This is a genomic window from Paenibacillus sp. FSL R7-0297 (assembly GCF_038009025.1).
In the GTDB taxonomy this organism is placed as follows: Bacteria; Bacillota; Bacilli; order Paenibacillales; family Paenibacillaceae; genus Paenibacillus_AQ.
The window spans coordinates 4,723,477-4,781,147 of record NZ_JBBPAQ010000001.1 but is presented as its reverse complement, the minus strand read 5'-3'; the positions used below and the strand labels follow the sequence as shown (position 1 = coordinate 4,781,147).

The 57,671-nt window shown below is 48.2% G+C and carries 45 protein-coding genes and 1 pseudogene (2 of these 46 only partly in view); 42 read left to right on the top strand and 4 right to left on the bottom strand.

Features of this window, described 5'->3' with window-relative positions; genetic code table 11:
• Together MKZ24_RS20890 and MKZ24_RS20885 are read left to right on the top strand one after the other, a co-directional pair.
• A protein-coding gene (locus tag MKZ24_RS20890; protein ID WP_042234001.1) for an IS110 family transposase crosses the window boundary here: on the top strand, positions 1-1,226 show its 3' portion. 70 nt of this gene lie to the left of the window's left edge; the window shows 1,226 of its 1,296 coding nt (coding positions 71-1,296); its start codon lies beyond the left edge, outside the window; its stop codon occupies positions 1,224-1,226.
• 402 nt (positions 1,227-1,628) lie between these two features.
• Entirely contained in the window at positions 1,629-4,925 is a 3,297-nt protein-coding gene (locus MKZ24_RS20885) for a chitinase N-terminal domain-containing protein (RefSeq protein WP_340785986.1), read from the top strand.
• A 151-nt stretch (positions 4,926-5,076) separates the two neighbouring features.
• Here MKZ24_RS20885 and MKZ24_RS20880 read toward each other — a convergent pair whose 3' ends face one another.
• Complete coding sequence (locus tag MKZ24_RS20880) at positions 5,077-6,666, bottom strand: bifunctional metallophosphatase/5'-nucleotidase (protein ID WP_042236571.1); 1,590 nt, start codon at positions 6,664-6,666, stop codon at positions 5,077-5,079.
• A gap of 222 nt (positions 6,667-6,888) precedes the next feature.
• On the opposite strand from MKZ24_RS20880, the gene MKZ24_RS20875 reads away from it, so the two are divergent.
• The 4 genes from MKZ24_RS20875 (at position 6,889) to MKZ24_RS20860 (ending at position 9,715) form a co-directional block, all read left to right on the top strand.
• A complete protein-coding gene (locus MKZ24_RS20875) occupies positions 6,889-7,569 on the top strand; it encodes a MarR family winged helix-turn-helix transcriptional regulator (protein ID WP_052416413.1) in 681 nt (226 codons plus the stop codon).
• 244 nt (positions 7,570-7,813) lie between these two features.
• Positions 7,814-9,166, top strand: coding sequence for an MATE family efflux transporter (locus tag MKZ24_RS20870; protein WP_340785983.1), 1,353 nt, complete (start codon positions 7,814-7,816; stop codon positions 9,164-9,166).
• A gap of 93 nt (positions 9,167-9,259) precedes the next feature.
• Positions 9,260-9,412, top strand: coding sequence for an RCC1-like domain-containing protein (locus tag MKZ24_RS20865; protein ID WP_340785981.1), 153 nt, complete (start codon positions 9,260-9,262; stop codon positions 9,410-9,412).
• A gap of 114 nt (positions 9,413-9,526) precedes the next feature.
• Entirely contained in the window at positions 9,527-9,715 is a 189-nt protein-coding gene (locus MKZ24_RS20860; protein ID WP_042213975.1) for a hypothetical protein, read from the top strand.
• 47 nt (positions 9,716-9,762) lie between these two features.
• On the opposite strand, the gene MKZ24_RS20855 is transcribed toward MKZ24_RS20860, so the two are convergent.
• On the bottom strand, positions 9,763-10,335 hold the full coding sequence (locus MKZ24_RS20855) for a TetR/AcrR family transcriptional regulator (RefSeq protein ID WP_340785975.1): 573 nt from the start codon (positions 10,333-10,335) through the stop codon (positions 9,763-9,765).
• Positions 10,336-10,522: 187 nt separating this feature from the next.
• Here MKZ24_RS20855 and MKZ24_RS20850 point away from each other — a divergent pair, with 187 nt between their 5' ends.
• The 21 genes and pseudogenes from MKZ24_RS20850 (at position 10,523) to MKZ24_RS20750 (ending at position 41,617) form a co-directional block, all read left to right on the top strand.
• Positions 10,523-11,386: an alpha/beta fold hydrolase gene (locus tag MKZ24_RS20850; protein ID WP_042236575.1), complete on the top strand. Its 864-nt coding sequence runs from the start codon at positions 10,523-10,525 to the stop codon at positions 11,384-11,386.
• Positions 11,387-11,521: 135 nt separating this feature from the next.
• Positions 11,522-12,388: a hypothetical protein gene (locus tag MKZ24_RS20845; protein ID WP_340785973.1), complete on the top strand. Its 867-nt coding sequence runs from the start codon at positions 11,522-11,524 to the stop codon at positions 12,386-12,388.
• Between the two features lie 154 nt (positions 12,389-12,542).
• Positions 12,543-14,293 (top strand): annotated as a pseudogene (locus tag MKZ24_RS20840) (spore germination protein).
• Positions 14,294-14,318: 25 nt separating this feature from the next.
• Positions 14,319-15,407 carry a spore germination protein gene (locus tag MKZ24_RS20835; protein ID WP_340785971.1) on the top strand — a complete coding sequence of 363 codons (1,089 nt, stop codon included), beginning with the start codon at positions 14,319-14,321 and terminating at the stop codon, positions 15,405-15,407.
• Entirely contained in the window at positions 15,404-16,597 is a 1,194-nt protein-coding gene (locus MKZ24_RS20830) for a Ger(x)C family spore germination protein (RefSeq protein WP_340785970.1), read from the top strand. Before MKZ24_RS20835 ends, MKZ24_RS20830 begins: the two co-directional genes overlap by 4 nt.
• Positions 16,598-16,764: 167 nt before the next feature.
• On the top strand, positions 16,765-18,315 hold the full coding sequence (locus MKZ24_RS20825) for a right-handed parallel beta-helix repeat-containing protein (protein ID WP_340785968.1): 1,551 nt from the start codon (positions 16,765-16,767) through the stop codon (positions 18,313-18,315).
• Positions 18,312-19,121 (top strand): AAA family ATPase, encoded by an 810-nt coding sequence (locus MKZ24_RS20820; protein ID WP_042236581.1) that lies wholly within the window; start codon positions 18,312-18,314, stop codon positions 19,119-19,121. Before MKZ24_RS20825 ends, MKZ24_RS20820 begins: the two co-directional genes overlap by 4 nt.
• Before the next feature lie 87 nt (positions 19,122-19,208).
• Complete coding sequence (locus tag MKZ24_RS20815) at positions 19,209-19,886, top strand: glutamine amidotransferase (RefSeq protein WP_156123165.1); 678 nt, start codon at positions 19,209-19,211, stop codon at positions 19,884-19,886.
• Between the two features lie 144 nt (positions 19,887-20,030).
• Positions 20,031-20,981 carry an ABC transporter permease gene (locus tag MKZ24_RS20810; protein WP_042236583.1) on the top strand — a complete coding sequence of 317 codons (951 nt, stop codon included), beginning with the start codon at positions 20,031-20,033 and terminating at the stop codon, positions 20,979-20,981.
• Positions 20,975-21,871, top strand: a complete 897-nt coding sequence (locus MKZ24_RS20805; RefSeq protein ID WP_081956541.1) for a carbohydrate ABC transporter permease — start codon at positions 20,975-20,977, stop codon at positions 21,869-21,871. Before MKZ24_RS20810 ends, MKZ24_RS20805 begins: the two co-directional genes overlap by 7 nt.
• A gap of 114 nt (positions 21,872-21,985) precedes the next feature.
• Complete coding sequence (locus tag MKZ24_RS20800) at positions 21,986-23,593, top strand: extracellular solute-binding protein (protein ID WP_340785963.1); 1,608 nt, start codon at positions 21,986-21,988, stop codon at positions 23,591-23,593.
• A gap of 120 nt (positions 23,594-23,713) precedes the next feature.
• The gene (locus tag MKZ24_RS20795; protein WP_042236585.1) at positions 23,714-25,156 is read left to right on the top strand and encodes a response regulator transcription factor; all 1,443 of its coding nucleotides are present in this window, start codon (positions 23,714-23,716) and stop codon (positions 25,154-25,156) included.
• Between the two features lie 20 nt (positions 25,157-25,176).
• Positions 25,177-27,027, top strand: a complete 1,851-nt coding sequence (locus MKZ24_RS20790; RefSeq protein ID WP_340785961.1) for a sensor histidine kinase — start codon at positions 25,177-25,179, stop codon at positions 27,025-27,027.
• Between the two features lie 834 nt (positions 27,028-27,861).
• A complete protein-coding gene (locus MKZ24_RS20785) occupies positions 27,862-30,963 on the top strand; it encodes a family 43 glycosylhydrolase (protein ID WP_340785959.1) in 3,102 nt (1,033 codons plus the stop codon).
• Positions 30,964-31,026: 63 nt separating this feature from the next.
• Positions 31,027-32,739 carry a hypothetical protein gene (locus tag MKZ24_RS20780; protein WP_340785957.1) on the top strand — a complete coding sequence of 571 codons (1,713 nt, stop codon included), beginning with the start codon at positions 31,027-31,029 and terminating at the stop codon, positions 32,737-32,739.
• 209 nt (positions 32,740-32,948) lie between these two features.
• Positions 32,949-34,148, top strand: a complete 1,200-nt coding sequence (locus MKZ24_RS20775; RefSeq protein WP_042236591.1) for a phosphoenolpyruvate hydrolase family protein — start codon at positions 32,949-32,951, stop codon at positions 34,146-34,148.
• A 108-nt stretch (positions 34,149-34,256) separates the two neighbouring features.
• Positions 34,257-35,477 carry a Tm-1-like ATP-binding domain-containing protein gene (locus tag MKZ24_RS20770; RefSeq protein ID WP_042236594.1) on the top strand — a complete coding sequence of 407 codons (1,221 nt, stop codon included), beginning with the start codon at positions 34,257-34,259 and terminating at the stop codon, positions 35,475-35,477.
• A gap of 46 nt (positions 35,478-35,523) precedes the next feature.
• Complete coding sequence (locus MKZ24_RS20765; RefSeq protein WP_442950521.1) at positions 35,524-36,327, top strand: phosphoenolpyruvate hydrolase family protein; 804 nt, start codon at positions 35,524-35,526, stop codon at positions 36,325-36,327.
• Between the two features lie 608 nt (positions 36,328-36,935).
• A complete protein-coding gene (locus MKZ24_RS20760) occupies positions 36,936-37,931 on the top strand; it encodes an alpha/beta hydrolase (RefSeq protein ID WP_042236598.1) in 996 nt (331 codons plus the stop codon).
• 241 nt (positions 37,932-38,172) lie between these two features.
• Positions 38,173-39,420 carry an MFS transporter gene (locus tag MKZ24_RS20755; RefSeq protein WP_042236600.1) on the top strand — a complete coding sequence of 416 codons (1,248 nt, stop codon included), beginning with the start codon at positions 38,173-38,175 and terminating at the stop codon, positions 39,418-39,420.
• Positions 39,421-39,739: 319 nt separating this feature from the next.
• Complete coding sequence (locus tag MKZ24_RS20750) at positions 39,740-41,617, top strand: beta-L-arabinofuranosidase domain-containing protein (RefSeq protein WP_042236602.1); 1,878 nt, start codon at positions 39,740-39,742, stop codon at positions 41,615-41,617.
• A gap of 252 nt (positions 41,618-41,869) precedes the next feature.
• Here MKZ24_RS20750 and MKZ24_RS20745 read toward each other — a convergent pair whose 3' ends face one another.
• Entirely contained in the window at positions 41,870-43,087 is a 1,218-nt protein-coding gene (locus MKZ24_RS20745) for an NAD(P)/FAD-dependent oxidoreductase (protein ID WP_042236604.1), read from the bottom strand.
• A gap of 196 nt (positions 43,088-43,283) precedes the next feature.
• Between MKZ24_RS20745 and MKZ24_RS20740 the strand changes: the two genes are divergently transcribed.
• From MKZ24_RS20740 to MKZ24_RS20685, 12 genes are all read left to right on the top strand, one after another.
• Positions 43,284-43,535 carry a hypothetical protein gene (locus tag MKZ24_RS20740; protein WP_042236606.1) on the top strand — a complete coding sequence of 84 codons (252 nt, stop codon included), beginning with the start codon at positions 43,284-43,286 and terminating at the stop codon, positions 43,533-43,535.
• A gap of 17 nt (positions 43,536-43,552) precedes the next feature.
• The gene (locus MKZ24_RS20735) at positions 43,553-43,696 is read left to right on the top strand and encodes a MerR family DNA-binding transcriptional regulator (RefSeq protein ID WP_081956543.1); all 144 of its coding nucleotides are present in this window, start codon (positions 43,553-43,555) and stop codon (positions 43,694-43,696) included.
• Positions 43,630-43,809 carry an aldehyde dehydrogenase family protein gene (locus MKZ24_RS20730; RefSeq protein ID WP_231637899.1) on the top strand — a complete coding sequence of 60 codons (180 nt, stop codon included), beginning with the start codon at positions 43,630-43,632 and terminating at the stop codon, positions 43,807-43,809. The genes MKZ24_RS20735 and MKZ24_RS20730 overlap by 67 nt, the downstream gene beginning before the upstream one ends.
• Before the next feature lie 106 nt (positions 43,810-43,915).
• The gene (locus MKZ24_RS20725; RefSeq protein ID WP_197072934.1) at positions 43,916-44,218 is read left to right on the top strand and encodes a MazG-like family protein; all 303 of its coding nucleotides are present in this window, start codon (positions 43,916-43,918) and stop codon (positions 44,216-44,218) included.
• A 458-nt stretch (positions 44,219-44,676) separates the two neighbouring features.
• Positions 44,677-45,123 (top strand): 4'-phosphopantetheinyl transferase family protein, encoded by a 447-nt coding sequence (locus tag MKZ24_RS20720; protein ID WP_042236609.1) that lies wholly within the window; start codon positions 44,677-44,679, stop codon positions 45,121-45,123.
• A complete protein-coding gene (locus tag MKZ24_RS20715; protein WP_340785949.1) occupies positions 45,044-48,925 on the top strand; it encodes an AMP-binding protein in 3,882 nt (1,293 codons plus the stop codon). The genes MKZ24_RS20720 and MKZ24_RS20715 overlap by 80 nt, the downstream gene beginning before the upstream one ends.
• 21 nt (positions 48,926-48,946) lie before the next feature.
• On the top strand, positions 48,947-49,648 hold the full coding sequence (locus tag MKZ24_RS20710; RefSeq protein ID WP_340790197.1) for an ABC transporter ATP-binding protein: 702 nt from the start codon (positions 48,947-48,949) through the stop codon (positions 49,646-49,648).
• Positions 49,642-51,951 (top strand): ABC transporter permease, encoded by a 2,310-nt coding sequence (locus tag MKZ24_RS20705; RefSeq protein WP_340785948.1) that lies wholly within the window; start codon positions 49,642-49,644, stop codon positions 51,949-51,951. Before MKZ24_RS20710 ends, MKZ24_RS20705 begins: the two co-directional genes overlap by 7 nt.
• A 661-nt stretch (positions 51,952-52,612) precedes the next feature.
• The gene (locus MKZ24_RS20700; RefSeq protein WP_042236614.1) at positions 52,613-52,873 is read left to right on the top strand and encodes a hypothetical protein; all 261 of its coding nucleotides are present in this window, start codon (positions 52,613-52,615) and stop codon (positions 52,871-52,873) included.
• A gap of 66 nt (positions 52,874-52,939) precedes the next feature.
• Positions 52,940-53,644 carry a response regulator transcription factor gene (locus MKZ24_RS20695; RefSeq protein ID WP_042236616.1) on the top strand — a complete coding sequence of 235 codons (705 nt, stop codon included), beginning with the start codon at positions 52,940-52,942 and terminating at the stop codon, positions 53,642-53,644.
• Positions 53,637-54,989 carry a sensor histidine kinase gene (locus MKZ24_RS20690; protein ID WP_340785947.1) on the top strand — a complete coding sequence of 451 codons (1,353 nt, stop codon included), beginning with the start codon at positions 53,637-53,639 and terminating at the stop codon, positions 54,987-54,989. The genes MKZ24_RS20695 and MKZ24_RS20690 overlap by 8 nt, the downstream gene beginning before the upstream one ends.
• A gap of 14 nt (positions 54,990-55,003) precedes the next feature.
• Positions 55,004-55,222, top strand: coding sequence for an SHOCT domain-containing protein (locus tag MKZ24_RS20685; protein ID WP_052416427.1), 219 nt, complete (start codon positions 55,004-55,006; stop codon positions 55,220-55,222).
• An 86-nt stretch (positions 55,223-55,308) separates the two neighbouring features.
• Here MKZ24_RS20685 and MKZ24_RS20680 read toward each other — a convergent pair whose 3' ends face one another.
• Positions 55,309-55,518 carry a hypothetical protein gene (locus tag MKZ24_RS20680; protein ID WP_081956545.1) on the bottom strand — a complete coding sequence of 70 codons (210 nt, stop codon included), beginning with the start codon at positions 55,516-55,518 and terminating at the stop codon, positions 55,309-55,311.
• 254 nt (positions 55,519-55,772) lie between these two features.
• On the opposite strand from MKZ24_RS20680, the gene MKZ24_RS20675 reads away from it, so the two are divergent.
• The 3 genes in view from MKZ24_RS20675 to MKZ24_RS20665 are tightly spaced (at most 35 nt apart) and all read left to right on the top strand, a layout consistent with a single transcriptional unit that may run on beyond the window.
• Positions 55,773-56,339, top strand: a complete 567-nt coding sequence (locus MKZ24_RS20675) for a sulfurtransferase TusA family protein (RefSeq protein ID WP_340790196.1) — start codon at positions 55,773-55,775, stop codon at positions 56,337-56,339.
• 35 nt (positions 56,340-56,374) lie between these two features.
• The gene (locus MKZ24_RS20670; RefSeq protein WP_042236621.1) at positions 56,375-56,770 is read left to right on the top strand and encodes a DsrE/DsrF/DrsH-like family protein; all 396 of its coding nucleotides are present in this window, start codon (positions 56,375-56,377) and stop codon (positions 56,768-56,770) included.
• 19 nt (positions 56,771-56,789) lie between these two features.
• Positions 56,790-57,671, top strand: the 5' portion of a protein-coding gene (locus tag MKZ24_RS20665; RefSeq protein WP_042236623.1) for an MBL fold metallo-hydrolase. It continues 267 nt past the right edge of the window; 882 of the gene's 1,149 nt are visible here — the first part of the coding sequence; it begins with the start codon at positions 56,790-56,792; the stop codon falls past the right edge of the window.

Below are 57,671 nucleotides of genomic sequence, written 5' to 3'. Positions count from 1 at the left end.
GCGCAGACATTGCGAAAGAAACCCATGTGGCTCGCGCTATCGACTACCGGGGGATTGAACTCGGAAAGGATTGTGTGTTCTCAAATACCCGTACCGGACTGGAGCAACTGGTTCAGTGGATGAAGGAGCTTCAGCGGGAGCATGCCAAGAGCGACGTCCTCTTTGGCATTGAGCCTACCGGACACTATTGGTTTAACCTGGCCGAGTATTTGGGACAGCACGGCATTCCTTTGGTCATTGTCAATCCGCATCATGTACACAAAAGCAAAGAACTGGAAGATAACTCACCCACGAAAAACGACTATAAAGACGCTAAAGTCATTGCCGATTTAGTGCGGAATGGGAAATACAGCGAACCTAAATTGCCAACGCGTATCTACGCAGATCTGCGAATTCTCATGAATCTTCGGGAGAAGATCATGGTGAACCTCGGGCAGGTGCAAAGGCGGGTGCAGAACTGGCAGGATCGCTTTTTCCCGGAATACACTGAGGTGTTTAAAGACTGGGAAGGAAAAGCCTCGCTTATTACTCTAGACGAGTTTCCGACGCCGGGTGAGATCGTAGGACTCGGTGCAGAAGCCATCGCTCAGCGGTGGAAGAAAGACGTGAAACGAGCGGTGGGAACGAAGCGAGCCCAATTGCTGGTCGAAACGGCGAGAGGCTCTATCGGTCTGACCGAAGGTCTTCCTGCAGCAAAGATCGAGATTAAAACACTTCTGGAGCAGTATGACATGTTCGCCAGACAGCTTGAAGAGATTCTGTCCGAAGTAGAACGTCTACTAGGGCAAATTCCAGGCACGAAAGAGATGCTTACCGTGCCCGGTGTGGCTGTAGTGACGTTAGCGGGATTCCTGGCGGAAGTGGGCGATCTGAGTGGTTACGAGCATGGACAGCAGATTATTCGGCTGGCCGGACTGAATCTCAAAGAGAATAGTTCGGGAAAGAAAAAGGGCAAGTCCAGTATTACCAAACGTGGACGTGCAAAGCTGAGGGCCCTGCTGTTCCGGGCGGTCATGCCCATGGTAGCAAAGAACGCCGAATTCAAGGCACTGCACCAGTATTTTACGACACGAAGTCAGAATCCACTGAAGAAAAAGCAATCCCTTGTGGCGTTGTGCGGGAAACTTATTCGCGTGCTTCATACGCTCGGGACGAAGCACATTCCATACGATGCAAACAGCGTGTTAGGGCCGGTCCGTCAGGCCCAGCTACAGATGGCAGCCTAAGAAAAACCAAACTCATTTTGCTCATTGAAGTAGGTTTCACCAAAGACAAAAGAAGCACGGAGCAGCCGCAGGAACTAATTCCATAAGGGCAACGACCCTGTAAAGGAGCAAGAAACGGCGTCCACCTCTTGAGAGGCAGAACGAAGGAATGTAAGGGCAAAGACCCCGCGTGACATGGGAGGGTAAGCCGTCAAGAGACAGGTGTGGATATCCAAAGTGCGATCACAGGAACGATCCATGGGCTGGGGACAATCCCCCCAACCTCTATTCCCGCCACCGGCTCTGCAAGAAAATAATGTCATCCTTACATGACTTCTCCAACTCTCAACCTGTCCATGGCTGAAAACCTAAGAACGAGTGAGCAAACAAGAGAAAATATTAATTTATAGTGGGAGGAAGGGTATGAAGGAGAAGCATTCAGTTTGGAAAAAGAGGCTGATGAACAGCACGCTTGCAGTGGTGGTAGCCGTACCACTTCAGCTGTTCGCGTTCGGGACCGGTTCGGCGGTATACGCAGAAGGACCAAACGATCCTGCACCGTACATTGAGGCCAAAGTAGTCAATGGGCATGCAGGCCAGAAGATTCTGTTCGACAACACCCATGAGCAGACTGCGGGAGCGGCCGATTGGGTGATTGACGGCGCTTTTTCAGACTTTGGGAACGCCCTTGCCCAGGAAGGTTATGATGTAAAAGAACTCCGCAAGACGACTCCGTTAACCTTGAGTGATCTTTCCGGTTATGATGTCTACATTGTCGCCGAATCCAATGTGCCCTACAAAGCAAGCGAGCAGCTTGCGATGGCAGAGTATGTGGAGAACGGCGGCAGCATTTTCTTCATCGGCGACCATTACAACGCCGACCGTAACAAGAACCGCTGGGACGGCTCTGAAGTATTCAACGGCTACCGCCGCGGAGCGTGGGACAATCCGGCCAAAGGCATGAATGCCGAAGAGACCGCTTCGGCTGCCATGCAGGGCGTGGTCAGTTCCGACTGGCTGGCGGAAGAGTTCGGTGTCCGCTTCCGCTACAATGCGCTTGGCGACATTAGCGCAACCAATATCGTGGCTCCCGCTCAGGCCTTCGGCATTACAACGGGCGTATCGGCGGTAGCCATGCATGCCGGCTCCACGCTGGCGATCCTGGACCCGGCCCGCGCGAAAGGGATTGTCTACCTGCCTCCAACCAGTGCAGCCTGGGCCAATGCCGTAGACCAGGGGGTCTATAACGGCGGCGGTGTAGCAGAAGGCCCTTATGTGGCGGTAGCGAAAAAAGGAGCCGGCAAGGCCGCCTTCATCGGTGATTCTTCTCCTGTAGAGGATGCGACACCAAAGTACCTGCGTGAGGATACCGGTGCCAAGAAAACAACTTACGACGGCTTCAAGGAAGTGGACGATGCTACGCTGCTGGTGAACACTGTCAACTGGCTCGCCGAGCAGGAGAGCTATTCAGATTTCACCCAGGTGAATGGCCTGACACTGGATCAGCCGACGGCACTGCTGCCGTTCGAGGAGCCGGCACTTTCCGCCGAGCCACAGTCGGAGCCTTGGGCAGAGCCGAATGCCGGCTACAAATGGTATGACCGCAGCACCTTCAGAGCAGGCTCCTACGGCGGACCAGCTGCTACTGCAAGCGCGGTTTACAGCTTCACGCATCAGGCAGTGCTGCCGAATGCGCAGAATTTCCAGATTCGGGTAAGTGCAGTTAATCTTCCTGCAGGTACAACAGTATCCGGCTTCCAGGTAGGCATCTACCAGGTAAGCGGCGGCGCCCAGATTGCCAAGATTCAGAATACCGACGGAACCTGGCCGGGCAGCTATGGATACAGCACCTCATTTAATCTGACCGCTGATCTGAACGGTCATGCCTACAAGGATCTGACGGTACAGATCAAACCGGGCTCCACAGCTGCTTCCAATCTGCGCCTGCGCCAGAACAGCACAAACCTTAAGACCGAATCGGTGATGCTGGGCAATGTTCCTGCAGAGCCGCTTCCAGCCGAAGAAGATCCGATTCCGGCCACAATCTCCATCAGCGACTCCCGGGCTAAGACAGCCGGGTCATTGGTAACAGTGGAGGGAACCGTGACGACGGAGCCGGGAATCTTCGGCGGACAGTCTTTCTATTTGCAGGATGAGACTGGGGGGGTATATGTCTTTCAGAATCAGAGCGGCTTCCACGCGGGTGATAAGGTCAAGGTGACCGCGTCCACCGCGTTATACAATACAGAGCTTGAGTTATCCGAAGTCGTGCAGATTGCGAAGACCGGTACGGCGGTACTGCCGCAGCCGGTTACGGCCGGCAAGGTGAATGATGCCAACCAGGGCCAGCTGCTTCAAGTGAACGGTGTGACGGTGACGAATATAATCAGCGCTACGCCAAGCGGTTCCTTTGAATTCGACGCCGTCAACGATGACGGGACAAGCAATCATGTGCGCGTGGATGCCCGGACAGGCATCACCAAGGACGGCTTCCCTTATACAGAAGGCCAGAAGCTTAATATTACAGGTGTTTCTGCAATCTTCAAAGGCATCTATCAGCTCAAGCCAAGAAGCCTCGGTGACTTCACCGTTGTAGAAGAAGAGGCGGCTCCAGTAACAACGGCAACGCTCTCAGCTGAACCTAATGAATCCGGCTGGATAAATCAGGCGGTAAAGGTTACCCTGAAGGCAGACTCAGATACAGCAGATGTCTATTACTCGCTGAACCGCAGTAAGGAAGCTGTATACAGCACACCTGTGAACATCGAGGAAGACGGACGACATACGCTGACTTACCATGCAGTGCCGGGAAAGGGCAAGCCGGAAGAGGCCAAGACACTCAGCCTCAATATTGATACGGCTCCACCGGTAGCCGAACTGAAGGAATCCGGCCATGAGGTGAGAGATGTAGAAGAAACGTCGCAGCTCAACTTTGATTTAACTGCTGACGATATACTCTCAGGAATTGCTTCGCAGCAGCTTTTATTAGATGGAAAGCCGATTACGGAAGACCAACCCCTGAGCGCCGCAGATGTAGGCGCCGGGTCCCACACCGTGAAATACACCGTGAAGGACGCGGCCGGCAATATGGCTGAGAAGAGCTACACGTTCCAGGTTGCGGGCGGCGAGGTGCTGGCAACGGGTGAGCCGGGACAGGCGGTGCTGTCTTCCAACAGCCGTTATGCTTATGGACTAAGTGATGGAAACTATACGGTAACCATGAATATGTGGTGGGGCAATAACGGCACGAGCTACAAGCTCTATGAGAACGGTACACTGATTGATTCCATAACGCTGAAGGATGTATCACCGGCCGCCCAGACGGCAGGTACAGAGCTTCACGGCAAAGTGAACGGCACTTATGTGTACACTGCGGAGCTGACGAACAAATATGGCACAACCAAGAGCAAGCCGCTTACGGTCACCATCAGTGACTCCGTTCCAGGCAAGCCGGTACTGTCTGAAGATAACTGGGATGGGGACGGCACCTATAAGGTATCTATGAACCTGTGGTGGGGGACCAACGCCACTGAGTATCGATTGTATGAGAACGGGCAGCTTATCGACTCGCAGCCGCTGAACGCCAATACACCCTCAGCGCAAAGCGCAGTGAGTGCAATCAGCGGACGCGCTGCCGGTGTGTATGAATACAAAGCGGAGCTGATTAACGCAGCAGGTGTGACTTCCAGTGATACGATCAAGGTAACAGTTCTCCGATAAGAAGGGGCTGTCTCAAAAGTGGTTTTTCTGCGAGTAGAGACAAATCCTTCTCATTTTCAAAACCGCGAAATGTCAAAAGAGCAGCACTCCCGTCACTGGAGAATTGCTGCTCTTTGTATTCTACCAGAAAGGCAATTTCAACATTTCAATATCAATAGATAACCTTCCAGTTATCGTTACATACGGAAGCGATCACACCATGTTCCCGGATATATTCAGTAAGAATTTCTGTCATGTCAGTAGGTATCTCCCGTAAGACAGGTTTTCCTTTCAGCATGTCAAAGTTGCCGCCGCCTCCGGCGCGGTAGCTGTTCATCACTACATCGAAGCTGCTATCCGGATCCAGAGGCCTCCCGTCCCGTTCAAGCCTGACAACCCGTTGCCCTGGAGGTTTAGAGATATCCAGCAGGTATTCAATGCCTTCCCACATATCGTAGTTAAAGTGCTGCGGCTTAGGTTCCAGATATTCACGTGATACCCGCAGGCCTCCCTGTGCCGGATCGAGCTCGAAGTAGCAGGCGTTCTGCTCCAGTGCCTCGCGGATATCCCGGCCGCTAAGACGAAGGACCTTGAGCGTATTGGGATAGATGTAATTGGATACGACGTCACGCATGGTAATGTTCTCACTGAAACCTCTGGCTTCATTGGTGAAAATCACCGCACAGGAAATCCCGGCGCCAGTCACCGCCATCTGAACCCGGTTAATGAACTCTGTGAACGGGTGGTCAGCCATCCGGGCAGAGAACGGATCGGATATGGACAGATCGCCCTTGGTCTTACCAATTGGTTGATCAAGCCACTTCTGCGTTGCATCCTCATCCTCCGAGAATAGAGCAAGCAGTTTCTCGTCGGCTTTTACCGTCTCGTCAACCCTCAACAGCTGTGTAGTTTTGCTTTGCAGAGTCCAGCCGTTCTCTGTTCCCGGTACGAACTCCAGCACAGTCTTGCTCATTGCCTGTCCGGTGCTTCCCGGCTGGGCGAAGGCGACACCGTTAAGTTCTCCGGCCAGCAGCCGGTGCTGATGACCGGTCAGCAGCACATCCATACCTGTCAGCTGCCCGCACATCGCATAACCTTGATTCTCCCCGGTCAACGGCTCTGTCGGATTTCCAGTCAGCGGATCACACTCGAATCCGCCATGGTAGGAGACCACAAGCGCGTCGGGCTGTTCGTTTTTACGGATATGATTAATCCAGCTCCGGGCAGTCTCAAGGGCGTCCTTGAATTCCAGTCCGGCGATGTTAGCCGGATTCTCCCAGTTAGGGATATAATGCGTTGTGACCCCAAGCACCGCAATACGTATCCCTTGGGGGAGAGTGAAGATACGATAGGGCAGCCCATAGGCAGGCAGCCCTTCATCGTGGCTCACGATATTCGCAGAAAGCCAAGGGCAACCGGAATCCGAGATTACTTGATCAAGCAGCTCCAGACCGTAATTGAACTCGTGATTACCGGGCACAACAGCATCGTAGCCAAGCGCGCGGAGTGCCCGTGCTGCCGGATGCTTGCCGCGGCGGACTAATTTGGTGTAATGATACATTAGTGGCGTACCTTGAATAAAGTCTCCGTTATCCAGCAGAATCAATGCAGGGTCCAGTTCCCGTTCTCTCGCAATTAAGGTCGACAATTTGGCAAGACTAAGCGGCTTATCGCCGGGTCCGCGGTAATCCGTCGGGTACAGGTGACCGTGAATATCGCTGGTATGTAGAATTGTCAAAAAGACGGATGGTGAGGGTGTCATCGGGCCATAACTCCTTTTGTACATGGATTGTTGTACATTTAGTATAACGGGCTTGTTCCAGATTATTGTTAACTCTGTATTCGATGAGGAGGAAATATATTAACGGTACCTGTAAAATACCTTTGACAAATCCAACAGGTACCGTTATATTATTAACAACAGGTACCTGCACATCAATTAACAGGTACCATTAAAACAATTGAAGGAGGTTTCAACACGAGTATGAATACAGAATTATACGACAAGCTTGCGAAGCTGCAATGGCTGTTGCAGAGACAGCATCTGAAGAACCACGCCGCTGTTGGCCCTATGGCAGATACGTCACGGGGACAAGGGAGGATCATGGCGTTTCTCCGGATGAAGGACGGAATCAGCACCAAGGATTTATCCTATATGCTGGACATCCGTGTATCCTCGCTCAATGAATTGCTTGCCAAACTGGAGAAGGCCGGATATATTACCCGTCAGCCTTCCGAGACTGATAAACGCATTATGCTGATCTACCTGACGCCGAAAGGGCGGGAGGAAGAAGGGCAAGAGGTTGAGGGCGGCAGCATATTTTCAGTCCTGTCTCCAGAAGAACAGGCAGCTTTCGGGGAATACCTGGTCCGCGTCATTTCAGCCTTAGAGGAAGAGCTTGGAACAGATGCAGATCGTGACGTAATGGCTATGTGGATGCAGGCCGCTAAGGAGCGCATAGGATCAGAGGAATTCGACAAGCTGATGGCCATGCGCGGACAAATGAGCAGAATGTGGGGAAACATGGATGACGGACGCTTTAGCGGAAGATTCCCCGGATTTGGCCGGGAAGGTCAAGGCGGCGGCATGAACGGGTTCGGCTGGCCTTCCAGAGATGGAAGAGACGGCTCGAAGGACAACTCCAATGATTCGGATGACAAGTAAGAGCATTTTCTATTAAACAGCAGCAGCGGCGCTGTCTTTCCCATAGAGCTGAAGGCAAAGGCAGCGCAATAAAGATTTTATCAAATAGGGTCTGGGAACTGACGATTAGTCATCACCCGCTCACGAAACCCGCATGGTCATTTGTTACGGGTTTGTTTGCTGCGGCGAGAAGTTCGTATTCAATCAATAGTTAGAACTCTAACTAATATAGAGACTAACATACATGAAGAAAGTGGTGAACCGCATGGATACAGAAAACCTCCATTACTTTGAACAAGCACCTGTCGCAAAAGCCGTAGCGCACTTCGCAATACCAATGATGCTTGGAACTTCAATGAGTGTCATCTATTCCATCTTGAATGCATTTTTCATTGGAACGTTAAATAACACTGCCATGTTAACCGCACTTGCCTTAACCTTACCGTTATTCGCAGTCATTATGGCGCTGGGCAACCTGATTGGTGTCGGAAGCAGTGCCTTCATATCCCGTTTGCTGGGAGAGAAGAATACGGCTGATGTAAAGCATGTTTCTGCATTCGCCTTTTACAGCAGTCTGGTTCTCGGTCTTATCGCTATGGCCGCGGGAATCCCGCTCATCAATTCCATCGTTCACGGCCTGGGGGCAACGCCTGACTCCTTCGGATTTACCAAGGACTACGTCACCATTATGCTTATAGGCTCACCCTTCGTAATATTGTTCTTCACGCTGGAGAGTGTTGTACGCTCGGAGGGAGCTGCAATTACATCTATGATCGGTATGCTGCTTAGTGTGGCCGTGAATATTATTCTCGATGCGCTGGTCATCTTCGTCTTCCACTGGGATATAATCGGCGTTGCGTCAGCCACGGTCATTTCTAACATGGTTGCGAGTGCTTACTACGCCTATCATATAGGATTTAAGAGTCCATTCTTAACGATCTCCATGAAACAATTCAAGGCTACCAAGGTCATTCTGGGCAATGTATTCAAAATCGGAGTTCCCGTCTTTGTGATGAGTCTCTTCATGGGTGCCATGTCGCTTATCTTTAACCGTTTTCTGGTTGAGTATGGGGAGCAGGCTATTGCGGGCTTCGGGATATCCTCACGTTTGCTGCAATTCCCCGAATTAATTCTGATGGGCTTAAGTGAGGGAGTCGTCCCGCTTATTGCATTCTCTTTTACAGCCAACCGATTGCGCATGAAGCATACCATTCAATTCACCATTAAAACAATTCTGGCGTTAGCTATCTTGTTCGGTGTTATTGTCTACCTGATCTCCGACCACTTAATTGGTCTATTCACGAATGACCCGCAATTGATTGAAATGGGCAGCTACATCCTGCATGTGACCTTCTTGTCTTTGTTCATTACAGGTATGACGACGCTATTCACGGGGATCTTCCAGGCAACCGCACAAGGGACCGCCGCCTTCATTATGTCAGTTATTCAAGGAATTACTCTGATTCCTGTGCTCTACATCGCTAACCGGATGAACGGTTTCCACGGGGTAGTCTGGTCCCTGGTCATTTCCGATGTCGTGGCGTTCCTGGTCGGAGCCATCATGCTGTATACTCTGCGGAACAAATTGCAGCCGGATTTGGTGAGTTTAGCACAGTAGGATCTGGGATCAGCGTTTGATAAGGCAGCCAAGGATAGCTAATCTAGAGGGAGCCGCAATAATACCGAAATCTTCAATGAAGGAGCCAGATTCATGAATGTGGTGGAAAATGTGTCTTCCATAGCAGCTGGTTACCGTCACACTGTCCTGCTTAGGCCCGATGGGGCGGTAATAGCTGTGGGCGACAATAGATATGGTCAATGTGAGGTAAGCAGCTGGCCTTTCGGACAGCTGGAGGACTATTGAGAGCAGGATGAAATACGAATAAATCATACGAATAAGGGCATTGTAATCAATGGAAAAGTTGATAAAAGATGATCGTAAATCGCGGCATTTCGAATTCCCCGGGAGGTTAAGACAATGACAAATCAGGATCCGCAGGAGCTTCTTCGTCTAAAGCACGAGCAAGATGAGCACAAAAAGCAGTTCACCAATTTTGCCCGGAGTGTCAGCGCCCATGGCGAGGCAGAAGCCGGCCAGGAATTTAGTGTTGACCGTGTGCCTGACGATCAGAACCGTATGAAATCTGTAGAGAACAAACGGGATTAACTTAAAAAGTTAAATGAAGCCGGTCCCTTTTGGGACCGGCTTACTCATTATTTGCTTTGCAGATAATAATCAATGATCACCCTGGCGGTTTCCCGAGCATGCTCCGCAGGCTTAGGATCAGTCTGCAGCATGGCTGCAGTAATCGCGCCTTCCACTAACAGAGACAGACCGCTGGATAAAGCTTCGCGATTCACAGACGGACATTCACTAAGCACAGAATCGATGTATTTTTTCATAAAAGCTTTGTAATTACGGGCCGCTTCATAGTAAGGATGGGAGTGATCCATAAATTCCGCTGCCGTCTTAATGTACACGCAGCCATTAAATTCCGGTTCTTCGAACCATTCTCCGAGCATATCGAATACAGCCAATAATTTGTCCCTGGGTGTTTTTGCGCTCTTATTGACTGAGTCTTCGAACCGTTTTCTCCATTCGTCATCGTACCTCATGAGATAAGCAAGGACAAGCTCATCCTTGGAGCGGAAATGATTGTAGAGCGTCATTTTGGCTATGTTCGATTCAGAGACAACCTGGTCTACACCGGTAGCCCGGATTCCCTGTTTATTAAATAAATCGGAGGCGACAGTTAGGATATGTTCTTTTTTACTTTTATTAGCCACAGGATTCCCTCCGGTTCACAGTATTTCAAAAGTATACAGATCAGTCTATCTATTATAAATGGCTCACGGTTCGTACGCAAATGATAAATCTAAAAAAATAACTTGTAACTATACAGACCTGTATGTATACTATTGAGTATCGGAGCAGACATTCTGTTAACCGGTAACAGACGGGGAGGTAAGTTCAATGACTATACAATACAATTATGAACAAGTTAATGGTTTGAATATTTTTTACCGCGAGGCAGGGAGCAGAGAGAAGCCTACACTTCTTCTGCTGCATGGATTTCCTTCGTCATCGCATATGTACAGAAACCTTATTCGTGAACTCGAAGGCGAATACCATATCGTTGCTCCGGATTATCCCGGTTTCGGGAACAGCGATCAGCCGTCAACTTCAGAATTCACGTATACCTTCGACAATCTTGCCGTGCTGATCAATGCATTCGTTGAACAATTGAACCTGAACCAATATATCCTTTATGTTCATGATTACGGTGCTCCGGTAGGCTTCCGTTTGGCCCGTATGCATCCGGAACGCGTTCAAGCCATTATTTCACAGAACGGAAATGCTTATGAAGAAGGAATCGGAGAGTCATGGGCACCGATGCGTGCCTTTTGGAATGATCCCGGGAATCCGGCCAGTCTTGAAGGTATGCTTAATCTGCTGACACCGGAACTGACGAAATATCAGTATGTGAATGGAACCCGTAATCCTGAGGCCATAAGCCCTGATAACTGGAATATGGACCAAATTGCCCTGGATCGTCCGGGGAATCAAGACATTCAACTGGCCCTCTCTTACGATTATCAGAATAATTTGAAACAATATCCGGTCTGGCAGGAATACTTCAGGGATTTCCAGCCGCCGGTGCTGGTTGCATGGGGGAAGAATGACTTTTTCTTTGGACCGGAGGGAGCCTTAGCCTTTCAAAAGGATTTAAAAGATGTGGAGGTTCATTTGTTAGATACAGGGCATTTCCCGCTCGAAGAGGATTTAGAGCTCAGTGTAAGCCTTATCCGGAGTTTTCTTAAAAAAAAGTTAAAATAGCATATCGTAATGGATAAGCATGAGAATGGAAAGACAAAAAACTTTTCGTTACCATATAACCCATATATTGATCATATGGAATAGTATGGAAAATTGGGTTAATAGCGCGCTAAAAAAATGAATAGAGGGTATAAAATGAGAATGAAAAAGATTTCTCTTGTATTAGCCATACTATTTCTTGTTTTTAGCGTGGAAATTAATCCGAGTGCCTACGCTTTGGAGCTGTCTTCCTCCAAAACTATGGATAAATACGAGGAGATTGGTAAGGAATTTCTGAAGGAATATTATTATTCTATTGATATGAAGCAAGACATGAATGTGTCCAAATATATTAAGGACGAAAATGTGCTCCAATATGTCGATTTGAAGCATGATATTATCAAAAACAGAAATGTTCGTTTCTTTTTCTTGCATTATTATGATCGGGACAAAGCCGCTTCAACCCAGGCTGCCGCAAATCAAAATGAAGTTATTATTCCAGAGATTGACTTACAGAAAATTGATGATTTCTTTATTGGCTCTGAGCCTCCGCACCTTATTTATGCAGATAGAGATAAGGTAATATTTGAAACCACGGGCGGAGTGTATGTTTATGATATGAAGGGTAAGTCTCTTCTCAGATCCTTCGATACCGTCTCATTCGCATCAGAAAGTTACTCGAACGTACTACGGAGTGCTTTTGCTACGCAAGACGGAAAGCAGCTTATTTTTATCTTTAGTAAAGGACCCGGATATGTTGCTGCCTACCGTTATTCCTTGGAAGATAAGTTTATGAGTGAATTAACCGGGAAGGAATACGCAGAGTATCTTAAAAAAAGATTTGAATACAGCTATCTCGATCCCGGTGATGAACTGTACCAAAAATCCTCAGGCCTCATAATCACAATTTCCGGCTCAGAATATGTTTATTTAACGTTTCAGGACTGGAAAGTGAGTACAATCAACGTGGTTTATGTGCAGGATGATAAGGAAACGGTCTACAGCATGTTTACCAGCAAATAATAAGCACCATTCCTGACAAGCGAGTCCTCCGTGACTCGCTTTTTTGATGTGAAATAGATTCAGAAAAACGGTTGAATTCGTCTTAATTAGCATATGTGCATGAATTATCCAGCATCGGCCAAAATAAGGGTTACGATCAGAGGGGGTGTTTGTGTTGTGGAAGAACATAACGGGTTACATTCCCGGCTGGAGTGTGTGTATGCAGGCACTTATTATTTTTATTGCTCCGGTCATTTTGACAAGATTCATGCTGTGGCTTCGCGCTAAGGAAGGCAAGGCCAGTACCCGGGGAAGACGGGCTGAAGGGCAGAAGGGCGGAGGCGTGCCAAGCTCCGAGGATACCGGTGAAGCGGAGCAAACCAGTGATGCTGTGAAAAATAATAAGATTGTTCCTTCAACTACTTCGCAGAAAAATCAGCAGCCAACGTTAACCTATACCGGACAATTTCAGCAGGATTTACAGACCTTTAGGGAGATCAGCGCGGATATGTCGGATGTAAATGTACGGGAGCTGCGTGTAGGCATCCTGCAATTGAAGGCAGCGCTATTCTTTCTGGACGGCCTCACCGACAAGGATGGGATGGACCGCAATATCCTAAGGCCGCTGATGAACGCAGCACGGCCATTTGAAGGGATGGACACTCCGCCTGATCCGGCGCGCCTGAAAGAAATTATTGTCCATCAGGTGATGCTGGTCTCGGAAATTGAATTCACCAATCAGCTGGATATGTCGCTCAAAAAGGTGTTATTCGGCTCTGCGGTGCTGCTGATCGAAGGAATGAACGAGGTCTTCATCCTGGGAACGTCTAAAGGGAATACAAGAAATGTGGAGGAACCGATCTCGGAAGCGCTGCTGCGCGGCCCGCGAATCGGCTTCACGGAAGCGCTGAGCGACAATACGGCCATGCTTCGCAGGCACGGACAGAACACCAATCTTGCGATGATTTCTTTTACGGTCGGGGAAAGAGTCGAGAAGAGCTGATACTAACCTACATTAAAGGGATTGCTAATGATGAACTGATTGCCGAAATCACCCGAAGAATTCATACGATTAATATCGATGATGTGCAGGAATCCGGATATATCGAACAGCTGGTTGAGGACAATTATCTCAGCCCTTTCCAGCAGGTTCAGAATACGGAACGGCCGGACCGGGTGATGGCTGCACTGCTGGAGGGGAGGGCTGCCATTTTGCTTGACGGCACACCGTTTGCGTTAATCATGCCGGTGACGTTCGGGATGCTGCTGCAATCTCCCGAGGATTATTATGACCGCTGGTTCTCCGGCTCCTTGCTGCGGATGCTGCGCTTCTTCGCCGCCTCCGTATCACTGTTTGCTCCGGCGCTCTATATTTCCTTCCTCTCCTTCCATCCCGGTCTGGTTCCAACCAAGCTTGCGATTTCGATCATGAGCTCACGCCAAGGGGTTCCGTTCCCAACCTTAATCGAAGCGCTTATTATGGAGATTTCGATCGAAATCCTGCGTGAGGCGGGCCTGCGTCTGCCTAAGCCGATTGGCCCGGCCATGGGTATCGTCGGCGGTCTGATTATCGGCCAAGCGGCGGTCGAGGCTGGGATTGTCAGTCCTATTCTGGTTATTGTCGTTGCCGTTACAGCGATCTCTTCCTTCTCGGTACCGATGTACAGTGCAGGGATCACCCTGCGGTTTCTCCGCTTCTTCGCGATGTTCTTCGCTGCTACCTTCGGGCTGTATGGTGTAGTGCTGTTCTTCCTCCTGCTGGCCAGTCATTTGATTAAGCTGAAGAGCTTCGGCGTGCCTTATCTGAGCATAATCACGCCTAACCGGATGAGTGATCTTCGCGACTTTATTATCCGGGTACCGCTCCAGTTGATGAAGCGCCGTCCTTCACTTTTGGAGCCCAAGGATAAGCTACGTAAAAGATAAGCCACGGTGAAAGGGAGGTGGGCCTATGATCAACAAAGCCCATGACAAAATTACAACGAGTCAAGCGACCATTATTATGGTAAATTACATTCTCGTAGCCGGGATATTCAGCCTTCCCCGGACAACCGTACAGGCTGCGGGCACGCCCGATGTGTGGATTTCAGTAATACTTGGGGCGCTCTGTTCAATGGCAGCAGGTGTAATTATCGTTAAACTCAGCCAGAGGTTTCCAGGCCAGACTTTTTTTCAATACAGCACCCAAATTACCGGTAAACCGGTCGCCGTATTGCTCGGGCTGGTGATTCTTGGCTATTTTCTCGCGGTATCCGGCTATGAGCTTCGTACCATGCAGGAGGTAACCATGTTCTTCCTCCTGGAAGGTACCCCTGCATGGGCAGTAGCGGGCCTGTTCCTGTGGGTCGCCCTTTATCTGTGCAGAGGGGGAATCAATGCCTTATCACGGCTAAGCAGACTGGTTGCTCCTTTGGCCGGTGCCATATTCTTCGGCGTCTGCCTGCTCAGCCTGAAGGTATTCGAGCTGGACAATCTGCGGCCTGTACTTGGAGAAGGCCTCGCTCCGGTCTGGAAAGGGATTAAGCCAACGGCTCTAACCTATACAGCGGGCGAAGCTCTGCTGTTTATTGTTGCTTTTATGGACAAGCCCAAACGGGCTGGCAGAGTTCTCGTGATCGGAACCCTGATCTCAATGATTTTTTATTTGCTGGCTGTTGTACTGACGATTGGGGCGTTTTCTGTAGAAGGAGTGGTTACCCGGACCTGGCCATTCATTGACCTGATCCGCAGCTTTGAAGTGAATCTGCTGTTCGAACGGTTTGAGTCGCTGCTGCTGGTAATCTGGATTATGCAGATTTTCTGTACGTTCTGTATCTCTTTTTACGGAGCTGCACTGGGAGTCTCGCAAATCTTCAACCTCAAGCTGGATCATTGTCTATTCCTGCTGCTGCCGGTTGCTTATCTCATCACGGAAGCGCCGCACAACATTAATAATTTATTTGCCTTTAGTACAGGACTTGGCAATTGGGCAGTCGTGCTCTTCGGACTGATCCCGCTGCCACTGCTGCTCATTGCTTATTTCCGGAGAGCCGGTTCATGAAGCACTGCATTCTGCTGATTGTGTCCATCGCTCAAATTGTGCTGTTAACGGCCTGCTGGAGCAGTACACCGATTGAGAATTTGAATATGGAAGTGGCGGTAGCGCTGGATGTGGCAGATGAGACCGTTATTGAAAAGAAGTTCGATGGTAAAGGTGGAGACTATTCTAAACGTGACCGGATATCGGCGACCTATCAATTTATTGTGCCGCAAGGCGCAGTAGGCTCCAAAAAAGAAGGGGCTGCTTCAAGAAATTTCTACAATATGACCGAGACCGGCGATTCTATCTTCGAGGCCATCCGTGAGCTCTCGCTGCGCACTAACCGCGAGCCGATCGGACACCACCTGAAGGTGATTGTCATTGGCGAGAAGCTGGCCCGTTCCACGAAGCTGTCGGAGCTGATTGATTTCTTCAGCCGGGATAATGATATCCGCCCGAGCGTGCTGGTTCTGGTCAGCAAGGGAAAGGCCAAAGATGTACTGAACAATGTGCTGCCCGGCCAGACACCCGCCTTTGTGCTCGAAGGCATCTTCGGCAACCGTGACCGGAGCCTGCGCATCTGGGACCCGGTAACTATTACCAAGATTGTTGGCCCTTTGCGCGGCAAGAAGAGCTTTCTGCTGCAGAATGTCATTGCTGCGGAGAATGAAATGAAGTTTGCCGGAGCCGGAATCATTGACGGTGAGTCGGGCAAGCTCAGCGGTTTTTTGAGCGAGAAGGAACTGGAGGGTGTAGTCTGGCTGACAGGCAAGGGTAAAGGCGGTGTGCTCAAAACCCACAAGGATGACACCGGCAGGCTGATTACCTATGAGGTGAAAACGATGAGCAGCAAGATCAAGGCAGTTGTGAAGGAGGGGCAGATTTCGTTTCATGTAAAGATTGAATCGAAAGGCCGATACGCCGAAACCTTCTCAACAGACGGGAACCGATTGGATGCGGCTTTTATGAGACGGGATGCCATGGAGCTGGAGAAGGAGGTAAGGGAGCTGGTAGAGACGGTGATTGACAAAATGCAGCATGAGCTGCATGCCGACATCGGCGGATTCGGTAAAACCCTGAGAATTCAGCATCCTGAGGCTTGGCGGAAAGTGAAGGCGCATTGGGATCAGACGTTCACCGGGCTTCCGGTACACCTTGAGGTTAAGCTGCAAATTGAAGAGTATGGTGCCTCCGGTACAGCGACAGACTGACCTGAAATACCGCACACAGATCCTCTCCGGGTCTTTTTTTTTGCTATATAGCCCTTTTACATAGAACACGACTCTCTTGGTTTGTCTTGATCAGGGTTATCAACTATGATAATCAATGGAATGAATTACCGCAATCATATAGAAGTATAGTTGAGAGGACAGCAAATATGCTCAGTAACTTCCGGCGATCCGCCATTATTCTTTGTTTGCTTATGACATGGGGATGTTCCGGCAGCCAGAAACCGACGCTGCCTGATATAACCTCCCCAATCTCTTCAAATCAGCTAATTACACCAGCTTCTCCAACTGTAAACACAAATCCGGAGGATGCCGCTAATACCTACTACGTATCTATAACTGGAGATAACACAAACCCGGGAACGATAGATTCGCCCTGGAAGACGCTACAATATGCTGCCGATCATGCCGATCCGGATAGTTACGTCTATATTCGCGGAGGCGTGTATCATCAGAAGCTGCGCATCTCAAGAGGAGGCTCAGCGGCAGCGGGATCTATCGTGTTCGCCGGATATCCTAATGAGACAGCAGTCCTTGACGGGGAAGGCCTGCCGGTTAACGGGCTGGAAGGCCTTATCGAGATCGGTCAGGCGGGCTATGTAACTATTAGGGAACTGGAAATTCGCAATTATAAGACGTCAACCAGAGGTGAGGTGCCTGCAGGTATCTATATTCACGGCTCAGGGAAGTTCATCTCGTTACTGAATAACCGCATTCATTCCATCGCCAATACCGCCAACCCTGAGGGGGACGAGCTTTCCGGCAGAGATGCTCACGGTATAGCGGTGTACGGTACTGAAGCAGACACAGCCCTGGTTGGCCTGACCATTGACGGCAATGAAGTGTATGATTTGGTCCTCGGTTCCAGTGAAGCGCTGGCTGTGAATGGCAATGTGGATGCTTTTGCGATTACGAACAATATCATTCATGACAATGACAACATCGGGATTGACCTGATCGGCTTTGAAGGCACGGCCGGAGATATGGCGGTAGATCAGGCAAGGAACGGAACGGTTCGGGGCAATGTAGTCTACGGGATTTCATCCAATAGTAATCCGTCATACGGCGCTTCTGTGCCGAACGGCAGCAATGCAGCGGGCGGAATATACATCGACGGGGGCAGGTCAATCCTTGTCGCGGAGAATCGCGTATACGACAATGACATAGGGATTGAGCTTGCTTCCGAGCATAAGGGACGGCTAACCAGCGGCATCACGGTACAAGACAACCTGATCTACCGCAATCGCCTGACCGGCATTGCAATGGGCGGTTATGACGGGGAGCGCGGCGGTACCAGCGATAGTACGGTTGTATCCAATACGCTGTACAAGAATGACCTCTTAGGCGACGGCAATGGACAATTGTATCTGCAAGCGAACTTAAGCGGCAATACGATTAGTAAGAACATTATTGTAGCTGGGGATTCCAGCGTCTTTATCAGCAACGAATACACGAGCAACCGGAATACCACGGTGGATGGTAATCTTTATTACGCTGAGGCTGGTGCGGATGAGGCGTTCTGGCTCTGGAAAAAGAAACCTTACACCAGCTTTGCCGCTTACCAGCGCGGCTCAGGCAACGATTCCGGCTCACGATTTGCCGAGCCGCTATTCATAGATGCTGCCCGTGATGACTTCCGGCTGAAGCCAGATTCACCGGTAGCCGATGGCGGAGCTACAGAAGAAGGAGCACAGCCATGATTTATTTGCGGAGCTTTAAGCTGTCTGATGAAATCGAGCGTAATCCCAACATCTACCCTGACCATGTATTTAAACATATCGCTGGAGAGGTGCTGCTGTTTGACCGGATCACGGTGCTCTATGGCAATAACGGCAGCGGTAAATCCACGTTACTTAATGTAATTTCGGGCAAGCTGGGGATTCCGGGAGCCGAAAGAATGACCAGCTATGGGCATAGTATTTATGCTCAGCGGTTTATAGAGAGGAGCAGCTATCAGCTCGGGCAGGATGAGCAAGAGCGTGCAATCAGGCGGCTTCCAGAAGGAAGCCGGTATCTGAAATCAGAGGATATTTTATATGAGATCAAGAAGATCCAACAAGCTTCCGTACTGCGTGAGGGACTGTTATATGAGCAGATGAATAAAGGGATGAGCAAAGAACAGGCAGCAGAATATGAAGCAACGTATGCATTTAAGAAGAAGCTGGACGACATTCAGTTCTCGCAAGAGAAATATTCGAATGGAGAAACATCCATGCAATTTTTCGAGGAACATCTGCTGCCTGGGCATTTGTACTTACTGGACGAGCCGGAAACATCACTATCTCCAGCCAATCAGATAAAAATAGCGGAACAAATCAATGAGCTGGCGCGTTATTTGGACAGCCAATTCATTATTGCTACTCATTCACCCTATGTTCTAGGCACACTACAGGCAAAAATATACAATCTCGATGCAAGGCCGCTTCATACAGCAGAATGGTTTGAGCTGGACAATGTCCAATTCTTTTATCAGTTTTTCAATAAGCATAAGCAGTTGTTTGAATGAGAGTGTAAGAGGTTCTTAGATAGTGAAATGAGTGGAGAATAGTATGACAGCTTTACATCCACCAAGTATGAGGAAGGGGCCACTTACCTGCTGTCCTGTCTGCGCAAAGAGGGAATTGAAGTAACCTATATGCCCGCCCATGAAGTCCAGGTCCGGTTTCCCCAGTCGCTTGAAGAGCTTAAAGCCTATGAAGCCATTGTCATCAGTGATGTAGGAGCGAACACATTCCTGCTGCAGAACCCTACCTTCTACCAGATGCAGATTATCCCCAACGCTCTGGATCACATCAAGCAGTATGTCGAAGAAGGCGGCGGTCTGCTGATGGTCGGAGGCTACCTGACCTTTATGGGTATCGAAGGTAAAGCGAACTACACGAATACGGTACTGGCCGAGGTGCTGCCGGTTATTATGCAGAACGGCGATGACCGGGTTGAGATGCCGTCAGGGTTCTCTCCTGCAATCGCCAAAGAACATCCGCTTGCAGGCTACGGCGAGTGGCCGAAGCTGCTGGGATACAACAAGCTGGCGGCCAAGCCCGATGCCGAGGAGCTGCTGAGCCCTAACGGTGATGCCATTCTTACCGTTGGCACTTACGGCAAAGGCAGAACCGCAGCCTTTGCCAGCGACTGCTCACCGCACTGGGGCTCCACAGAATTTATGGAATGGTTCAGCGTTCTTGGCAAACCTCGTCAAGTCGTTGAAGCAGATTTGACATCAGATTTTGACGGAGAATTCATTGTACAGCAAGAACAGCGTCTTCCGTAACCGGAGGATGCTGTTCTTTTTTATATTACTTTAGCCTTTTAAGTTATTACCAAATTCATTTAAGGGATTACATTTTCTTATTTGCCCCGGAAGCTATAATGAAGGACATGAGAGCTCCTTAATACAGCCGGAGGGATGAGAGAAATGAAAGCGGTTTTATACAATCAGCGGAATCGTGTCGGAATAAATAAGAGAAATACTTTTTGGTTCAGAATAAAAAGAGATGCCATCCTCTATGTCCTTTTGCTGGTGCCTCTGTCGTACATTGCCATTTTTAAATATGCTCCCATCTATGGCTTGATTATGGCATTCCAGGATTACAACATCTTCGCAGGAATAAGGGGGAGTGAGTGGGTTGGACTCGATGTGTTCCGGTTTATTTTCCAGCAGGACAGCTTCTATCGTGCACTGAAGAATACGCTGGTTCTGAATGTTCTGGATTTGATCGCGGGATTCCCGGCGCCCATATTGCTGGCCATTCTGCTCAATGAAGTAAGGCAGGCCAGATTCAAGAAGTTAACCCAGACCGTCTTATATCTGCCGCACTTTATGTCCTGGGTGATCATTGGGGGAATTGTATACCTGATGTTCTCGAACAGCGGGATGGTCAATCATTTCATCGCTGCCCTCGGACTAGAGAAGATTGAGTTCCTGTCGCAGAAAATTCCGTGGCTGATCACCTACATCTTCGTGGGAGTCTGGCAGAATATCGGCTGGGGGACCATCATATATCTGGCGGCGATCACCGGAATCAATAAGGAATTGTATGAGGCCTCCGATATGGACGGGTGCAGCAGGCTTCGCAAAATGTGGCATATTACCCTGCCCGGCATTAAGCCGACCATCAATATTCTGCTGATCCTGCAGATTGGGCGGATGGTGTCCATCGGGTTCGACCGCCCCTTCGTGATGGGGAATTCACTGGTCAGCGAGTACTCCGATGTAATCAGTACCTTCGTGTATAGAGTGGGCATCAGCTCGGGAGACTTCTCCCAGGCTACAGCGGTAGGCTTGTTCCAATCCGTGGTCGGTCTGACCCTGCTCATAGGCGCCAACTATATCGCGAAGAAATTAGGTGAGGATGGAATATGGTGAAGCTGATGAAGAACGTGCGTCCAGGCAAAAAAATGAGTGTAACCGATGTTGCGATTATAGTATTCATTGTGGCCTTGTCCTTCACATGTATTGTTCCTTTCTTATATATGATTGCGCTTTCGCTAAGCTCTAACGAAGCAATTGTAGCCCAGAAGGTAGGGCTGTGGCCGGTAGATTTCACCATTGAAACGTACAAAACCATTCTGAGCGATATGGATATGCTGTACACGCTGGGATATAGTATTGTGCTTACTATTTTCTTCACCGTCGTGTGCATGTTCCTGACCATTTGCGCGGCGTATCCGTTAACGAAGAAGCGGCTGTGGGGAAGAAATTTCATTCTGTCAGCCCTCGTCTTCACGATGTATTTCAGCGGCGGACTGATTCCTTCCTATATTCTGGTTAAAAACCTCGGTATGATGAACACGGTATGGAGTCTGATTCTGCCGGGCGCCATGAGTGTCTTCAACCTGATCATCCTGAAAACGTTCTTCACCTCGCTTCCTGAGAGTCTGGAGGAATCAGCGTCCATTGACGGGTGTTCGGATCTGGGCATTCTCATCCGGATTGTACTTCCGCTCTCGCTGCCTTCCATTGCCACATTAAGCCTTTTCTATGCGGTGGACCGGTGGAATGGCTTCCAGGATGCCTTGTTCTATATTACGAAGAAGGAGCTGTACCCTATGCAGCTCAAGCTGTACCAGATCATTTCGGCCAATCAGCAGCTGGATAGCCAGCAGGGGGGAGAAGGAAGTATAGGCTCCTTCATTGTGCCTGAATCCTTAAAAGCAGCGAGCGTGATGTTTACAACCGTTCCGATTCTATTGATCTATCCGAAGCTCCAGAAGTATTTCGTAGATGGGGTAATGACCGGAGCGATTAAAGGCTGAGGGCGGCAGAGTCCGAGTGAAGGGGGGGATTCCCGGACGGATAGAAGCGTAGTGTTGCACAAGATCTACAGCGTGGATGATCTCAACAAACAGGGGAATGAAAGGGTGGTTAATGTGAGTACAAGTATAAAGAAAACAGCAGCAATTCTGTTCAGTATGACGCTTCTGGCCGGTGTTGCGGCAGGCTGTGGAGGGAATGGCAACAAGAGCGGAGAGACATCATCGTCAGAGGCATCAACAACTGCATCGGGGGCCCCTTCCGGTGCTCCGGCAACCTTGACGGTAGAAGTGTTCGACCGCGGGGTTCAGGGACAGCCGGATTTGAACAACAACAAATGGACCCAATACGTTAATGAGAAATTCGGCAAGCCCAATAACGCCGTGGTAGAATTTGTTCCTGTCCCCCGTTCCCAGGAAGTCGACAAGCTGAATGTGTTAATGGCCGCAAACCAGGCTCCTGATATTTCCTTCACCTACGACGGGACCCTGGTCACCCGCTTCGCCAAAAGCAAGGGACTCTATACGCTGGACGAATTGCTGGAACAGCACGGCCAGCAATTGAAGTCGTACCTGGGTGAGAAGGTGCTCTCCTACGGCAAATATGACGGCAAACAGGTCTCCATCCCGGGCAAGCGGACCCTGCTGGCCTGGAACGGAATGTTCATCCGCAAGGATTGGCTGGATAAGCTGGGTCTGCCGCTTCCTACGAACCGGGAAGAATTGTATGAGACGCTGGTAGCCTTCCGTGACAAGAACCCCGGTAATGTTGACGGCGTCATCCCTTGGGCTACAGCAGCTGCCGGTATGAATTACACCTTCGGTAACCTGGTGCAATCGTTCTGGAAGACCATGCCCGAGGAGGAATTCATCACCACGACGAACTGGCTGAAGCCCGGTAACAAGGAGGCTTACCAATGGCTAAACAAGCTGTACAATGAGAAGCTGATCAGCCCCGATTTTGCCCTGGACAAAACAACCAAGCAGGCGGATGCCGATGTAACCAACGGCAAGGTAGGCTTCTATGCTGCCAACTGGGATTATCCGATGACGCAAAAAATCCGTGTTCCGCTAAAGCAAAATTCGCCAGAGGCCAACTATGTTCCGATTGATACCTTCAAGAATGACGAAAGCAAATACCTCAAAGAGGTATATAATGAGAATGGTATATTCTCCTTCATTCCCAAGAGCAGCAAGAACGCGGAGCTGGCGATTAAATATCTGAACTGGATGGCTGACCCGGAAGTGATGTTCTTCCTGCAGTTCGGTGATGAAGGCGTTAACCACAAGCTGGTAGACGGCATCCCGCACGGGATTTCACAGACCGGCGAGAAAATGCAAATGAGCAATTTGAATATGGATTATACGATGATTGTAAACGGCGCTGAGCTGGGCGATACCGAAAAGAATGTCAGAACATATGCGGCAGCGCTGGCAGCCGGGGACAAGAGTTACGAGAAGCTGGCTATTGACTCCTATGCAATCAATACAACAGACGGTTATAGCAGCTACAACTATGGCATACCGAACGAAGCCAATATCAAGTACGGCAAAACCCTGGGCGACATGAACAAACAAATGATTGACAGGCTGATCGTTGCCAAGCCGGCAGAGTTCGACGCCCTGTACGAGAAGCTGGTGAAAGAATATATGGACGCCGGCGGTAAAGCCGTTCAAGAGGAAAATGTGAAGAATTACAGAGAGAGCCAAGCCGCCAAAAAATAATCTCATCATATTCGGATAAGCCATTGAGGGTTCATTATCATGGTTTATCCGAATTCCGGTTGCTATTCCCGGACATTTTCACAATTATTCAGAGGAATTCATAGGTTCAGGAGGCTACCCATGTACAAGGTCATGATTGTAGATGATGAGTCATGGGCGATAAGAGGAATTCAGAACGCCTTTGACTGGGAGAAATACGGTTTTGAAATTACAGGACAATTCACAAGCGCTTACAAAGCCTGGGAGGCCCTGTGTATACAGCAGCCGGACTTGGTGTTTACCGATATCCGGATGCCGGATATCTCTGGGCTGGATCTGATGAAGCGGGCAAGAGCGCAAGGGCTGAACACGGAATTTGTCATCGTAAGCGGATATGGGGAATTTGAATACGCCCAGGAAGCGATACGCTACGGGGCGCTCGATTATTTCCTTAAACCTCTGGATGTCGATATGGCGGATACATTCATTGCGAAGCTGGCCACTCACTTCTCCCGGAGAAACGCAATCCGCAATAATCTTCTCCTGGATGCGCTGACCTCGGGGGATGAGACCGAGATCAGGCAGTTCCTGCCGCTTCCGGCCAGCATGGCTGTATGCTATTACCAGGTGTTTGCGGTCTATTTGCCGAGTGACATTAAGGATATCAGGAAGCTGCTCTCTCCTGGGGGCAGGAACATAACTGCAGTGGAGGTTGAAGCCGGGTCCCGGAAGCTGCTGGTCGTGCGGATGGCAGAGCATCTAAGCGGCTTAGAGTGGACCCCGGATGAAGGGGTACTGACGGAGACGGGAATCCAAAGTGTGGGCATCAGCAGCATCAGCAGCCAGCTTCAGCAGGTGAGCAAGCTGATTAAAGAAGCTGACCTGTCCGCCTCACATATTTTTCTGGAGCAGACTTCAGCAGCCGTTCACTATGAGCCGAAGCTTCATCTCATGAAACCTTGTATTGATGGACTCTATACGATCATTCACGGGAATTCGCTTGACGATATGGATGTGTTCATTACAGGACTGCAGGAATACTTCAGGAACCATCATCTGGGTATGGGTGAGGTGGTCTACTTATGGAATCAGGCTGTCGGGATGCTTATAAACACGTATGCTGAAGAACTGAGGGATATGGAACTGGAATTCCTCAATTATTCCGAGATCAAGGAACGATTCGAAGACTTTGCGTCTCTGTGCAGCTTCTTGCATGACGTCCTTACGGTCATCCGGCAAGGCAGCAGCCGTTCCTTGCAGGAAGGGGATATCCTGTCCTGCTTCAACCGGATGGTCGTCTATATCGACCGGAACTTTGAGCAGAAGCTGTATCTGAAAGATTTGTCTGTCCAGTTCTTCATTAATCAGGTGTATTGCTGTCAGTTGTTCAAGAACAATCTGGGAAGAACCTTCTCCGAATATGTGGCAGAGCTGAGGATCAGGAAAGCCCGGGAGCTGCTAAAGCATACGGACCTGTCCATTGAGCAAATTGCCGTTAAGTCCGGGTATGTGGATTATTATTATTTCAACAAAGTGTTCAAGAAGCATTGCGGGATGACGCCCACCAAATTCAGAAAAAGCTAAGCGGATCGGAGCGGTAAGCCATGAAGACCAGTAAAGTGAAATTAAAACATCAGATATGGCTTATCTTTTTTTTCTCGATCGTTATATTCACAGTCATGGAGATATATTTCTTCCATAGCTTCTCTAATTTAACCCAGAAGCGGGCTGCCACTTACGGCAACCAGATGATCGAACAGACCCGCCGCAAGATTGATACTGTGTTCAATGATATCCGGGTCAGCACCGGCATTGCAGTCAACAGCAAGCTGATTCAGGAATTCTCCGTGGAGGTTGATGACTACAAAAGAGCATTCGACAGCGGCCCTTATGCACTGGATCTTATGGAATATATGAGATCCTTCAATTCCTATGTGAACGGCATCGTCATTAACGACATCAAGGGAAGGCGGCTGCATAGTCTGGACTCGGCAAGCGGCGATATTTTCTTCATCAACCCCTATGATACTTTTATTCAGAAATATAAGGATGACCCCTTGCTGCGGGAGCAGGGGATGTTCACCACGATTCTGAAGGACGAACGGACAGGTACGGAACAGTTCTTCTATATCGCGCCGATTGTGGAGAACATTGGGGGAATCTATTACTCCCAGATTACAGGTTACTGCACCGTGATGGTCAATATGGACAAGCTGCAGGGGCTGGTAGAAAATACGGAATTCACGCAGAGCTCCACCTTGTATATTCTGAATAACCGGGACGAGGTGATTGCCTCCACGAATTCCAGTGCACGGGGCACGTTGTTCCGGGAAGTTCTATCTATGGACAAAGAGAGTCTGCTTAACGGCGTAAAGGCTACCATTGACGGAGAAGAGATTCTCGTTCAGGTGAAGGGTCTGGAGCAGGCTGACGGATGGCGGGTTGTTAGTATGATTCCGGTGCATGAACTGACTGCGGACATGGCCCCGATGCGTAAGGTCAGCATTATTGTGGGCATCGGCATTATTCTGACTATGCTCGTAATCGGCAGCTTCTTCATGAACAGTCTGATGCGTCCGCTGATGGGACTTGTTATGGATATGAAGAGGGTCGGACGGCGGGATATGGGCTTCCGCATCAAGGTCCGGTTCACCAATGAGGTGGGCCTGCTGGCCCGTGACATTAACCGGATGATGGATGAGATGGATGAGATGGCCCGGGATATGTTCGGTACCCAGGCCAGATTATATGAGTCCGAGTTGAGCCAGAAGCAGGCGGAGTTCTCTGCTTTGCAGAGCCAGATTAATCCCCATTTCCTCTATAATACGCTGAATTGTATCAGCAGCATCGGGCTGGAATACGGGAGTAGGGAGATTGCGCAAATTACCTACTGTATGTCCAAGATTTTCCGTTACAGCATCAAGAAGGATAATCTTGTACAGATCAGAGAAGAAGTGGACTGTATTCAGGCCTATATGAAGATTATCTTAATCCGCTACGAGAATAAATTCTCCATGGAGCTTGATGTGGAGGAGAGGCTGTTATCTATGAAGACGCCTAAGATGATCCTCCAGCCTATTGTGGAGAACTCCGTATATCACGGACTGGAGCGGATGGACGAAGGCGGCCGCCTCCTGGTTACCGGAAGGATGGATGCGCATGGAGATGTGTGCTTCTGTATTACAGATACAGGGAAAGGAATGGAACCGGAAGTGCTAGCCGCCCTCCAGACGAAGCTTAGTATGGAGTACCCGGTGCGGGCATCAGACGAACAACCGGCACAAGGCATCGGGCTAAAGAATATCCATCACCGGCTGCAGATGCTGTTCGGAGAGGGCTACGGACTCACAGTCGAGAGCCGGTTCGGCCACGGAACGACCGTGACCGTGAAAATTCCTCAGTTGGTTAATGACCGCGATACGATTGAAGAGTTTAGACAATCTGAGGGAAAGTGAGCTATGACGACGCCGATCCTGCGGACAGAATATTCCCGTCCGTAATTCTTAAGATCCGGCTGGATTCCCAAGGTTCCCCCTGGAAGACATCAGACAGATCGTTACCGGGAAGGGCAGATAGGCTAATCGAATGTGCAACCAGGACACTTCCTATAATCGGGAGGTGTCTTTTTGGATTGCATAGCTTCAGAAGCTGGCAACAGTATGGACAAGGATGTGGTAGCGCCTGTCGCCGGAAATAGCAGTTGGATTAACTACACTTGCTCATGAACAGAGTAGCCCTTGCCGGATAACAGTTGGAAAAATAGCAGTTACTAGGCGGCAAATCGAGCAGAGTAGAGGAAATTCCTGGAATTAAATGACGTTTCTCCAACTAATTCTCTCAGACGCTGCAAAGCATTCAAATTAAGATACGTTTATCCAACTAATCATTTATTCCATATAAGAGGCACTAAAGAAATAACCAAAAAGCAAAAGAAACGGAGGGGAAATTTGGAACTGTAGGAGCGGTAGCGACCGCCTTTGTCACCGGATTTCCACCGCGAAGAGCTGTATTAATCAAGAAATCTGGTGACAACAGCGGCCGGAAGTCCAAATGTTCACCGCAGTGACGACGAAGCTTCAAATATAACCTCAGATTCACCCTCCGGTTGATTTTATGGTTTCCTGCCACAGTGAAGGCACTTTTTCTAAAGCGGTTACAAAAACCATTTAAGATAGTACATTTTTTTAATGTTCTCCAGCAGGTAGAATGAGGACGCTAACCCAAAAAAATCTAAACAAGAGGGAGAAGAAAAAATGAAAGCGTTCTTATCTGTCGAAGGAGGGCTGCACATGCATGGCAAAAGATCCAGAGTTCTGCTGCTGTGTCTCGCACTGCTGCTGATGCTGCCACAATGGGGCGGGCTGGCTGCTGCGGAAGAGTCGATGCCGGCTTCGCCGGAGTCTGCAGCTGTACAAGGAGGGAATAAAGTGTCCGATTTCTACAATGTTATTATGCAGACGGGAGCCGATCCTTGGGTATACCAGCATACGGACGGCTATTATTACAACGTATTCGTCAATGCCAGCGGGATCATGATCCGTAGGGCGAAGACCATCACCGGCATTGAAGCGGGCGAACGGAGCCTGGCCTGGACACCGGTTAAGGGAACCATGTATAGCTCCAATGTGTGGGCGCCCGAAATGCACTATCTCAAAGATACGGACGGAGCGTACAAATGGTATATCTACTTCGCGGCCGACAACGGAACCAACGCCAACCACCGTATGTACGTGCTGGAGAACGCCAGTGCAGATCCGCTAAGCGGAACCTGGGAGTTCAAAGGTAAAATTTCTGACCCCACCGACCGCTGGGCGATTGACGGCACGGTGCTGACGGTGGGTGAGCAACACTATTTCATCTGGTCCGGCTGGGAAGATACGGACGGAAGCTTCCAGAATCTATACATCGCCCGGATGAGCGACCCGCGGACCATCAGCTCTCAGCGGGTACTGATATCTACGCCTGAATATGATTGGGAGACGTCCCCGGGCAGAATCAATGAAGGTCCGCAGATCACTATAAAGGGCGACACCATTAATCTGATCTATTCTGCCAATGGAAGCTGGACAGACAGCTACTGCCTCGGGCTGATTACCGCCAAGCTCGGCGATGATCCGCTGAATCCAGGCTCCTGGGTCAAGCGCGATCAGCCGGTCTTCTCCAGTGCGAATGGAATCTACGGCCCGGGCCACCACAGTATCGTCACCTCTCCAGACGGTACAGAGGACTGGATTATCTACCATACCGCCCGCTGGCCGGGCTCAGGCTGGACCCGCAATGTCCGCGCACAGAAGTTCACCTGGAGTGCAGACCATACACCGAACCTGGGAGAACCCGCCGACCCGAACAGTCCGCTTGCAGTGCCTTCGGGAGAGCCGGTGCGGACTCGTTATGAAGCGGAATCAGCGATACTGGTGCAAGATCCGGCTGGTGAATCTTTCCCGGCTGTCCGGCGGGAAGCCTCCGCTTCCGGCGGGATGAAAGTCGCCAATATCAGCAGCACCAATGATTATGCCCGATTTACAGTTAACGTGCCGGAGGCGGGTTTTTATGTGCTGTCTGTGCGTAATGCCAATGGCTCACCGGAGGCGGGAGAGGCCTCCCATATCTTGTCGGTCAATGGCGGCTCCGGTGCCAATCTGAACATCGTCTATTCGGGCTTGAACCGCTGGGGGGCTTCCACGGCGAAGGTCTATCTTGGGCAAGGCAGCAACACTATCAGCTTCTACAAGGGGAAGAATGTTGCCGAAATCGACAGTATGGATGTGTTCCGGCTGAATACGTCAGAGCTGCTATTTGAAGCTCCCGGCTTCACATTGGGGTTGGGGGAAACCCGCAGCGTGCCCTTGTATACGGTAACGAGTACTACCTATTCCGCTGTTAACACGGGAGTTGTCCTCAGTTCTTCCGATCCGAAGGTGGCTGTTATTGACGGCGGGAATCAGATTAAGGCTGCCGGTGCTGGAAGTGCCATCATTACCGCATCTTACAACGGAAAAATAGCCACAACCGCAGTTAATGTTGCTGCTGAACCTAAATCTGTGCAGTCCGTAGTCTTCAGCGGGTTGAAGCCCATTCTGATCAGCGGGCAGACCAGCTTACCACTTCAGCTAACTGCACATTACAATAACTATGAAGTACAAAACGTGACACAGAATGCCCAGTATACCATCAGTGATTCCGGAGTGGCCCGGATAGATTCTGATCCAGTCACCCGTTCAGTATACGCGGTTAAACCGGGCACAGCCTTCATTACAGCCGCATATAGCGGCAAGCAGGTCACCTTCCGCTTGAAGGTAATTGCAGCATCAGATGCGATTCAAGTAGCTTCTGTAGTGAGGACTCCTTCTGGTGTAAGCCCCAAGCTGCCCGGCATTGTGGATGTCGTTTACAATAATAAGCCGAAGCAGGCCGCTGTCGTCAGCCGGGAGCTGACAGGACTTGATTTCAGTTCGATTGGCACAGTTCAGGTGCCTGTTACCCTGAAGCTGGCCGGACGTGAGTTCTTCTCCACCGTTTCCGTAGAAGTTGTTCCGGGTTATGGTCTGGATGAGATTGTGAACCAGCTCCGCAGCAAGCTGGTCAATTTCTCCTATCCTTTGGGAGACGGGCTAGGTAACTATAGTCAATCCAAGTATAACGCCTTCGTGGCCGAAGTGGATCACGCGGAGGAACTGGCCGGGAACGCGGATTTGACCAAGGAGCAGTATGACGGGAAGCTGACTAAGCTTGCAGAAGCAGAAGCCGCCCTGTTAGGTTCGCTTAATACTACGCAGGGTGGCGTGTTCTATAACGCTTACCGGGATTTCTCCGGTGACACGGCAGGCAAATACCCTTACGGCATTGTTAGCGAAGCGCTCACTGGCGGCGCTACCGCCACTGTGCAGGAGGAAGGCGGGAATAAATTCCTCCGGCTGACGACTGCCGCTACAGCGGGCAAGGCCAATCTTTTCCTGCCATATACAGGTGAGGTCAAAGCTGAGGCGGATCAGCGCGTCGTCATCGAATACCGTGCCAGAGTCAACAGCAGCTTCCCGTACGCCAATGGCGCCATGGTGAGGAACGACAGCGGAACCGGCAATTATTCCATGGTCACGGCGTTTGATACGGGTAAAATCATCGTGCAGAACGGAGCCTCGAATAAGGTAAAGGTGAAGGACTTCAGTCTGGGCACCTGGTACAAAATCAAAATGGTCGCTAACTGGGACGCCAAGACTTATACCGTCTATATTAACGATGCTCCTGCTCCGGTGGCCACAGGATTCATCTTCCGCCATACCGGCGGCAGCAAGCTGACCGGCCAGTTGTTCGGTATTGACGGTTACGCGAACGCCTCCATCGACTTCGACGATTTCAAGGTTAACATTACTAACACTAATACTACTAACTAATACTGCCCACCAGGAATCAAAGGATCAATCTGCTGAAGCAGAGGGGGCTATGGAGGAATAGTTATGTCAACTCCGACGTATGAGAAATTTGAGCCTTTACGCAATGCGCAGCTTGTTCTAGGGTATCTGACATCCATGGTGGATGAGAAGGCGGATAACCTTCCGTATTGGCTTGTACTCCCTCATAAGAAGCCTGCGGAAGCTGCTCATTGCCGGGTAGACGACGCGGAGCTGGTTGGCTCCTGGTACGAAGCCATTGACGCCGTCCGGAAAATGCTGAAGACCGAAGAGGGAGCTGAGGTTCAGTTATCCTTTTACCGCCATCTTATGAAGTCTTGGGGAGAGCACGGGCTGCGCTTTCATGAGCCATACTCCTGGACGCATACGAATCACAGCTCCTTTCACGAAATGGGCTATATTCTTCCGGCACTGAACAGGATGGTGGAGAATAACCCTTTGGACCCGGAACCGGAAATGAGGGCTTCCGGGCTTGTAAGAGGGCTACGCTCCCTTGTCATCGAAAGGAAGGTCAGAACCTTCTGGTCAGGTGATTATGAGGAAAAGGAGCCAGTGTATGAATTCCCCAATGACGTATATTTGAAAGACGGCGGATTCGATCTGTCCAGGCACACCGGACGGGGGGAGCAGGGAATTCGCAATGCGATTGTGCTTCACTCCCTGGTGCGCAGATATGAGATCACCGGAGACGGGGTGGCGCTTGATCTGGCTGTTGGCATTGCCAACCACCTCCTGGGACCCTCGCGTTATTTTAATTACAAAATGGAGTTTTTCGGCCATATCCATTCGGCAGGCTGGGTTGCCTCCGGACTCGTCCGTCTTGGACGCATCACAGGCGCCGGGCGGTATATTACCGCGGGTAAAGGGATCTATGATTATATCCGTTCCTTGTCCTCCTCCTTCGGCTGGGTACCGGAATATGCCCAGTGGCATCCGCAGCAGGAGGAGCACTGTGAAACCTGCTGCATTAAGGATATGATCGAATGCGCGAATGAGTTAATTCTGGCCGGGTACGAGGAATATTGGAACGATATGACCCTCTTTGCACGGAACCAGCTGGTGGAGAATCAGCTCAAGGTGGCATCTTATGTAGTGACAGACAATACCTTACCTGATGGGCAGGGGGTCACCTACAGGGAGATTGACAAGAGAATGATTGGCGGCTTCACCGGCGGCTCCCTCGTCAACTCCATCTCATTGTCCAAGTTCCGCTCCATTGCGGGCTGCTGCGTCGGCATGGCTCCGGTGGCCCTGGAGATTATATGGAACCGGGCGGTGGAATACCGCGGTGGAATGGTTCTCGTTAATATCCCTGTCGATAAAGAAACAGAGGAAGCCACGGTGAGCATGAATTACCCCGATACAGGCTATATTTCCATCAAGCCCAAGCAGACATATGATGTTGCAGTACGGGTGTACGACTGGATGGGGCAGAACCTCGAATGGAGGATTAATGGAATAGCCTGCGCACCCTCAAGAGAGGGCAATCTGGTGGTATTCCGCAATGTTAAGGCAGGGGATATAGTGGAGCTGGAGCATCCTGTGGAGACGGCGGTGGTGAAAGAAACGGTGCGCGGTGAACAATATTCGGTATCCTGGAGAGGCTGTGATGTTGTCGATATTGTTCCGCGCGGAGAGCACTTAAGACTGTACCAGCGGGATTTACAGATCCCGAAGTACTATCCGTCGGCGGATGATGTTCACTTCACCGGAGCCGCCAATTATGGTCCTACCCAGCAGGCGCAGGAGAAAAAGTAACGGCAGATACGGATACAGCCCCTTCAAATACGGACCCAAACAGAAACCATGACCCGCAAAAGTAACTTTGCGGGTTGTGGTTTTTCAGCTCCTTTACATTGTTATAATAGAAGATACAGGATTGAAGCGCTCTCAGTAGCAGGTTGGCTTTTTCTTTTATATAAGATGGTTAAGATTGAGGAATCTGAAGAGATGAGGAGCGATAGAGCTTGAACAGAACAGCCATACTGGAGAACCTGCAATCACAACTGCACGAGGGTAATCATATCATTGGTGTCTCGACAGGTACGGGGATTACAGCCAAGGTTGCCGCCCAGAGTGGAGCGGACTTTATATTAATGCTGAACTCCGGCAAGTTCCGCCAAATGGGGAGAAGCTCTCTTGCAGGCTTTTTACCGTTCTGCAACAGCAATGATATGGTGATGGACTTCGGGTCAAGGGAAATCGTGCCGCTGGTGAGGCATACTCCCGTGCTCTTCGGGCTGAATGCGAATGATCCCACTAGAGAAATAGCTGATTATATAATGGATATCAAGGACAAAGGCTTTGCGGGAGTCAATAATTATCCGACAGTCGGCCTGATGGACGGATTGTTCAGAGAGGCCCTGGAGGAAGACGGAATCAGCTATGACAAGGAGGTTGAGGCCATATGCCTGGCCCATCGGCAGGAGCTGTTTACGGTGGCCTTCGTATTTGACGAGTCCCAGGCGGTCCAGATGCTCGAGGCGGGGGCAGATGTAATCTGTGCTCATCTCGGCCTGACCGAAGGCGGATTAGTAGGGGCGCGGAAGGTTGTCTCCTTAGAGGCAGCCAAAGCTAAGGCGCTGCGCATCTTTGCTGCCTGCGGGCAGCTTAAGCCAGATGTAATTAAGATGATTTACGGTGGTCCGGTGAAGACGCCCGTCGACGTCCAGTACATGTACAGCAATAACACAGATATTATGGGCTACATTGGCGGCTCTGCCTTTGAACGGATTCCATCCGAGCAGTCGATTACCGCAATTACCCGCGATTTCAAGCGACTGGGCAAGCTGAATGAGGATGATTTCATGGTCAAAATGCTCAGCGGCATCACGAGGCATTATGATTACGTGGAGTTTGTCAAAGAGTATGTCGCACATAACTACAGCGATGAAGTTGTTTTTGCGGATCTGGCCAAGGTAGCTCATGTATCGCGCAGTTATTTAAGCAGCTTGTTTAAAAAAGAGGTGGGCTGCAGCTTTCAGAGCTACCTGGTGAGCTTCCGCATCAATAAAGCTGCAACGCTGCTCCAGGCACCGCAGCTTCAATTATCCGAGGTGGCCGCGATGGCAGGGTATCCGGATTATGCCCAATTCAGCAAAATGTTTAAAAAGCTGAAGGGCTGCTCTCCCAAGCAGTACAGATCTAACTTAAACACAAAAATATAGTACATAAAAGCGTTTTCATCCTTAAGTAAGCCCCGTATGATTAGTCTATAGCGCTCGGCTACCGGGATTGAGCACTGTTCTAGATGATCCATATGAGGAGGCTGCAGAATGAAGACCATCGCAATAGCTGGAACGTTTGATACGAAAGGTGAGGAGTATCTATACATCAAGAGGATTGCCGAAGAGCTTGGGCTGGGGACCCTGATGATCCATACGGGCGTGTTCGAGCCGGCCTTTGTTCCGGATGTGTCTAACCGGGAGATCGCGTACGCTGCTGGTAAGGACATAGAGGAGCTTGCAGCAAGGAAGGACCGGGCTTTGGCTACAGAGCTGCTATCCCAAGGATTGGAGAAGCTGATCCCCCAGTTGTACAAGCAGGGGAAATTCGACGGTATCATATCCTTTGGGGGTACCGGCGGAACCTCACTAGTCGCTCCGGCTATGCGAGCCCTGCCAATTGGCGTTCCGAAGGTATTGGTATCAACCGTTGCATCCGGAAATACAGCTCCATACGTAGGCACAAGCGATATTATCATGATTCCCTCTGTGGTGGATGTCGCAGGCTTGAATTCGATTTCCACGGCAATATTCACAAACGCATTATTTGCGATGGCGGGAATGCTCAAATTTGAGCATACGCATACACCGGAGAAGAAACCGCTAGTGGCAGCCACGATGTTCGGAGTAACAACGCCCTGTGTGACAGCGGCAAGAAAATACCTGGAGGAACGGGGCTACGAGGTGCTTGTGTTCCACGCCACAGGTATCGGGGGACAATCAATGGAGGCGCTCATCGAGGCGGGTTTCATTGAAGGGGTACTCGACTTGACGACAACCGAGTGGGCGGATGAGATCATCGGCGGTGTCTTGAATGCGGGGCCGCACCGGTTGGAGGCTGCAGGACGCAAGCGCATTCCACAGGTCGTTTCGGTAGGCGCTTTGGATATGTGCAATTTTGGACCGGCAGATACCGTGCCGGAGAAATTCAAGGATCATACCTTTTACCAGCATAATCCGACCGTTACCCTGATGAGAACGACAGTGGCGGAGAATGAACAGATCGGAAGGAAGCTGGCAGAGAAGCTGAACATGGCCGAAGAGAGCACCGTGCTGATACTGCCGCTTAGGGGCATTTCCGCAATTGATGTGGAGGGGCAGCCCTTCTACGGACCGGAGGAGGACCGGATGTTATTCCATACCCTGCGCCAGCATGTTGACCGCACAAGGGTTGAAGTCATTGAGATGGATTGCGCCATCAACGATCCGGCCTTTGCAAAGGCTGCAGCACTCAAGCTGATCGAACTCATGCATACATCAATTCCTGAATAACTATTAGGAGGATATACGAATGAACAAGCTAAGCAGAACAGAAATTATGGCAAAATTCAAGAAAGAGGTGGAGTTGGGCAAGATTCTCCTCGGTGTCGGGGCCGGCACAGGGATTACGGCCAAGAGCAGTGAAGCAGGCGGAGCGGATATGCTGATTATATATAATTCCGGCCGTTACAGAATGGCAGGCCGCGGTTCACTCGCAGGTTTGCTGTCCTATGGAGATGCCAATCAGATCGTTGTTGATATGGGCGCTGAGGTGCTGCCCGTTGTCAAGCATACACCTGTTCTGGCAGGGGTATGCGGCACCGATCCGTTCAGGGTCATGGAGGTATATCTGAAGCAATTGAAGGAGCAGGGCTTCAGCGGTGTTCAGAACTTCCCTACAGTAGGCTTGATTGATGGGGTATTTAGACAAAATCTGGAAGAAACCGGTATGGGGTACGACCTGGAAGTTGAAATGATCCGTATTGCCCATGAGCTGGATTTACTGACTACCCCGTATGTCTTCGATCCTGTACAGGCCAAAGCTATGGCGGAGGCGGGAGCTGACATTCTGGTTGCCCATATGGGCTTGACGACCAAAGGCACGATCGGTGCCAAAACAGCATTGACCCTGGACGACTGTGTAGAACGAATTGAGGCTATTATTAAAGCAGGCCGGGCGGTGAATCCGGACATCATGATTATTTGCCACGGCGGACCGATTGCAGAGCCGGAGGATGCCGCTTATGTCATTCAGAGAACGAAGGGCATCGATGGGTTCTTCGGCGCGTCGAGCATTGAGCGCTTTGCGGCAGAGAAGGGCATTACCCAGCAGACCGAGTCCTTCAAGTCAATTCGGCAATAACTACGGATACCAGTCGTTGCAGAAGAGAGGCTGTCTCGTAGCGCGGCGGTAAATACCGTTTATAGATCGCCTTCAACTGCCGGACGGAAAGTCCTGCAACAAGCAAGTAGACAAACGTATCTTAATTCATCACTTTCTTGGCGATTCAAGGAAGCAAGTGGAAAAACAGCAACTAATATTGATGACTTCCACTACTTTGGGTGAAACGGAATGATTTAAGTGCTGTTTTTCCACCTCTTGATTAAGCAGGGGTCATTCGCTCATCAGCAAGTGTAGAAAATCCAATTATTTCTGCTCTCTATATCATCCGGCATACCCAAAGGGTAGATCCACACACATGAAAAACAGGGGGCTGTCCCCAAAAAGTCATTTCATGACTCAGGACAGGCCCTTTTTTTGACTCAAACCCGGAGCCGATGCTCCTATATTTACCTTACCCTATACACGCAGTTTCTTCCTCCGGCCGAATGTACTCTTCCCGTTCAATATCAACCTTATCATCTTCAGTTCATACTCCGTTCATATTGCCGTCATGAAGAGGACATGTTGCTTGACTATACTTCAGGTATGTCGTCAATGCGGCTATACAGATACAAGGACAGGAGAAGATGAACGTGGCAGACACAGTAGCAACGCCAACACCAAAAAGCGGGATCAAGAGCCGTAAGAAACGGAAATTATGGCTAAAAATAATTGGAGGTTTTATCGGGGCGCTCGTGCTGTTCTTGGGCATTACATTTGTTGCGAATGCGATCATTAACGGGTCCGAGAAGAAGAAAATCGAATCGTACGGCCAGTTCGTCAATGTAGACGGAAAAAATATGAATGTGCTGATTCAAGGCAGCGGTGAGCAGACGATCGTTCTCCTTCCGGGGCAAGGCACCCCGTCGCCTGTGCTTGATTTCAAGCTGGTGATTGATGAATTGGCCCCCGATTACAAAATAGTGGCGATCGAGCCTTTCGGCTATGGCCTCAGCGATGAGACGGATAAAGAAAGAACTACCGAGAACATTATCAGTGAAATTCATGAGGCTGTGCAGCAATTGGGTCTTAAGCGTTACATTCTGATGGGACACTCCATCACGGGGCTGTACGGGGTGTCGTATGTAAAAGCCTATCCGGATGAAGTTCAGGCTTTTGTCGGTATCGACAGCAGTGTTCCCAATCAGCCGGGCATGGATGTTAAATTACCTTTGAAAGCCATGCAGTTCGCGCAAGATTCAGGTCTGATGCGGTTGCTCAAACAATTCGGCGGAGATTTGTATAAATCCCTTGATTACGATGAGCATACCAAAGAACAGATGCGCTTGATTTCCAACCAGGTTGCGAATAATCCAACACTGATGAATGAGCTCAGTCACCTCGGTTCTAATTTCAAAAATGGTGAACAGCTCACCTACCCTAGTGACTTGCCGATATTGCTCTTTGTTCAATCCAATAACAAGGACCATGAACAGTGGATTCCGCTGCATGAGGAGCAAGTCAAACTATCGGCACAGGGCAAAATGATTCCGATGGATGGCTCACATTACCTGCATCATACGAAATACAAAGAAATCTCCGAGGAATTCAAGGAGTACATGAAGCAAATTCAATTGAAGTAAGCCGAATAGGATGACTCCTGATGAAACTGCAGTGCCGATCTGGTGCTGCAGTTTTTTGCCTGCGAGTAACCATTGAATAAGCTGTAGGATTCTACTCCTATAGAAAATTTAGCATTCCTATTTCTTTGCGAAACTCTTTATGGATCCGGGTCTAGTCCGTATAATTAGGAAGGGAAAGGAGAACCCTGCCTGGAATGAGCATGAGTGTACTTTATGGATCAATAGGGGGTTAATTAGATTGATGAGACATGAAACAAGCGCAAAACCGCCAAGCCTGCTCCATAACCGGTTCCTGCAGACGATTCTTTTATCAAGCGTGCTGCTGCAGATTGGCATCTGGGTGCGTAATTTTGCTATTCTTCTCTATGTTGCGGACAGAACCAACAATGATCCCTACGCTATTTCCCTGATCAGCGTAGCTGAATTCGCGCCAATTTTTGTGTTTTCATTCATCGGAGGTACCTTTGCCGACCGCTGGCGGCCGAAGCGGACCATGATCTGGTGTGATTCACTGTCTGCAGTATCGGTGTTCGCCGTTCTGATGAGCATTCACTTCGGTTCTTGGGAATCCGTCTACCTGGTCGCTTTCATCTCGGCCATTCTGTCCCAGTTCTCCCAGCCTTCCAGCATGCGGTTGTTCAAGTATCATGTGCCGGAAGAACAGCTGCAGCAGGGCATGGCGCTCTTCCAATCGCTGATGGCCATCTTCATGGTGCTTGGGCCGATGCTGGGCACTTTCGTGTACAGCACATTCGGTCTTGAGACCTCGATCGCTGTAATGGGCGTGGTCTTTCTGCTGTCTGCACTCGTCCTTGTTCGTCTGCCTGAGGACCAAATGGCAGCCGGGACAGTCGCGGCCAAAGGCCAATTCCGCAAAGACTTCATCGAGGGCTTCCGGTATGTCTGGCAGAGCCAGGTACTGCGGATGCTCGGACTCGCGTTTATTCTGGCTGGACTTTCGGTTGGAGTAGCCCAAGCGCTCAATCTGTTTATCGTAACAGAGCGGCTGGGCCGAAATGAGGAGTTCCTCCAGTACATGCTGATGGTGAATGGAGCCGCCATGCTGATCGGGGGAGGCATAGTAGCCGTCTTCGCCAAAAAGGTTCCGCCTCAGCTTCTCTTGGCGATAGGCATGCTGACAGGCGCCATTTGTACCACGATTGTCGGGTTCTCGACAAGTATTCCGCTCACGCTGACCATCCAGTTTCTAAATGGGCTTGTTTTCCCTTGCATCCATATCGGAATCAGTACAATGATTCTGAAGTGGTCACATACCTCCATTGTCGGCCGGGTCAACGGAGTGCTGAATCCGATGTTTGTCGGGATGATGGTTGTGTCCATGTCCTTCGCGGGTGCGCTTAAGAATTCCTTTTCACTCAGCACGATCTTTAGCGGAGCAGGTGTATTATTTCTCCTCGGCGCACTGGTGATGCTGCCGATCATGAATCAAAAAGCGCCGGATCTTGCTCCTGCTGCACAAGAAGCATAGCCTCATCATGGTAATTGGATCAGCCTGGCGTCAGTCGTACACTTATTTCTATATTACGTGTTGCCCGACTGGCTGGTTTTACCTGAAAGGAACAGTTCTTCAAGTCACTTCAGTGACTAGAAGAACTGTTCCTTTTTTTAATGGGGCTAACTAAGGCCATTAGTTGAAGAAAGGGAATTCAGCAATTATTTAACACCGGCTTTCAGTTTATTACTCAGTATGGATCAACTTTATATTAGGATTAATCATTGGATTGATGGAAGCGCTGCTATATACTTTCATTGTAAAATCAATGTCAGTATATTAAGGGGCTGCAGCAGTGAGAGAACTTAAGGGCAAGAACGTCGTTCTTCATGATAATGATCTGAAACGCAGGGAAGAAGCAAACCGGCGGTATTTAATGAAACTGACGAATGATAATCTCCTGTTTAACTATAAAGTCGAAGCAGGCAGATATGATGGCAGAGATATTCCAGAGGATGCACATGGTGGATGGGAGACGCCCGTCTGTCAGATCCGGGGGCATTTCCTTGGACATTGGCTGTCTGCCGCAGCTATGCGGTTTCATGAGACCGGTGATCTTGAACTCAAACTCAAAGCGGATCTCATCCTGGACGAGCTGGCCGAATGCCAGAAGGACAACGGTGGACAATGGGCAGCGCCTATTCCGGAGAAATATTTACATTGGGTTGCTCAAGGCAAAGCGATATGGGCTCCGCAGTATAATATCCATAAATTATTCATGGGACTTGTGGATATGTACCAGTTCACCGGCAGTCAGAAGGCGCTTGAGATAGCCGATCGCTTCGCGGACTGGTTCTTGGAGTGGAGCAGTACCTTCACCAGAGAGAAATTCGATGATATTCTCGACATGGAGACAGGCGGAATGCTTGAAGCCTGGGCGGACCTGCTTCATATTACAGGAAATGATAAATACAAGACCTTGCTGGAGCGTTATTACCGCAGCAGACTGTTCCGCCCGTTACTGGAGAACAAGGACCCGTTGACCAACATGCATGCCAACACTACCATTCCTGAGGTACTCGGCTGTGCCAGAGCTTACGAGGTTACCGGCGAGCAGAGATGGATGGACATTGTCACGGCCTACTGGAAATGTGCGGTCTCAGAGCGGGGAACGCTGGCAACTGGCGGGAATACGGCAGGTGAAGTGTGGATGCCTAAGATGAAGATCAAGGCCCGCCTCGGGGATAAGAATCAGGAACACTGCACAGTGTATAACATGATTCGTCTGGCTGAGTTTCTGTTCCGGCATACTTCCCATCCGGCCTATGCGCAGTATATCGAATACAATATGTATAACGGAATTATGGCTCAAGCCTATTACCAGGAATATCATCTGACCGGCAATAAGCATAATAATCCCGGATCAGGACTACTCACTTATTTCCTGCCGATGAAGGCAGGCCTGCGGAAGGATTGGAGTTCGGAGACCGATAGCTTCTTCTGCTGTCACGGAACGATGGTACAAGCCAATGCAGCATTGAACAGAGGGATTTATTATCAGGATCAGAACGATGTCTATGTATGCCAGTATTTCCGTTCTGAGCTGACCACGGTGCTGGGCGGAGAGAGCGTCCGGATTCAGCAATCGCAGGATTACATGAGCGGAAGCATGCTGGACTCCTCGAACACCGCAGGACAACAGGAATTGAATGAGATTACTGCACTTCACGAGAACCTGCCTGATTATAAAAAATATGATTTCGTAGTCCATACCGCCTCTGCCCAAGCATTTGCCATCCATTTACGCATACCTGACTGGATCATGTCGGAAGCCGTTATCTATGTGAACGATCAGCTTCACGGGAAATCTGCGGATCACAATGCCTTCTATAGTATCATGCGGAATTGGAAGGACGGCGACCGGATCAGCATCATTCTGCCGGTCGGCATCCGCTTCATTCCTCTGCCGGACGATGAACAGACCGGAGCCTTCCGGTTTGGTCCTGAAGTGCTGGCCGGAATCTGCGAGAACGAACGGATTCTGTTCACACCGTCAGAGGATGTGTCCTCTGAAATCATCATGGAGAATGAACGGGAGTGGGGCAGCTGGCGTTATTTCTTCAAGACTGCTAACCAGGACCCGGGAATTCAGCTGAGAAGAATCCGGGATATAGGTTATGAACCGTATCAGGTGTACTTTACGGTAAAAAAAGTTAATACGCCTATTTCTTAAAGATTCAGCGTAATAATAAATTTGGCACCTCCGCCAGGGGGTATCGCTGACGGTCAAGCAAAAAGAGCCTGTTATACTCGTACATTTACGAGTACAAAAGTGTAAGCAACGACGCCAAGCTTTTTTCGATATAAAGGGAATTAAACTAAATAGAAATCGCTCACTTTGGTAAAATGGAGGCACCACCAAACCATTTCCAAAGGAGCGATTTCTTTGTATATGCCTTCGTCAACCGGCTGGACAACTGATAAGTTATCGGTGAACCAGGGGTCTGCTCTGCAGGTAGAGGTCCAGATCCGGGCTGGCCCCCTTTAGTATCATGTCCGACACAATTTTGGCCAGAACACCGTTATATACCGTTCCGTTATCCCCATAAGCCATAAGGATATAACAATGAGGATAGCCATCATACCGGCCGATGACAGGCAGACCATCATGTGTTCCTCCGTAAAAAGCTCCGAAATAGTATTCCGGCTGAGCCGGTATATCCGGGAAGAGCGCGTTAAAGGCTTCAAGAAGTTTGTCTCTGCTTGCCGGGATTCTAGAATCCCTTGTCTCGGCGAAAGTAGTATCTTTATCCATTCCTCCAATAATGATCCGGTTATCCGGGGTAGTTCGCATATATACATATGGGCGTGCGGTCTCCCATATTAATGTTCTTTTAGGCCAGCTTGAAAGATCGGCGACCGGCTTGGTAATGACAGCATAGGAACTAGCCAGTGTAGCATTTTTTTCAGTTTTGAAGTCGCTGTCTTCATAACCGGCTGCAATAATAACATGTCTGGCCCGGATCTCGCGGTGTTCTTTGGTATAAAACAAGGCATAATCCTGTTCGAAACGTCTTCCTGTTATTTCCGTATCCTCATAGATCATTCCTCCCTGAGACCTGGCCTTCTCAAGAAGCCCATATACAAATTTGAGCGGGTTCATCTCAGCATCCTCATAGTAGTACAGCGCCGCTTCCTTCTGAAAAGGATACAGGCCGGATATATGCTGCGCATCCAATAGATCCACTTTGAACCCGTGCTTCTGCAGGAGTGCATGTTCTTCGGCCAAAGCAGAGACATCTTCCTTATAGCTTGCATAATACAGGCTGTCCCGTCTGATGAAATCCGGATCAATGGGTAACTGCCGGCTTACTTGCTCTATGTCATTAATCGACTGCTCACATAGTTTAAGATGACGCGCAGCGGCTTCTTCGCCAAAGGAATGACTCAGCGATACAAAGCTTTTCTCTCCGGCGTATTGAATCAAAGCTGTATTGGCGCTGGTGCTGCCTTCCCCAGCTTTTCTTTTGTCCACAACAACGACGCTCATCCCCTGCTCGCTAAGGATACTTGCACATTGGGCGCCCGAGCTGCCCGCACCAATAATCAGCACATCACAAGCGATATCCTCTTCCAGCTTAGGGTAAGAAGGAGGATTAACCAGCGTTGTGGGCCAGTACAATTTACCACTCTGCAGATCCATATCAGTCGCTCTCCCTTATTCATATTTCGACGCTTAGTATGGTCACATTACTGCTGTCTGATTCACGTCCTGAGGTACCCTTGAACTGATTGACGATCTTGTTAAACAAGTAGAAGCCGCTCACCAACCTCAATGTCCGTTAGGGGCTGGCATTGACCGTGGACCGGAACGTTATGCCGCCTACAATCAGGCGAATTTGAGCAAGGCCAAGGAATTGCTGGCGTACGACCAGTACGTGAAGCAGGCAGAGCAGACCTTCGACACCGCGAAGCAGGTTGAGTTGTATGCCAAAGCGGAGCAATTGCTTATGAACCAAGCAGTCATGCTGCCGCTCCATAATTATGTGGACGATATTATACGCAATCCCCGATTTGTTCGCAGCTCTACACAGGAAACTTTGCTTGATAAAAGTCAAGACGGAGTAGTACAATGTCAGCAACGATTTTGACCTAGAGGAGTGAAATCATGTCATTCTCCATTACAGAAGCATCGGATAGGCTCGGGTGTCCAGCGCATACGATCCGTTATTATGAGAACGAAGGATTGCTGCCGCATATCACGCGGGACGAGCATGGCAACAGGATATTCGAACAAGAGGATTTGGATTGAGAATGAAATTCGGTGGATTCAAGCAATCCGGGATTGGCAGGGAATTCGGCGTATATGGCCTGCAAGAGTATGTAGAACCCAAAACCATTTTGGGTCACGATACGATACAATAACTGAGAATATCACCGATGACCAGCGAATCTAGCCCATGTCGCCGCTAGTGCATTTACGCAAGCATATGGGGTTGAATCAATAAACTACGGAATAGGAGAGAATTCAATGATTGATTTAGTACAACTTCAAAAAATAGTGTATCAGAATAAGATCGAGAAGGGGTTTAATGTTACAGATATTTATCAAGAATTTTGTCTGATCCAAGGGGAACTATCTGAAGCCTGCGAAGCTTACCGAAAAAAGAAAGACGACCTCGGTGAAGAATTGGCGGACGTTGCCATTTACCTAATTGGACTCTCTGAGATTCTGGGGATTAACTTGGAAGAAGAGATTATGAAAAAGATCGAAAAAAATGAAAAAAGGATCTATGAGAATAGAGATGGAGTGCTTGTAAAAGTGAAGGAATAATCTCAAGCCAGAAGGAGTGCATTCATGAAGTATTGCTTAAGGCCCGCGATCTTTCGCGGGCCTTTTAGTTAGGGATAAAATGGCTAACTATCTTCTCAACCTGTTAAATTTGATATCTATGAAGGTTATTATTCAAGAAGCCTGGGGAGAAAACTATTGGAGAAGCTTTAGATTTCAGGAGGATTTATAGCGCTTTCAACAGATAGAGGATGCGTAAACCTTCCCCTTATCCTTCGGGATGAAAAGGAAAGGATTTTCGTTGTTTAAATGGTGAATATCAACAATTAAGATTCTTATCTGAATTCAAGGCCTGTACATATGGGGAGAGGAATTATCCTCAGATGTGGAAGGATAAATAATAAGTGTAAAGTATTGACATAGGAAAAATATGGAGCTAATATGATGTTGTGAGTATACATATGTTCAAGTATTCATATGAACATGTGAATTTAGGAGGGGTGAATATACAGCTTGAGCTTAAAATTATCAATTTCAAACATCGTCCGCTAAGGTCGGAAATGAAATCGATCATGAGAACTAAATCAGAAATATCAGGCGCCCATTACTTTGGGAGTCTGCTGGATCATGGAATGGATTTGCTGCAGATCTGGACAATGAAGGAGGCCTATGCGAAATATTTGCTTAGAGGAGTAGACATAGACTTTACACAAATACATATTCATCCGTTTGATGATTTGTTATTTATGGCTGAGCACCGGGACTATCATACTTTAACGATTCAATCGTGGCTTACGGATGAGCTGGCGATAGCTGTTTCGGTGGAAATGATCCAAGAATGTTTCTCAAAAATTAATTTAAAAGAGGATGTTGCGGAACATGAACATTATGATGACCGAGGTTCAGAAAGCTTATTTATTAGGCAGAAACGAGACCTTTCGCGGTAAGACGGGCACTCATATCTATCTTGAATTGGAGTTTACCGGAGACATGCGCCGACTAAACGAAGCTTTTAATGAACTGATCATTAACCAGCCGATGCTTAGAGCTTCGGTTCTCGACCTGCAGTCTTTTCAGATCAATCCCCCCTTTCACTATGATATTCCTGTTGAGCACGCAGCCGGCTGCAGCCAGGAATATAAGAAACGATTTATTGAACAGAATAGAAGTGAATTATCTCACAAACTTTACAGCTCCGCGAGCTTCCCGTTTTTCACCATTAAATGTATGGAGTCAGGGTTGAACCAATATTATCTCTTCTTTAGTCTTGATCTGTTAATAGCGGACGGGCTCAGTGTGTTTCAGCTGTTTGACCAGTGGAGGTGCTTGTATGAGGACTCTAACTACAGTCTGGAGGATATGTCGGATCGTTTGATCTTCATCAATCAGAGCTATCATGAGGAGAAGGCCTCTGTTAGATACAACAAAGGCAAAGAATACTGGTTAAGGGAAATGAATGTGCTCCCGGAAGCACCTGAGCTTCATCTGAACTCCGAACAGCTTCTGGAAAGCGACTTCCAAAGGCTGGAATACAGCTTCTCCGAGAATGAATATTTATGTATGAACGCCATTGCAGGTAAGCTGGGGTTGTCTCTGAACACGGTTTTTCTGGCACTCTACGCCTCTGTACTGCAGCGATGGTCAGCGAACAAGGAATTCACCCTGAATATGACCACTTTCAAAAGACCCCGTAAAGAACAATATTTAAGCGTCATTGGTGATTTCACCAGCACCAGCCTGATCAAAACCAACATAGACCCCAAAGTTTCCCTGCAGGCTAATGTGCAAAAATTACAGCGGACTATCAATGAATCCTTCAGATATTCGTCGTTTGAAGGCGTTGAGGTCTTAAGAGAGTTAGCCAAGAAAAGCAATCGTTCCAGCCAAATGCCGTATGTGTTTACCTCTATGCTCTTCGACTTTCCGAACTTTGATTCCTTATTCAAGCTTCATTACTGGATATCGGAGACGCCTCAGGTGTATCTGGATTGCCAGCTAAAGCTGATCAATGGTGAATTGAATGTCAGTTGGGATTATTTAAGTCGAATTTTCGAGCCTTCACTTATCGCTGCGATGTTCACAGGTTTTATTCATTCTCTGCGCGCATTACAGAGTGAGGAAGATGGCGTGCTCGTAGCTTTGGAGCAACAGCGGGATGAAAAAACAGAAAAAAGGTATAGGCAGTTTAACCAAAAAGCAATAAGGCCACTGAAGCACAGGCGGATTGTGGAAGCCTTTGAAGAGACCTTGAAGCGTCAGCCTTACCGTGCAGCCTTTGCCGATCTGCACCGGACGCTGACGTTTGAAGAGCTGGATAGGAACAGTGAGATCATAGTCAACAGGATAATGAAGCTTAAAGCTGCACAACGGCTATCCAAGATCCGTGTTGCTATTCTTACGTCAAAAGGGGTTCCTGCCATGGCTGAAATGCTGGCAGTAATCAAATCCGGAGATTCATTCTGCTTTGTAAATCCGGAACTTCCAGAAGAGAGGATTAACTATATAACGAGCTCTATCCATAATGAGCTGCAGATAAGGGACGGTGAAGTCATCTATGTTCCGGCAGCAGTTACCGAAGAAGTTGCCGAAGACGAACTCTATGTAATTTTCACCTCGGGAACGACAGGCAAGCCAAAAGGAATAAGCATCAATGAAAAGGCAGCGCTTAATACCATCTATGATTTGCATGAACGCTTAGAGGTTGAGGCAGCAGATGTGATATTTAATATTTCCGAGCTCTCTTTTGATTTATCTGTATTTGATATTTTATCCCCACTAATGACAGGCTGCAAAACCATTTTGTGCAAGGGAATTCATGAGTTTAAGGAACATAGAGTTTACATGCCCGAGGTAACGCTATGGAACTCAACGCCGGGGCTTGTGCAGATGCTCATTCAAACGCTGGACAGCAGGGTTCATCAGATGCGTTGTATATTGATGAGCGGAGATTTCATTCCGGTGCAGATTGTCAAAGATATACAGGGTGCCTTTAAACGAAAGGATTTACAGATTCTTAGTTTGGGGGGAGCGACAGAAGCATCGATCTGGTCCATCTATTATCCGCTTACGACTGGTATCGACAAACCGAAAATCCCTTATGGATATCCTTTGGCAAATCAAAGCATATACGTTCTGGATAAGCAAAACCGGTTAGCAGATGACTTCACCTATGGTGAGATCTGTATCGGCGGTGAAGGGTTGGCGAACGGTTATTTGGATCCGGAGAAGACCGAAGAGGCCTTCTTCATGCATCCAAGCCTAGGCAGGCTTTATAGAACTGGCGACAAAGGGTTTATGTCCGGTGATGATTACATTGAAATCGTTGGCCGAATACAATTTGAATTGAAGATTAACGGGTACCGGATCGATTTGATTGAAATCGCGAATGCCGTTAATCAGCTGAGCGAAGTGCATCAATCCAAAGTATTTGTCAAAACGAATAAAAACAAAAGTTCGCTGATCGCTGTATATACCACTCATGGTGGTGAAGCATTGACTGCTACTGCAATGCGGGATAGGCTGCATCGGCTGTTGCCGGATTATATGATTCCAACCACCTTTATTAAGGTCGAGAGTATCCCTTTAAATGTAAACGGCAAGGTTGACACGAAACAGCTTGAGAACTGGTTCGGGAATATTCAGGACATACCGCTCCATTCGGGTGAACAACATTTGCTGGAGTTATGGAGAAGTATTATCGGTCCGGAGGCTGAGGAACTGAATCATGTATATGAGAATTTTTTTGACGCTGGAGGGGATTCCATCAAGTTGCCGGAACTGCTTCATGAAATTCAGCGCATCTATCAAGTAAAGCTTTCTGTGGAAGATTTACTCAATCATTTCTCATTAAGCGAGATGGCAAAAATGCTAGGTGAACGCAGGGGGACGATGGGTCAACCAGAACGGCTGCTTCACAGGCAGCTGGTGCCGTTGACTAAAGGCAGAACAGACAAGAATGTGGTGCTGATTCATGCGGGAAGCGGCGAGGTGGCGATATACAACCAGCTCTCGCTGAGATTGAATCCGGATTACAACGTGTATGCAATAAAATTCGAGAAAAATTACCAGGATGTTGCTCCAAGAATGGTCCGTCTGGATGAATTGGCACAGCAATATGATGAAGTGATACATTCCTTGGGCTCTGTCGATTATTTGGGTGGATGGTGCATAGGAGGAGCTATCGCGTTCGAAATGGCTAAGAGAAACACAGACATTCGGAATCTGCTCTTAATTAACTCAATGCCGCCTGTTAACGAGGAAGTGGACACCTTTCATTTCTCACTTGAAGCGGAACAGCTTTTTGTGGAACGGTCTATGGGCTTGAGGCTTCCAGAAGGTATTGGGAGTACATCTGAGCTATGGAATAAGGTCATTTCACTGCTGGAGGAACGCCCTGAGCTTATGCCTCGGCTGATCTCAATCGTCCCGCCGGAATTAGCCCGGTTGATTCCTTTCTTTGGCAGCAACAAGCCAAGAGAATTGATTTATTATATAAATCTATTCAGAAGCTTTGAGGATGCCAGATTTCGTTACAGCAATGAACAGCAGATAACTATTCCCATGCTATATGTGGGCGCTTTGGATGAGGCGGTAGCGAGTTATCAGGATTGGTCCAATCACAGTACGGGCATTTGGAAGGAAGAGCATGTTGATGGGGATCACACGACAATTTTCGATGCTGACCATGTGGAGGAGCTTGCGGCGGTGATCAATAGAATGCTGGTACCCGCCCCCGCAAGTGTATCTTAATAAATGTAGAGGGTGATTATCATTCCATATATTCAATTTCAACATGTATCCAAGACGTATCAATCGGGTGAGGTCATAGTCAAAGCGGTAGACGATGTGAATTTATCTATTCACAGACAAGAGTTTACAGTGATATTAGGACCGAGCGGGGCAGGGAAAACAACGATTCTTAATCTGCTCGGCGGCATGGATCTCTGCTCAGGCGGTAATATCATCATAGACGGCACAAGTATTTCTTCATACAACCGTCGCGAGTTAACTGATTACAGACGGAATCAGGTTGGTTTTGTCTTTCAGTTTTATAATTTGGTGCCGAATTTAACCGCTCTTGAAAATGTGTCTTTAGCTTCCCAGGTATGCCTAAATCCGCTGGACCCCAGAGAAGTTCTGACCAAGGTTGGCCTTGGTCACCGCATGAACAATTTTCCGAGCCAGCTCTCCGGAGGTGAACAACAGCGGGTAGCCATCGCCAGAGCACTGGCCAAAAATCCGAAATTAATTCTGTGCGATGAGCCTACCGGAGCGCTTGATTCCGTGACAGGCAAGCAAGTCATGCAGGTATTATGGGAGGTGTCTACTCAACTGGGACAGACGCTAATTATTGTGACCCATAATGCTGAAATTGCCAAAGCGGCGCAAAAAACGATTCATATGCATAATGGAGCAATAAAAGAGACAGTTACTGAGTCCCGGCCGCTTGGCCTGGAGGAACTGGTATGGTGAAATCCAGTTTAAATAAGAAGCTGATTCGGGATGTTCAGGGCGCTAAGATTCAATTCCTGTCCATCATTATTATGTTAACACTCGGCGTCGCAGTATTTATTGGACTTGACAGTACATGGAGAAGTTTGGAAGAATACACGGCAACAATTTCAGCAGATAATAACCTTTCGGATATACAAATATTTTCCAGTATCATTAGTGAAGAAGATGCTCATAAGGTTCGGCTAATAGATGGCGTAGAGAATGCCGAAAGAAGGCTGAACCTTCAGGTGAATGTTGCCAATCTCCCTGAGGCCAAGCTGGAGCTGAACGGAATGGAATCAGGTGAGATCAGCACGTTCACAGTTCAAGAAGGTGCAGGTGCGTTGCAGGAAGGTGAGGCGCTGCTGGACTTCAGTTTTGCCGAGGCTAATCATATTGCCGTAGGAGATCCCATTACCCTGCAGCTGCAAGACCGGGAAGCAAGCTTCCGAATTGCCGGTCTCTGCACAAGTGCCGCGTATATCTATACGACCTCTGACGCGACAGCCGTTATTCCCGACCATAAGCAATATGGATTTATTGCCGTAAGGCCACAGGACACCGTGCAGATTACCGGGCAATCCCAGCTGTACAATGAACTGCTCATTACTACAGCGAGCGGCACCGACGATGAACAGTTGAAGAATGAGATTAGCGGCATGCTCGATAACAAGCTAGTTGGCAGTGTGACCAGACTTGAAACCAGAAATGATATGTCCATCAAGCAAAAGGTTGCCCAATACCAATCCATCGGAAATCTTTTTCCATTTGTATTCTTCGCCGTAGTCATATTAATGACCTTCACCACGATGATCCGTCTGATGAACAATCAAAGACAGCAAATCGGGTTGCTGAAAGCGATGGGTTATACAAGAACACAAATTGTTGTCCATTATATTTCATACGGAATATGGATTAGTATCATAGGCTCAGTCCTTGGAATAATTATCGGATGGAAGGTGATTCCTGGTAGGGTCTGGGATTTCTTTGAGGAGCTGTTTGTCCTTCCAGACGCGCATATCATTCTCTATTGGCCGAAAGTGGTTGCGATTATTGTGCTGGCGGTTAGCAGTACAGTGCTGGCTACCTTGTACGTCTGTTTACAAACAGAGAAAGAGCAGCCCGCGGCCCTATTGAGACCCAAGCTGGCCCAGAATGGAAGCCATATTGCTGTGGAACGGTTCAAATCATGGTGGGGCGGGTTAAGCGCTTCGTATAGGTTGATTCTAAGACAAATGTTCCGCAATAAGATCCGCTTGTTCATGACCATCATAGGGGTTTTAGGCTGTACGGCGCTTCTGTTAACCGCATTGGGCATGAGGGATACGATCAAAAATGTTGCTGCTTCTGTATATGGAAAAACCTATCTGTATGAAACTAAGCATTATCTTAAAGACGGGATCTCAGAGGAAGTCCTGCAATCACTCCAGGAGCAGAAACAGACAGAGCCTATTCTTGAAACAGTGCTTGTCTTGTCCTCGGACAGTAAGAAGAAGATGGGAACGATCCATGTTCTGGAGGATCATTCTCAATTCATCCATTTCTTTGATTCAACTGCGCGCAGGCTGGACCTGACAGCTGACGGTGCGTTAATTACACAAAAAACCGCGGACATTTATCATCTCAAGGTCGGTGACAAGATTCATGTGCGGATCGCTCCTGAACAATCCGTCTATTTTGAAGTGGCAGATATTGCGAAGGTTAATATCGGTCAAGGCGTTTATGTGAGCCGGGAGGCGTGGCAAGCCAAAGGGTTATCATTTAGACCGACAGCGATATTAAGCGGATCGGGTTCTGCCCCATTACCGGAAGGAATCGTATCCAGAACTGTAGCAACGGACGATCAATCGAGGGATTTTATGACCAGTATGAACAGCACATTATCGTTGTCTGTCATGATGATCGCTGCGGCGGCAGTATTGGCCTTTATCGTTTTATATAATCTGGGAATGCTTAATTTTGCGGAACGCGAGCGTGATTTGGCCACATTGCTGGTGCTTGGCTTTCACCCGAAGGAATTAAGGGGTTTTGTGGTGATGGAGAATATTATCTTTTCACTTATCGGCATTGTAATTGGCATTCCAGCGGGATTTGAACTTCATCGGATGATTTTTGCAAAAGCGGGTATGGGGGATGAACTGGATTTCAGTGCGGTCATTCTGAATAACAGTATTTTTCTATCCATCCTGTTTACTGTAGTCATTGCGGTTGCTGTTAATATGATTGTACTCTCCCGAGTTCAAAAGATTCATATGGTAGGGGCGTTAAAAAGTGTGGAATAGCAGGGGGAGCGGCGAACTCTTCAACTGAAGAAGAGGTTAGGATAACAGCCTTTTTTTCTCCTGTGCTATTTTCCACGTTAATTAGACACTTGGAATAAACCTAACGGTATTAGGAACGAGTAATTTGAAGGATATGTGTTTCGCAGAGAACCCGAATATAAAGGAGGCCACTGAAAAAGTCCATTAAGATCTTTAAGAGACATTCTACACAAAGGATGTCTCTTTTTTCGATATACTGAAAGGATCACATTCAAAGGCTGGTGGTCTTCATGCTTCCTGAGCAGCAAAGCTTTATCTTGAGCCCGTATATCGAGCTGTACAATATACTCATTCCAAAAGATAACTTGCTGCAACGCATGGACGAGTTGGTGGACTTTAGCTTTGTTTATGAGGAACCGAACGAAAGGTATTGTCATGTCGGTGGACAAGAACATAGTCCTATTTGAACCCGCGCCCAGCGCGGGTTTTCTGTTGAATTTGTGGTCATTAAGCAGTAGCTCTGATTGTAGCAAGGTAGCGCGAGGAATATTTCACTGTGTAGTTAGAAAAACATGATTGACTGGCTTAGCTATCGAGAGATCATCTTCATAACTTCTTCATAAGCTGCAAATTGGTTCTTCATAACTACAGTATATAGTGTAACTATAAGGAGGAGATACAAATGAAAAAACTTTGGATTGGATTATCGGCATTGGTACTTGTTATGGGGATTGGAACCGCTGGCGCTTACGCAGCAGCAAACAATGATTATAACGACAGCGGCTTTTTTGAGAAAATGCTGCCTTTCGCAAAAGAAATGCACCCCAACCTGTCAGAGGAACAAATCAAGAAAATGCATGAAAATTGCAGTACTTCAAGCGGGACGGGAATGTCAGGAATGATGCAAAATTCTCAATATAGCAGGGGTATGATGAACTTCTAATCCGATCATGATAAGATAAGACCTCATTGATATGAGGTCTGTCTCATTTTAACAACAAAGTAGGTGATGAAGTTCGTGAAAATTTTAGTGGTGGATGATGAAGAAAATATTTTGCAGGTTATTAAGGCTTATTTGGAAAAGAATAAATATATTGTGTACGAAGCTGATACAGGAAGAGGCGCGATTCATCTTTTTGAAACCTTAAAGCCCGATCTGATCGTGCTGGATTTGATGCTTCCAGACATGACTGGAGAGGAAGTATGCAGAATGGTACGCAAATCATCGAACGTCCCGATCCTCATGCTGACTGCAAAAAGCAGTGAGGATGATATGGTGAATGGGCTCATGATTGGAGCCGATGATTATATTACTAAACCATTCAGCCCAAGAGAGCTGCTCGCTCGGGTGATTAGTCTATTAAGAAGAACCATTCAGCCTCAATTGGGGAATATGTCACTGCTGTCTTATGCCCAAGGCGATTTAACTATGGATTTGGAACGTTATGAGGTGAGAATTCACGAGGAGCCAGTATCTTTTACCCTTATGGAGTTCAAGCTACTTGAAATTTTAGCGAAGCATCCGAAGAGAGTGTTCTCACGCCTTGAACTTGTTAACCTTACTCAGGGTGATACCTATGAAGGATTCGAGCGGACCATCGATGTTCATATTAAGAATATTAGACAAAAAATTGGCGATGATCCTAAACACCCTGTTTTTATTGGCACTGTATTTGGAGTGGGGTATAAATTCTTGGTGAGTCAAGATGTCTAATAGAGGCGGATTGAGCAGAAAGCTTCTTATTTCCCATGTCGGTGTGGCCCTTGCTGCGCTTCTATCTATTGTCTTACTTGTGAACTTGGTAATGAATATCTCGTTTAACCAATATCAGAAGAACCAGCAGCAGACAGAAATACAAAGTTTACTGGACGATTTAGAAGACGCTTATAATGTGTCTACCGGCGACTGGAATACAAACGTTTGGATGACCATTTCGCACCAAGCGATGATTAGTGATTATATGGTTCGTGTTTATGATCAAGACCGTCGCTTAATTTGGGATACTAGTCAAATGGGCAGGCAGATACAAGTGAATTCCCAGTTTGCGCAAGATACCATTATAAAAAAAATCGTAAAAGGAAATCAGCAGGTAGGAACATTGGAATTTCTACCAGTGAAAGAAACGTCGCAAAGTCTGAATCAGCAATTTCTGAGAATGTTTTATACCTTATTATGGGCCGCAATGATACTCGTAATTGTCGGGACGTATTTGTTCAGCCGGTATATGGCCAAAAGCATTAGCCAACCTCTCCTAGAGATTAAAGATATCGCTTCGAAAATGAGGGAGGGGGATCTCAGCTCCCGGGTTGAAATGTTAAATCAGAATACAGAAATTGATGACGTGGGACGTACACTCAATCATTTGGCTGATGGATTGGAGAAGCAAGAACAATTAAGGAAATCACTGACCGCTGATGTGGCACATGAGCTGCGAACACCCTTAACTACAATTCAAAGCCATTTGGAAGCCTTTCAGGATGGCATTTGGGAACCGACGCCGGATAAACTACAAGTGTGCCATGATCAAGTCCTGCGACTTGTCAGGCTCATCAGTGATTTGGAAAATCTGGCTGCTGTAGAGAATCCAATGGTTCAGCTTATGACGGAGATCGTCTCACTTAACGAAATCGTTGGTGAGTCTTTAAATTCGGTATCCAGCCAGTTTGGGCACGAAAGACTTTCATATGACCTGATAAATAAAAGTGACGTTTGGATCAGTGGGGACCGTTCGCGCCTCCTTCAGGTTTTTGTGAATCTGATAAGCAATGCTTTCAAATACACGAGTTCTGGAAGTGTTCATATTGAAGTGTTAAAAGAGAAAGCAGAAGGCGTCGTTATCGTTTCCGATACCGGAATGGGAATATCTAAAGATGAACTCCCCTATATCTTTGAACGTTTTTACCGCGGAGAGAAATCAAGGAACCGGAAAACTGGCGGAGCCGGAATAGGACTTGCGGTTGTTAAAGCCATAGTTGATGCTCATGCCGGTTCTATTCATGTTGAAAGTGAGATAGAAAAAGGAACTACCGTTCGTGTTCGTCTTCCATTAATTCGATGAAAGGATGAGAGAAAATGATGATGGGTTATGGCTCTGGATTCGGAATATTTGGATTAGTCGTCAATTTCTTGCTGATCGTAGGTGTAATCTATTTGGTGTTAAAATGGGTTAGGGGAGATGGGAACTCACGATTTATTGACAATACTCCAGGAAGAATCTTGGATGAACGCTTTGCAAGAGGTGAAATCACGGAGGAAGAATATTACCGGATGAAGAGCATTTTGCGGGATTGAGAGGATCACAAAGAAAGAATCTGCCACAGAAGTAGCAGATTCTTTCTTTGTGAATAATTCTTTTTAAGTCGCCTGCTAGGACTTACTTATGCTCGCATCATTGATATTTCCTTTGCGGAGGTAAGCCTCGATAGTACCGTCAGCAAGCTTCGTCTCAACTGAACAAGACTGTTGCGGGACAAATATGGGTCCCGTTCAAACATCACAATATGTGCTTCTTCATCCAATCTGCGCAAACGAGCTGCCGCTGAAGCGCCTCCTGTTACTCCACCTACGATCAATACTTTTTTATTCATATGTATTCTCCCCCTAAACATAATCTAACCGGATGGGCTAGAGCCTTTAATAATTCAGCTGCCTGAGCATAGCTTTCAAATTGTTTGTCCATTGACTGAGAAATTACCTCGATTCATCAAAACGTTATATCACTAACACTATTGACAAACGGGTTCAACACAATTATGATTTGTTCATGAAAATACCCATACGGGTATACGTATTAAATAATATCATCCAGATCAATTACTCCAAGGAGGTTCTGAAATTGCCAATGATTAAAGCAGATCAATCACTGGATTGTAAAGGATTGGCATGCCCGATGCCGATCGTGAAAACCAAGAAAGCGATGGACCAGCTTGAAGCGGGTCAGGTCATCGAAGTTCAAGCCACCGATAAGGGTTCTCTCGCCGATATTAAGGGATGGGCAAAGAATACCGGACATCAATATTTGGGAACCATTGAAGAGGATAACGTGCTCAAGCACTATCTTCGCAAAGCCAGCCCTGATGAGATTAAGGAGCAAAAAAAATATATGCAAGTTATCTCTAATGAAGAGCTTGAGAAAAAACTGGTGAGTGGTGAGAAAGTGATAGTTCTCGATGTTCGTGAACCTGCTGAATATGCATTTGATCGAGTTCCAGGCGCATTTTCCATTCCTCTCGGTGAACTGGAGAATCGTTTGAATGAACTCAGACGAGAAGATAGTATCTATGTTATTTGCCGGACTGGAGCACGTAGTGATCTGGCATGTCAACTGCTAGCTGCGAACGACTTCAGTAATGTATACAATGTTGAATCTGGCATGTCCGAATGGACAGGACCAACAGAAAAAAACTAAAACAATACTAAACATTAAATGGAGGTTTTAACTTAATGAGTACAAAAGTAGCTATTATCGCAAGTAACGGTGGTTTGTTCGATGCCTATAAAGTGTTCAATATTGCAACAGCTTCTGCGGCAACCGATGCCGAAGTAGCAATCTTCTTCACCTTCGAGGGTTTGAATTTGATTCACAAACAGGCTCATCACCAGCTGCCATTGCCGGCGGGACGGGAACATTTTGCCGAAGGATTTAAAAATGCCAACGTCCCATCCATTCCTGAACTGGTTGAAATGGCACAGGAGATGGGCGTCAAAATCATTGCCTGCCAGATGACTATGGATGTAATGAATTTACAGAAAGAAGATTTTATCGAAGGAATCGAAGTCGGAGGCGCAGTGACATTCCTGGATTTCGCGAAGGATGCCAATGTCTCATTAACATTTTAATCAAAGGAGGAACCGATACATGGAAGCTACACAAGCATTAAGTGTAATGACAGCCAGGGAACTTACAAGATTGGTTCTGGCCAAGGAAGAACTGTTTATTCTGGACGTTCGTAATGAGAGCGATTTTAATGACTGGAAAATTGAAGGGGAAATGATTGATGTCATCAATATCCCATATTTCGAACTGCTGGACGGTGTGGATCCTGCACTTGATCAAATTCCAAATGGTAAAAAGATCCTTGTCGTATGTGCCAAGGAGGGTTCATCTAAATTCGTGGCTGAGCAGATTGTCCAGGCGGGAAGAGGTAATGTGCACTATCTTGAAGGCGGAATGAAATCATGGAGTGAGCATCTGGAGCCTGTCAAGATCAGTGATTTGAAGGGTGGGGGGGCGCTCTACCAATTTGTTCGAATTGGTAAAGGATGCTTGTCTTATATGATTGTTTCAAGCGGTGAAGCGGCCGTAGTGGATACACTCCGGATGACAGAAGTCTTCGAAGAATTTGCGAAAAGCCAAGGTGCGACGATCAAGCATACCTTAGATACCCACCTTCATGCCGATCATATCTCAGGCGGCCGGAAATTGGCGGAACAGACCGGAGGCACCTATTGGTTGCCACCCAAGGATGCTGAAGAAGTGACTTTTTCGTATGAGAAATTGGAAGAAGGACACGATATTATTGTTGGAAATACAATGATTCGGATTGAGCCGGTCTATTCACCGGGTCACACCATCGGCAGCACCTCATTTATCGTAGACGAAAAATTCCTGTTGACCGGTGACATCTTGTTCATCGAATCGATCGGACGTCCTGATTTGGCCGGCAAAGCTGAAGACTGGGTCGGCGACCTTCGTGAAACGCTCTATAAGCGTTACAGAGAACTATCGCAGGACTTAATC

Excerpts from the sequence above, each read along its gene's own strand:
- MKZ24_RS20885 (WP_340785986.1), top strand. The coding sequence starts at position 1,629 with ATGAAGGAGAAGCATTCAGTTTGGAAAAAGAGGCTGATGAACAGCACG.
- MKZ24_RS20880 (WP_042236571.1), bottom strand. The coding sequence starts at position 6,666 with ATGACACCCTCACCATCCGTCTTTTTGACAATTCTACATACCAGCGAT.
- MKZ24_RS20875 (WP_052416413.1), top strand. The coding sequence starts at position 6,889 with ATGAATACAGAATTATACGACAAGCTTGCGAAGCTGCAATGGCTGTTG.
- MKZ24_RS20870 (WP_340785983.1), top strand. The coding sequence starts at position 7,814 with ATGGATACAGAAAACCTCCATTACTTTGAACAAGCACCTGTCGCAAAA.
- MKZ24_RS20865 (WP_340785981.1), top strand. The coding sequence starts at position 9,260 with ATGAATGTGGTGGAAAATGTGTCTTCCATAGCAGCTGGTTACCGTCAC.
- MKZ24_RS20860 (WP_042213975.1), top strand. The coding sequence starts at position 9,527 with ATGACAAATCAGGATCCGCAGGAGCTTCTTCGTCTAAAGCACGAGCAA.
- MKZ24_RS20850 (WP_042236575.1), top strand. The coding sequence starts at position 10,523 with ATGACTATACAATACAATTATGAACAAGTTAATGGTTTGAATATTTTT.
- MKZ24_RS20845 (WP_340785973.1), top strand. The coding sequence starts at position 11,522 with ATGAGAATGAAAAAGATTTCTCTTGTATTAGCCATACTATTTCTTGTT.
- MKZ24_RS20835 (WP_340785971.1), top strand. The coding sequence starts at position 14,319 with ATGATCAACAAAGCCCATGACAAAATTACAACGAGTCAAGCGACCATT.
- MKZ24_RS20830 (WP_340785970.1), top strand. The coding sequence starts at position 15,404 with ATGAAGCACTGCATTCTGCTGATTGTGTCCATCGCTCAAATTGTGCTG.
- MKZ24_RS20825 (WP_340785968.1), top strand. The coding sequence starts at position 16,765 with ATGCTCAGTAACTTCCGGCGATCCGCCATTATTCTTTGTTTGCTTATG.
- MKZ24_RS20820 (WP_042236581.1), top strand. The coding sequence starts at position 18,312 with ATGATTTATTTGCGGAGCTTTAAGCTGTCTGATGAAATCGAGCGTAAT.
- MKZ24_RS20810 (WP_042236583.1), top strand. The coding sequence starts at position 20,031 with ATGAAAGCGGTTTTATACAATCAGCGGAATCGTGTCGGAATAAATAAG.
- MKZ24_RS20805 (WP_081956541.1), top strand. The coding sequence starts at position 20,975 with ATGGTGAAGCTGATGAAGAACGTGCGTCCAGGCAAAAAAATGAGTGTA.
- MKZ24_RS20795 (WP_042236585.1), top strand. The coding sequence starts at position 23,714 with ATGTACAAGGTCATGATTGTAGATGATGAGTCATGGGCGATAAGAGGA.
- MKZ24_RS20790 (WP_340785961.1), top strand. The coding sequence starts at position 25,177 with ATGAAGACCAGTAAAGTGAAATTAAAACATCAGATATGGCTTATCTTT.
- MKZ24_RS20785 (WP_340785959.1), top strand. The coding sequence starts at position 27,862 with ATGCATGGCAAAAGATCCAGAGTTCTGCTGCTGTGTCTCGCACTGCTG.
- MKZ24_RS20780 (WP_340785957.1), top strand. The coding sequence starts at position 31,027 with ATGTCAACTCCGACGTATGAGAAATTTGAGCCTTTACGCAATGCGCAG.
- MKZ24_RS20770 (WP_042236594.1), top strand. The coding sequence starts at position 34,257 with ATGAAGACCATCGCAATAGCTGGAACGTTTGATACGAAAGGTGAGGAG.
- MKZ24_RS20765 (WP_442950521.1), top strand. The coding sequence starts at position 35,524 with ATGGCAAAATTCAAGAAAGAGGTGGAGTTGGGCAAGATTCTCCTCGGT.
- MKZ24_RS20760 (WP_042236598.1), top strand. The coding sequence starts at position 36,936 with ATGAACGTGGCAGACACAGTAGCAACGCCAACACCAAAAAGCGGGATC.
- MKZ24_RS20755 (WP_042236600.1), top strand. The coding sequence starts at position 38,173 with ATGAGACATGAAACAAGCGCAAAACCGCCAAGCCTGCTCCATAACCGG.
- MKZ24_RS20745 (WP_042236604.1), bottom strand. The coding sequence starts at position 43,087 with ATGGATCTGCAGAGTGGTAAATTGTACTGGCCCACAACGCTGGTTAAT.
- MKZ24_RS20735 (WP_081956543.1), top strand. The coding sequence starts at position 43,553 with ATGTCATTCTCCATTACAGAAGCATCGGATAGGCTCGGGTGTCCAGCG.
- MKZ24_RS20725 (WP_197072934.1), top strand. The coding sequence starts at position 43,916 with ATGATTGATTTAGTACAACTTCAAAAAATAGTGTATCAGAATAAGATC.
- MKZ24_RS20715 (WP_340785949.1), top strand. The coding sequence starts at position 45,044 with ATGTTGCGGAACATGAACATTATGATGACCGAGGTTCAGAAAGCTTAT.
- MKZ24_RS20705 (WP_340785948.1), top strand. The coding sequence starts at position 49,642 with ATGGTGAAATCCAGTTTAAATAAGAAGCTGATTCGGGATGTTCAGGGC.
- MKZ24_RS20700 (WP_042236614.1), top strand. The coding sequence starts at position 52,613 with ATGAAAAAACTTTGGATTGGATTATCGGCATTGGTACTTGTTATGGGG.
- MKZ24_RS20695 (WP_042236616.1), top strand. The coding sequence starts at position 52,940 with ATGAAGTTCGTGAAAATTTTAGTGGTGGATGATGAAGAAAATATTTTG.
- MKZ24_RS20690 (WP_340785947.1), top strand. The coding sequence starts at position 53,637 with ATGTCTAATAGAGGCGGATTGAGCAGAAAGCTTCTTATTTCCCATGTC.
- MKZ24_RS20685 (WP_052416427.1), top strand. The coding sequence starts at position 55,004 with ATGATGATGGGTTATGGCTCTGGATTCGGAATATTTGGATTAGTCGTC.
- MKZ24_RS20680 (WP_081956545.1), bottom strand. The coding sequence starts at position 55,518 with ATGAATAAAAAAGTATTGATCGTAGGTGGAGTAACAGGAGGCGCTTCA.
- MKZ24_RS20675 (WP_340790196.1), top strand. The coding sequence starts at position 55,773 with ATGATTAAAGCAGATCAATCACTGGATTGTAAAGGATTGGCATGCCCG.
- MKZ24_RS20670 (WP_042236621.1), top strand. The coding sequence starts at position 56,375 with ATGAGTACAAAAGTAGCTATTATCGCAAGTAACGGTGGTTTGTTCGAT.